The sequence below is a fragment of the Streptomyces sp. NPDC051322 genome (genome assembly GCF_040689485.1).
Lineage (GTDB): Bacteria > Actinomycetota > Actinomycetes > Streptomycetales > Streptomycetaceae > Streptomyces.
Genome location: NZ_JBFBAK010000001.1, coordinates 530,530 through 585,271, shown reverse-complemented (window position 1 = coordinate 585,271; position 54,742 = coordinate 530,530). Strand labels below are relative to the sequence as shown.

Below are 54,742 nucleotides of genomic sequence, written 5' to 3'. Positions count from 1 at the left end.
GACGTGGTGAACGTCCTGGGCCGCTCGGACGGCACCGGCTTCACCATCACCGGGCCGGTCTGGGAGTACTTCCGGGTCCAGGAGCGGATGTTCAAGCCGCAGCTGCGCCGCAGCCCCTTCATGGAGAGCCGCGCCGACCAGCTCCGCACCACCCTGATCGAGCACGACCTGGACGGGCTGCTCCGCGAGATCGAGCTGGACCGGGCCAACGGCCTGCTGGGCAAGACCTGCATCCACCCCTCGCACGTGGTGCCGGTGCACGCGCTGTCGGTGGTCAGCCACGAGGAGTACAGCGACGCCCAGGACATCCTGCGTCCCGAGCGGGGCGGCGGCGGGGTGCTGCGCTCGGTGTACACGAACAAGATGAATGAGGTGAAGCCGCACCGGGCATGGGCCGAACGCACCCTGCTGAGGGCCGATGTCTTCGGCGTGGCCAGGGAAGACATCGGGTTTGTCGAGCTGCTGACCGCCGGACTGCCCGGCTGATGCGGCCTGTGAGAGAAGAGACGGGCAACGTGGTCTGGTCGGGAACATGGGTCGCACGCAGACTCGGCGTGGAACTCGTCGGGGACGACGGGCTGCGGGAGCTGCTGGGCCTCGCGCTGCGGCGCAACCCCAAGCGGGCCCATCTGCTGGTGTCGAACGTGCTGGGCAAACACGTGCCGCAGCGCCCGTCCACGGTGTACGACCACGGCTACCGGCTCGGCCGGAAAGTGCGCGAGCTGCTCGGTGACGAGGCCGCGAGCCGGGCTGTCGTCCTCGGATACGCCGAGACCGCGACGGGACTCGGCCACTCGGTCGCGGACGGCGTGCATCTGGCCCCCTACCTGCACTCCACCCGCCGCCCGGTCGCCGGAGTCGACCAGGCGGGCGGCTTCGAGGAGGCGCACTCCCATGCCACCTCGCATCTGCTGCTCCCCGAGGACCCGGACCTGCTCGCCGGGGACGGACCGCTGATCCTGGTCGACGACGAGTTCTCCACCGGCAACACCGTGCTCAACACCATCCGCGCCCTGCACCGGCGCTACCCGCGCGAGCGGTACGTGATCGTCGCGCTGGTGGACATGCGGTCGGCCGCCGACCTGGGACGGCTGGACGCCTTCACCCAGGAGATCGGCGCCCGGGTGGACCTGGTGACCACCGCCCGCGGCACCGTACGGCTGCCGGAGGGCGTGCTGGAGAAGGGGCAGCGGATCGTCGAGGAGCACGCGGCGGGCGAGACGCAGCTGCCGGCCGGGAAGACCGGTGGCGAGCCCGTACGGGTCGACCTCGGCTGGCCGGCCGGAGTCCCGGACGGGGGCCGGCACGGCTTCACATCCGCGCACCGGGGCGCACTCGACGCCGCGCTGCCCGGGATGGCCGCCCGGCTGGCGGCGGAACTGCCGGGGGACGCCCGGCGGGTCCTGGTCCTCGGCTTCGAGGAGCTGATGTACGCACCGCTGCGGCTCGCCCTCGAACTGGAACGCGCCGGACACGACGTGCGCTTCTCCACCACCACCCGCTCCCCGGTGCTCGCCGTCGACGACCCCGGCTACGCGATACGCACCCGGCTGGTCTTCCCGGCCCACGACGACCCGCACGACAGCCCCGACGGCGGCCCCGGCGAGCGGTACGCGTACAACGTCGCCGACGGTTGCTTCGACGCGGTGGTCGCGGTCGTCGACTCCACCGCCGACACCCCCGCACTGCACGCCCCCGACGGACTCCTCGCCCAGCTCGCCGCGCACGTCCCGCAGGTGCTGCTGGCCGTGGTGCCGTCCTACGTACCCGCGGCGCGGCCCGTACAGCCCGCAACGCCGATGACGCCCACCCGTCCGGAAGAGAAAGCGCCCCCCATGCCCCAGCAGCTGCCCGAGCCGTTGCGCGGCCCCGCCTTCTCGTCGTACGCGGCCGAGGACGTCGGCTGGCTGCTCCAGGATCTGTCCGGGGTGCAGCTCGAAGCGCCCACCGAGGAGCGCGAAGAGGCGATCCAGGCGGGCGGCGCGCACTACGCCGAGTCGCTGCCCGTCGAATACCAGCCGAGCGAGCAGTACCAGCAGCTCTTCCGGGCGGCCCTGGAGACCTCGGCGGCCCGCATCGCCCAGGCGGTCGGCACCGTCACCGACACCGTGCTGGCCCAGGGATCTCCCCGGCCGGTACTGGTCTCGCTGGCCCGGGCCGGCACGCCCGTCGGGGTGCTGATGCGCCGCTGGGCGCAGCACCGCCACGGACTGGACCTGCCGCACTACGCGGTGTCCATCGTGCGCGGCCGCGGCATCGACGCCAACGCACTGCGCTGGCTGGCCGCCCACCACGACCCGGCCGACGTGGTCTTCGTGGACGGCTGGACGGGCAAGGGCGCGATCACCCGCGAACTGGCCGATGCGCTGCGGGAGTTCCCCGGTTTCAGCCCGGAGATCGCGGTCCTCGCCGATCCGGGCGGCTGCGTGCGGACCTACGGCACCCGCGAGGACTTCCTGATTCCCTCGGCCTGCCTCAACTCCACGGTGTCCGGGCTGATATCCCGCACCGTGCTGCGCGCCGACCTGGTCGGCCCGGATGATTTCCACGGCGGGAAGTTCTACCGCGAACTGGCCGCAAACGACGTCTCCAACGACTTCATCGACACCATCGCCGCCCGCTTCGACGAGGTGGCCGGTGCGGTGGACACCGAAGTGAAGGACATGCTCGCTGCCGACCGGGCGCCGACCTGGGAGGGCTGGGCCGCCGTCGAGCGGATCAGCGAGCAGTACGGCATCCATGACGTCAACCTGGTCAAACCGGGTGTCGGGGAGACCACCCGGGTGCTGCTGCGACGGGTGCCCTGGAAGATCCTCGCCGCCAGGGGGGCGGGGACCGACCTCGACCATGTGCGGCTGCTGGCCGAACAGCGCGGCGTGCCCGTCGAGGAGGTCGACGGCCTTCCGTACACCTGCGTGGGCCTCATCCACCCGCGCTTCACCCGGGGCGCCACCGGCGCGGACGGCACCGCGGTGGTGGCCGAGTGACCGCCGCCCCGACCGTCCTCGTCGCCAGCGACCTCGACCGCACCCTCGTCTACTCGGCGGCGGCCCTGGACCTGGCCATGCCGGACGCCGAAGCGCCCAGGCTGCTGTGCGTCGAGGTGTACCGCAGCAAGCCGCTCTCCTACCTGACCGAGACCGCAGCGGGGCTGCTGGCACAGCTCGCCGCCGAAGCCGTCTTCGTACCGACGACCACCCGCACCCGCGAGCAGTACCACCGGATCCGACTGCCCTGCCCGCCCCCGCGGTTCGCCATCTGTGCCAACGGCGGCCACCTGCTGGTCGACGGCGTCTCGGACCCTGACTGGCACGCCACGGTACGGCGCAGGCTGGCGGCCGAATGCGCGTCGCTCGCGGAGGTGCGCGCCCATCTGGTCGCCGCGGCCGACCCGGCCTGGCTGATCAACGAACGGGTCGCCGAGGACCTCTTCGCCTACCTGGTCGTGGAGCGGCCGCTGCTGCCGGAAGGCTGGGTCAAGGAACTCTCCGTATGGGCCAGGGAGCGCGGCTGGTCGGTGTCCCTGCAGGGCCGCAAGCTGTACGCCGTGCCCAACCCGCTCACCAAGAGCGCCGCCGTACGCGAGGTGGCCCGCCGCACCGGCGCGGACCTCACCCTCGCCGCAGGGGACTCGCTGCTGGACGCGGACCTGCTGCTCGCCGCCGACCGGGGCTGGCGACCCGCCCACGGCGAACTGGCCGACACGGGCTGGAGCGCGCCGACGGTTGCCGTAACCTCCGGTCGGGGTGTCGCGGCGGGCGAGGAGATCCTGCGGGAACTCCGACGCGCCGCCGGCGGGCACCCCGGGGGACGACCGGGTGGGCAACCGAGTGGAGAGCCTGCATGACCAAGGGAAACAGCACCAAGATCACCGATGGGCTGGTTCCGCGGATGCGCAGGGGCGGGCTGATCGTCGCGGACAATGTGCTCTTCCACGGCCAGGTCGTCGATCCCCCGGCGGGCGGCGGCGCCGAGGCGATCCGGCGGTTCAACGACCACGTCGCCGCCGACCGGCGGATGGAGAGCGTGCTGCTGGCGATCTCGGACGGACTGACGCTGTCCCGGAAGGTCTGAGCGCCCCTGGGCGGAGAGGCGGCGCGCTTACCCGCAGCACCCTCCACCGCAGCAACCGCCGCCGCCCCCGCCGGCCGGCGCCGGGGCCCCGGCCGCGCCGCCCACGGCCACCGCCGACAGCAGCTTCACGGTGTCCTCATGACCCTCAGGACAGGCGGCAGGCGCCGAGGACTCCGCCATCGGGCGGCTGAGCTCAAAGGTGGCTCCGCAGGTGCGGCAGCGATACTCGTAGCGAGGCATGCGCCCACATTAGCGGCCTGCCGCACGACCGGCGGCTCCACCGCCCGACGGGCTCGGTGCGCTCAGCGCACCACCGTGCCGGAGTCGGCCGCCAGCAGTCCCAGCTCGGCGCGGGTCGGAGCGCCCTCCCAGTCGCCCGGGGTGGCGACCGCGAACGCGCCCGTCGTCACCGCGCGGTCCAGTCGGCTCGCGGTGTCCGCGCCGTCGAGCAGCGCCGAGAGATACCCGGCGACAAAGGCGTCACCCGCGCCGACCGGGTCCAGACTCCGTACCGGCCGCGCCGGGCAGTGCAGCTTCCCGCCCGAGGTGTACGCCGTCGCCCCCGCGGCGCCGAGCTTCACCACCACCTCACCGGCCCCCGCGTCCAGCAGCGCCCGGGCCCGCAGAGCCGTGTCGTCGGGGGAGCCGTCGGGCAGACACAGCGGCAGCTCGTCGTCCGACGCGATCAGTACGTCGGCGCGCGGCGCCCAGGAGCACAGCACCGCCGAGGCCTGCTGCGTACTCCACAGCCGTGACCGGTAGTTGACGTCGATACTGACCAGCGCGCCGTGTTCGCCGGCCAGTTCCAGCGCCCGATCGGCCGCCGCTCGGGCGGCCGGTGAGAGGGCCGGAGTGATACCGGTGAGATGCAGCACCCGCGGCGGTTGCCCGGCCGCATCGAACGCCCGGTCGACGTCATCGGCCGACACGCGCGAACCCGCCGAGCCCGCCCGGTAGTAGTGCACCCGGGTCACCTCCGGCAGCCGCGGTTCGAAGAGGATCAGCCCGGTCGGTGCCTCCCCGGCACGCGCGGCACCGGACACGTCGACGCCCTCGGCGCGCAGCGTCCGCAGCACCAACTCGCCGGCCTCGTCCGCGCCGACCACGCCCGCCCAGTGCACCGGATGACCCAGCCGGGCCAGCCCGATGGCCACATTCGACTCGGCGCCGGCGACCGAGACGGCCATCGTCCCGCCGAGCTTCAGCGGCCCGCTGCCACGCAGCGCGACCATCGTCTCCCCGAAGGTGAACACGCTCAAGACCGCACCGATCCTGCTGCCGCATCGGCCGCGACCCGCACGAACTCCGCGGCCCGCTTGCGCAGTTCGCCGAGGTCACCGCCGTCCGCGGCATCGCCCACCAGCGGCGAGCCGACCCCCACGGCGACGGCGCCCAGCGCCAGATACTCCGCGGCCAATGCCGCGTCCACCCCGCCCACCGGCACGAAGGGCAGTTCGGGGAACGGGCCGCGCAACGCCTTCAGGTACGAAGGGCCGCCCACCGAAGCCGGGAAGAGCTTCAACGCGGTCGCGCCCGCCGCGACACCGGCGATCACCTCGGTCGGTGTGCCGACCCCGGCCAGCACAGGCAGCCCGAGCCGCCTGGCCTCCGTCACCCCGGCCCCGAGCCCGGGTGTGACGATCAGATTGGCCCCCGCCTCCGCGGCCCGGCGGGCATCGTCGGCGGTCAGTACGGTCCCGGCACCCAGCCAGGCCTCGGCGCCGAGTTCGCCCCGGGCCCGCCCGATGACGTCGAGCGCACCGGCGCCGCTGAGCGACACCTCGACCAGCGGCAGTCCGGCCTCGACCAGCGCCAGCACGGTCCTGAAGGCCGCCTCGGGCTCGCTGCCGCGGACGATGGCGACCAGCCGCTCGTCCCGCAGAGCGGTACGGAAATCCATCGTTGCTCCCTTTCTCCGACGCATCCTCACGAATCCCCTGACGCATCGCGGACGTCACCATTCGGCGAACGCCCCGTCCTCGTGACGCCACACCGGGTTGCGCCAGTCATGGCCCTTCTTGTCGGCGGCCCGTACCGCGGCCTCGTCGACCTCCACCCCGAGGCCCGGCCGGTCGGTCCGTACCAGCGAGCCGTTCCGGAACCGGAAGGGGCCCGGGTCGGCGACGTAGTCCAGTAGTTCGGCCGCCTCGTTGTAGTGAATGCCGATGGACTGTTCCTGGATGAGGAAGTTCGGTGTGGTGAAGGCGACCTGGAGGCTCGCGCCGAGCGCGATCGGCCCCAGCGGGCAGTGCGGGGCGATCTGCGCCCCGTACACCTCGGCCAGCGCGGCGATGCGCCGCAGTTCCGAGATGCCACCGGCGTGCGAGATGTCCGGCTGCACGACCGCCACACCGGCCTGCAGTGCGCGCAGGAACTCGTGGCGGGCGAAGAGCCGTTCACCGAGCGCGATCGGGATGTTCGAGGCGTTCACCAGGTCGGGCACGGCTGCCAACTGCTCGGAGAGCACCGGCTCCTCGACGAACAACGGCGCCGCCTCGGTGAGCAGCGGCAGCAGTCGCCGGGCGTTGGCGGGGGAGACCCGGCCGTGGAAGTCGAGCGCGAAGTCCCGGTCGTCGCCCAGGACTTCGCGGGCGGCTTCGGCGCGCAGCAACACCTCCCGTATCTCGCCACGGGTGGCGATCGCGGTCATCCGGCCGCTCGCGTTCATCTTGACCGCGGTGAATCCGGCCGCCACCTGCTCGGCGATCGCCTCGCGGACCTGGGCGGGTTCGTCGCCGCCGACCCAGGCGTACGCCCGGATGCTGTCGCGCACCGGGCCGCCCAGCAGTTGGTGCACGGGCTGCCCGTACACCTTGCCCTTGATGTCCCAGAGCGCCTGGTCCAGGCCCGCGACGGCGCTGGAGAGCACCGGACCGCCCCGGTAGAAGCCGCCCTTGGTCATCACCTGCCAGTGGTCCTCGATCCGCATCGGGTCCGCGCCGATCAGATACTCGGCGAGCACCTGCACGGCGGCCCGCACCGGTTCGGCCCGTCCCTCGACGACCGGCTCACCCCAGCCGACGGTGCCCTCGTCGGTCTCCACCCGGACGAACATCCAGCGCGGCGGGGTCAAGAACGTCTCGATACGGCTGATCTTCACGGTGTGCTTCCCTCGGTGTGGCGGTGGTGGTCGTGCGGGCCCGAGTGGTGCAGGCCGAAGTCGAGCAGCGCCAGCATCGCGAGCGACGCCCCGTCCCCGTCCCCGGCGCGCACCCGGTCCACGACCGAGGCGTGCACGGCCAGCGGATGCTCCGGCTGCCCCGCGTGCACCACGCGGTCCCGCTCGATCAGCGCCGGGATCACGACCCGCTGCATCTGGACGAAGAAGCGGTTGTGCGAGGCCGCCAGCAGCGCGGTGTGGAAGGCGGCATCGGCATCCACCAGCAGAGCGGGGTCGGTGACGCCGGGGCCCATCGCGGCCAGCGCGGCATCCAGCGCCGCCAGATCCTCGTCGGTACGGCGCAGGGCGGCCAGCGCGGCGGCGGCCGGCTCGACGGAGCGGCGCAGCTCGAAGAGCTCGCCGAAGAACCGCTCGTCGCCGGAGCCCGAGGCGAGCCGCCAGCGCAGTACGTCGCTGTCCAGCAGATTCCAGTTCTCCCGGGGCCGGACGAACGTGCCGCGCCGCTGCCGGGCGTCGAGCAGACCCTTGACGGTCAGCACCTTGATCGCCTCACGCAGCACGGTCTGACTCACGTCGAGCTCGGACATCAGCTGCGGCAGATCCAGGGTGTCGCCCTCTGCGTACGTCCCGTCGAAGACCCTCCGCGCAAGGGCCTCCACAGCGACCCGGTGGACGCCACGGCCGATGTAGGAGGCATCGGGGGCTGCTGGTGGTGCCGTCATGACGGGCTCCTGGGCCATGGGGACGCTTACGGAGTCAGCCTCGCACGAGTACTAGTTATTTATCAATTATATAATTTCGGATGGAGGGCCGCCCCTGCCCCGCCGCCCCCCTGTTGCTCGCCTTCCGCCCAGGCGGGGATCAATGTCCGGCGCCGCGCTCCTCGCGGATCTGCTCGACCACCCGGGTCGCGGTCTTCCGGACCTCCTCGGTCTCGGTCAGGAAGTGCCAGTAGTCGGGGTGCCGGCCCTCGAGCCCCGCGATCGCCTGCTCCAGCCGCTCCACGGCCAGGTCCAGCGGTCGCGCATGGCGCGGCTCGGGCGTGTTGCGACCCGCCATCGCCAGCCGCTGGGCGTCCCGGACGGCGAACCGGGTCCGCTGGATCTCCTGCTCCGGATCCTTGGCGACCGCATTGAGCCGGTCCAGTCGCCCGCGCGCCGCCGACACCGCCTCGTCGGTGCTGTTCAGCAACGCCCTGACCGTACTGAGCAGGGACGTCGCATCCGGCCAGCGCTGCTCGGCGCGCGCCTTGGACGCCTCCTTGAGCTTTTCCTCGGCCTGCCCCAGAGACACCGTGGCGTGCTCGGGCACATGCTGCAGATCCTGCCAGCACGGTGCGGTGAACCGCCGCCGCAGCTCGCTCAGTACGGGCTCGACCGTCCCGGTACGGGTGGTGAGCGCCTGCGCGCGGGTCCGCAACGAGACCAGTCGCCGGTCGATCTCGGCCGCCCGCTCCGGCAGCCGGGACGCCTCGGCGCGTACCGCTTCGGCGTCCCGCAGGACCCGGTCGGCGCGCTGCAGCGTCTCCGTCACGCCGTGCCGGCCGGCACCCTGATTGAGCATGGTCAGCTCGGGCCCCAGAGCCGCGAGCCGCGCCGCGAGATCATCCGCCTTCAAACCGGAGTCACGCACCGAATCGAGAGCATTGCTCGCGGAAAGGAGCGCCTGCCGCGCCCGCTCCACCGCCGGAGCCAGCCGGGCCAGCTGCGTCTCGGCCTTGCCGAGCAGCGGCCCCAGCCCCTGGCCGAAGCGGTCGAGCTCGTCCTTCACCCGTACGAGATCGTCCTTGGCCAGCGTCAGCTGCGTACGAGCATGCGCGACCGCCGAGACCTCCAGATCGTCCCGGTCCAGATCATGCGCGTCGACCGCGGTGATATACGCCGAACTGACCTCGTCGATACGCCGCCCCAGGGCGCCGAAATCGGCCAGGGCCTTGCGCGCCTGGGGCGAATCGTCCACCGCGGTGATGGTCTCGATCGAGATCTGCAGATCACGCTGCGCGGTGTCCAATTCGTAGAACGCCGCCGCCGCGGCGTCCTTCGCGGCCTGCGCCTCGGCCCGGTGATTCTCCCCGCGCCCGCCGAACCAGCGCCGCGTACCTCCCCCGGCGAAGGCCCCGGCCAGGCCCACCAGCAGCGGCACCGGAAGGACCATGAGCGTCAGGACGTCCCGGACGGCACTCGCTCGCGCATACGGCTGCCCGTGTCTTGCCGTCACATCCCTCTCCCGTGCTGGTCCGCCCTGCCCGGCCCATTCTCCCACCCGGTCAGGACGAACACACGGGCCGGTCAGTTCGCGCTTCGCACCGTGACTTCCCCGTTCTCGCTGCGAGCACGCACCAGATGGCTGCTCGCGTCGTTCTTGGGCACGCTGACCTTGTCGTTCCCGTGGCTGGTACGGGCATCGACCCGGTAATCGAGACCCGGCTTCGTCGGCAGCGCGATCTCGACCGCCCCGTTGTCACTGATCACCTCCACCCGGTCGGGCGCGACGGCGAGCGTCAGCCGCACCTCCCCGTTGCCGGAGTTCGCGGTCACCTTCCTGGACGACACGTTGTCGGCCACGATCGCCCCGTTGCCGCTGCCCATCTTCAGCGCACCACTGGAGTCCCGGACCACCACCTTGCCGTTGCCGGACCACAGGTCGAGCGGCGTGTCGAACCCGGTCGCGGCAATGCTGCCGTTCCCGTCCTTGACGACCACTTTCACCCCGCGCGGCACCTTGATCTGATGCCGCGCCTCGCAGTCGCTCGAGACCCCGCTGCACTTCAGCCGCAGCGTGAGCTCGTCGTTCTTCATCGACCACGAACTGTCCGGCCCGTTCCCCATGAAGACCCACCCGTCGACCCGCCGGGTGACCTCCACCGACTTCACATCGGCGGGCACCAGCTCCACGGACGAGTTGTCGGAGTCCACGGTCAGCGTCTTCCCGCTCAACGCGAACGATTTGTGCTCCGCCGGCGCATCGGACGGATCAGCCCCACACCCCGCCAGCCCAACAGAGACGACAACGATCCCGCCGACGGCGAGAAGCGTGCGGATACGGAGCGCCACGGTGATCATTTCCCCCAGGTAAGCCTGCCGAATTCCCCTACCGTACGAACCCGCCCCCACCCCCGACGATCCGGCCGCCCACCGGACCGGGGGTGGGGACAGCCCCCGGACCGGTGGGCGGCGGACCCGGTCGGCGCCGGGCCCGTTTCCCCAGCCCCGGCAGCAGATACAGGGGGCACAACTGGGTTCGAGCAGGGGTCCAGCGCCGTGTACCCTGTTCCTTCATCCACGGGTGCGTAGCTCAGGGGTAGAGCGCTGCTCTTACAAAGCAGATGTCGGCGGTTCGAAACCGTCCGCGCCCACCAGCAGGACACACGGAAGAGGCCCAGGTCACCGGCAGTACGCCGAGAGCCTGGGCCTTGTTCGTTCCTCCGCAATTCCGGCGGGAGAGTGACGTCGTGCCACTTATGTGCCAGACGCCTCCTCCGGACCTTCCTCAGCAGGATCGGCTCGGCCGGGCCTTCATGCTCCCATGGTGGGGAGACCCCGCTTTTTGGCCCAGCCGACAGAATTCGAGCCGCTGAGAACATGCCTGCGGCGGGGGCGCTCAGACTCCGGGATGGAGGGGGCGCCGTCGGCGAGTGCCGGCGGATTCGTGGTGAGCGTGGGTGGACTCCTATCCCGACCGCCTTCGACCCGCGCAGAGCCGAGCAGTCGCGGCCCAGGGCGTCAAGGTCGTTCGTACAGTGGCGCGCTCCGCCTTGACGCCCTGACCCACGCCCGCTCCACGGTGTGGGGCCTGGTCGCCGAGCCGTCCCAGCGCTGAACCCGCTATATGCCTGCGGGGCGTGGAACTCGAAGCTCAGGCACGTTCCTCGTCGTGAAGCGACGGGGCGTAGGAGATGCCGACGATCAAGCCATCGTCTGTGAGGAGCCGGGTCACCGTCTGTCCCCACGGCTCGGTACGGGCTGGGTGCAGCAGGTCGAAGCCCGCGCGCTCAAGCTCGCCGCCAGCCACTGCGACGGCGTCTGCGTCCTCGACCTCGAACTCGATCGACGCCTGGGGGACCACCCGGCCGGCGGGCCACGTCGGCGTGCCAAAGCACGCCTCGGCTGCCTGCGAGAGCGGCCACATGCCGAAGTGCTTGCTGCCCGGGATGCTCCCGCTGGAGTAGTAGCCGTCGTCTTCGCCCTCCAGCGGGAGGCCAAGGGTGTCAATCAAGAGTCTGCGGCTTTGCGGCGGGTCAGCGACGACGACTGCCGTACTCGTGATGAAGAGAACGTTCATGTGACGCAGCCTATGGGCCGCAGTTCCCAGGGGGCGGAAAGACCAGCAGCTCGGACGTGTCCTGGTCCTACAGCAGTTTCACTGCCTTTCTGGCCTACAACGGTCATCGTTTTTCCGGTCGGTCCAAGGAGCCGAAGTGGCCGTGGTAAACGAGACGATTTGCCCTCGGTCGGCCAGACGAAACCCCGCACCGGACGGCCACCGTCACGAAACGGCTCCTGCGTCCGCTTCCACGCTGCGACCAGCTCCGCTTAGCGCGGGTCAATGCTCTCGCGCTCGGGCATGCCAGCCTCTTTTCTGACCGACAGGCTACGAGACCGGCGGCTGCGGGTACGGCATAGGCCGAATCCCGCAGTCCGGGGCGTGCTGGCAGGTCTCCCACGGCCCGTACCACTCGGGCAGATTCCGCCACGGTATTCCCGTCCGCGTCCGGAATCGGATATGGAACTGTCCGGGTGCTTTGGCAGCAGCGGAAACCGGAGTGCGCTGAGGTGGCGATCCCGGCAGGATGCGAGCATGGTGGCACCCTTGGACGTCCCGCGCTTGGCTGCCGGCGACGGATTTGTGCTCCGCGCCTGGGAGCTCGGAGATCTGCCTCTCGTCCGAGAGGCTTCGAGCGACGACTACATCCCGTTGATCACGACCGTTCCCTCGACGTACTCGCAGGTGGCGGGCGAAGCCTTCGTCCGGCGGCAGTGGGAGCGGGCGTCTACTGGTAGCGGATATCCGTTCGTCATCGTGCGGATCGAAGACGGGCGCCCGCTGGGGATGGTCGGTCTCTGGCCGAGTGATCGCGGTGAGGGACGGGCGTCGCTGGGGTACTGGCTTGCCGGGTCAGCCCGTGGTCAGGGGGTCGCGGCGGAAGCCCTCCGGGCGGTTGCCCGCTGGGCCCTCGGTGACCTGCAGATTCCCCGTCTTCAGCTGTATGTCGAGCCGTGGAATGTGGCATCACAGCGGACGGCTGAGCGGGTGGGCTTCCATTGTGAAGGTCTGCTCCGCAGTTGGCAGCCGGTGAGGACCGTCGGGACATGATCATGTATTCGATGCTGGCTGTTGATCTGTCCTCACCGGCCGCTGACTGACTTCGGCGGCGCCTGTTCAGCCGAGCAGCGGCGCGACCCTATCTCGCAGCTGGCCGATGTGCTCGTAGTGCAGGCCGGTGAGGCCCGCTGCCCGGGCTGCTGCGACATGGCCGGCGGTGTCATCCACGAACAGGCAGCGCTTCGCGTCGGCTCCCACGCGTTGGGCGGCTATCTCGAAGACGCGCGGGTCTGGCTTGGCCACCCCGATCCGGGCAGCGTTGACCACCGCGTCGAATGCTTCGCCCAGCCCAACAGCGGCGAGATACGTTTCCAGCCGGGTGATGGCATGGGAGACCAGGACCACAGGGACCTTCCTGCGGAGCGCGGCGATCAACTCCACGACCTCGGCATCGACACGGCCGGTGAGCGCGCTCCATGCCTCGATCAGGTCTCGGGCCCTCCGGGATGATCCGCAGAATGGTGCCAGGTCCGCTGCGACTTGGCACCGCCACTCCTCGTCACTGAGCCCCCCCGTGACGGCTGCTTGCAGAAGATCGGCGTCGAACGCTGCCCTGGCCAGGGTCCCCTCGGCCAGTCCCCAGGCCCGGTCCAGCTTGGTCATCCCGTCGGACTCCCACAGGTGCACGACCCCGTCGAAGTCGCACAGCACCGCGTCGAACGGCAACGTATCCATGGGGAGCGATCATGCCCTGGGCGCAAGGTTGTTCGTGCAGCGGCATGCTCCAGTGGGCCCTGAACCACGCTTGCTCCACAGTGTGTGGGCCGAAGGCCGGAGGGGATGGGAGCTCGGCCGAGTGGTGGGTGAGGAGGCGGAGAAGGCGCGGGAAGCCAGACCGTGACTGCTCAGTCCTGCCGCTGCTCAATGGCCGTGCAGATATCCGAGCATCGTCAGTATTGTTCCCACCGCTCCGTTTACGGCGCAGGCCATGAAGAAGCCGCCCCACAGCTTCGGAAAATTGCGCGCAAACGACGAAGGCTTCCTGGGTGAAGGGAGCCGGATCTTCCGGTTGAAGGCCATCCAGCCGAGCGCAAAGAACCCAGCGAAGACAACCACGCCGATGACATTCGGCACCGTGCTCCCCTCGGCAAAAGTTGGTTGCGGTACAGCAGCGAAGCACCGCAACTACAGTGACCCTGCCCACGGAGGCCTCCCCGGCCTCGCTGCCACTCATCACGTCAGTCATCAATTGTCGCTTGCAGCTTGGGAGTTACACCACCCGTACAGACCCCGGTTTGGCGTAGACGGTGCCGCGCTCGATCGCCTGCACCGACGACAGGCTGACGTCGAGCCGCAACGCCACCGGCACCCTCACCCAGCCACCGCTGACGACTCGGACTGCGTCGCCGTCACCTGGGGGACGATCAGCCCGGCCTGACCGCGCGTGTCACCGATTCGTACCGATCTCTGCGAAAAGTAAGTACGCGTCCTGGGATGGTTGTACGTTCACATTCCCCCCACATAAGCATCACGAGAAGTCCGCGAGGGGAATCCCATGTCTCAGAACGACCCGAACCAGCCTCAGCAGCCCGACCAGCACCCGGCGTGGCGCGCCCAGCAGCCCGGCCAGCCACCTCAGTGGGCGCAGCAGCCGACTCAGCCGCAGTGGGGCCAGCCCGGCTACCAGGCCCCGCCGATGCCGCCGAAGAAGCACACCGCCCGGAACGTGGCCATCGGAATCGGTGGGGTCCTCGTCGCCCTGATCGTCATCGGCGTCGCCGTCGGTGGCGGTAGGGGTGACAATAAGTCCGACACCGCGAAGGACGCGGCGCCCGTCGCTTCGAAGTCTGCAGAGAAGGCCCCGGCGAAGAAGGTCGACGCGACTCCCGCGGCCAAGCCGAAGGCCAAGCCCGCCGAGAAGAAGAAGCCCACGAACGTTGCGACGTTCAAAGTCTGGGGCAACGCACCGGCCGGCGCCCTCGGGCCCATCGACATCACCTACGGCAGCGACTCCGAGAACATTCAGGGCCGTGGCGTGCCGATGACGAAGACGCTGAAGGTCAGCAAGGACGCCATGTACTACAACGTCACCGCGCAGTTGCAGGGGAGCGGAGACATTCATTGCTCCGTCACTATCGGCGGGAAGACGAAGACCGGGCACGCGCAGGGTGGCTACAACATCTGCTCCGCTCAGCTGTCCGGTGGGCTGTTCGGCGGCTGGTCCTAACTAACCACCGCGCCCTGAGACGGGCCCTGCTGCGACCCCCCGCGCGCGGCAAGGCCTGTCGTCGGCGACCTGATCCCAAGAAGGCCGCACAGGTTGCCGTTCGGTGCGAGGAGAGGTGCCAAGCCCGGGAGGAGGCCGCCCACCAGCGGTCGATCGAGAGAGGCATCACCAAGGACTGGCAGCGGGCCCACCCGGCCGAGAAGACCATGAACGCGGCGGTGGGGTTCAGATCCTGGCCGACATCCAAGCAGGGCATCACGCCCCTCGGCCCGGTCCTCGGCGGGCAAGCAGAGTTCAGCAACGCCGGCGCCCACAAAGCATGGACCGCCACCAGGATCGTCGCCGGCGCTGCCACCCTCGGCGCGTCAGCAGCGGTCACCGGCCGGAAGAACAAAGGCGCCGCAGTCCTCAACGTGACGTTCGGCAACGGGGCGGCGCAGGCCTATACCGTTAATCACTGCACGACCAAGCCCCGGGCCTCATGGTCCGGGGCTTTCGAGCTGCGGGTGGCCCGGGCGATCCAACGCCGGCCAGCCAACTGTGCGCGCTGCTGCACCACCTGGGCGCCAACAGCAGCGCACCGGCGTGTCCGGCAACCGGCGGAAGGTGCCCGCGGAGCCGGCTCCGCTGTACCGGACGGATCTGTCCCTGTTGCGAAGACGCGTCTTCAGTCGATATGCCATGGTGTGAGCCCATTTACATGCTTTGCCGGGCGGCGGTAGCCGGCGCGGCAGCGGGGTGGCGCTGGTGCTGCCCGGGCCGGGCGATGGGGTGACCGCGGATGCAAGTCGCCCGGTCTGCCGCGCCCCGCGAGGCGAATCACGCCTGTATCGACGTGGCTCGCGGCGACGATTCGCCGCGTACTCGGTGTCGGTAACGCAGTGGCGACTCTCCGACCTCCCGCTTGAACGCGGTGCTGAAAGCGCTCTCGGACGCGTAGCCCAACTCGGAGGCCAACGACCCGATGCGCACGTCCCCGTCGCGGAGCGCGCGCCGGGCCAGCAGCATGCGCCAGTGGTGGAGGTAGGCCAGCGGCGGCCGGCCCGCCACGCTCCGGAAACGTTCGGCGAAGGAGGTTCGCGACATCGCTGCGGCGCGTGCCAATTCCTTTAGGCCCCAGGGTTTTCCGGGTTCGGTATGCATGAGGCCGAGCGCCGGACGCAATCGTTCGTCGGTCACCAGCCGTAGCCATCCCGGGGGCAGTTCGGCCTGGTCGACGTAGGCGCGGACCACTTCGAGCAGCAGGAGTTGGCCGTATTGCCGGATCGCGAACGCCGAGCCGATGCGGTTCCCGGTCACCTCGTCGAACAGCCGGTCGAGACTGCTGCGCAGGTTGGTGGCAGTGGCAGCCGAGGCCCGGACGTGCCCCATGGCTGGCAGCGCCTGCTGCAGCAGGGCTTGACCGGTCGGGTTGAGGTCGACGGCGATCCCGATGACGACGTCGTCGGTGCCGCGTTCGGCGCCGACGAGCCGGGTGAAGTTCATCTCGGGGGTGATCTCCTGGCGCGGTCCGTCGCCGCTGCCGCCCTCCTGCTCGAGCCGTGACCGGTTGTTCAGGATGGCGACATCGCCCGGCTCAAGGCTGATCGGCCCGTCGACCCCGTCAGTGGTCAGCCGGGACCGGCCGTACACCATCGCGATGAACTTCAGCGGGTCCTCGATGGCGGTCCGCGCCACCCAGGGGCCCCGCGTCGCGAACCCGCCCGATACCAGACCGCGGATCTCGACCAGGTCGAACACTTCGGAGAGCTGATCAGCAACCACGCTTGTACTGTCGAGCAAGAAGTCCGAACTGTCAATTATTCAGAGTACGAACGCCTCCACGCAGTCTGGTGGCATGACAAACAAACAGCGCCCCCTCGGATCCTGCTTCACCGCGGCCTCGACGGCTCGCGAAGTCCTCGAGGGTGTCGACGTATCCAGTAAGAACGTCGTCGTGACCGGCGGCCACGTCGGGCTCGGTCTGGAGGCCACTCGTGCGCTGGCCGAGGCGGGCGCCTCGGTCACCGTCGGGTCGCGCCACCCGGACCGCGCAGCGTCGGCCCTGGCCGGAATCGACGGTGTCGAGATCGGTCAACTGGACCTGCTGGACCCGGGCTCGGTCAACGCCTTCGCCGGCCGCTACCGGGACTCGGGTCGACCGCTGCACCTCCTGCTCAACAACGCCGGCATCATGGCTCCCCCCGAGCTGATTCTGGACGCGCGCGGTTACGAGGCCCAGTTCGCGACCAACCACCTCGGCCACTTCCAGCTGACCCTGGGTCTGCTGCCCGCTCTGCGCGCGGCGCACGGCGCCCGCGTAGTCAACACGACGTCCGGTGCGACCCGCATCTCGGACATCCGCTGGGACGACCCGCACTTCGCCACCGGCTATGACGGCCACCTGGCCTACGCACAGTCCAAGACCGCCAATGTGCTGTTCGCCGTCGAACTGGACCGCCGATGGGCCGAGGACGGAATCCGTGGTTACGCCGCGCACCCGGGCATCATCGTCGGCACGCAGCTGGGCGCCTCGATGCCTGCGGACCGGGTGCATGCCATGCACGTGGCCGTGGGGCTGGTCGACGCGTCAGGTCGGCCGATCATCGACCCCGAAAGCGGAAAGAAGACAGCCCAGCAGGGTGCCGCCACCATCGTGTTCGGGGCCACCAGCCCCCTGCTCGCCGACATCGGCGGCGTCTACCTGAGGGACAACGACATCTCGCCGCTGGACGACGCCGCGGATCCCACCGCCCAGGGTGCCGATCTGATCCGGTCGCAGAACGTCGTGCCGCATTCCATCGACCCGCGGTCCGCGCGTCGCCTCTGGAACATGAGCAAGCAACTGATCAAGGCGTAACGGCTGCTGCCCGGCACGTCGCCGGGATCACTGCAGCGGTTCGAAACCGTCCGCGGCTGTCCGCAGAACGCCCTCGCAGCGACCACGCTGCGGGGGCGTCGACGGTGGCGTCGTCGCTCGTCGGACCCGGTGTCAGCTCTCGAGCACGGTCGTGCGGGCCAGCGGCCCCGACCGGTACCTCGTGGTCCTCGGCGTCCATCAGCGCGACCTCCCAACCGGGAAGCGGGCGGCCCATCGAACCTGGCTTGACGGGCACTCCGGGGAAGTTGCCGAGCAGCGGATACGACTCCGTGGACCCGTAGTAGTCCAGCAGGGTGACGCCGAACTGGGCACGGAACCACTCGATGAGATCAGGGGTGAGCGGCTCGTTCGAAGAGCACACCACCCGCAGCGACTGGGGGTGACGACTGCCCGCATCCGGGACATCCTGCATCATCTTACGAAGAAAGGTCGGGTTGACCAGGGCCGTGGTGACCTTCGGTGCTCGCCGGCCGGGGCATTCACCTCAACGAGGCCCCGGCGGCACCGCTCATCAGCGGGCTGGTGTGGCGTCCGTTGGAGGGGGAGACGCTTGCGTGGCTGACGTCGGTCGTCTGGGTGCCGAGCCGGCACAACGAGGCGATCGCCTCGTTCGCCGAAGCGGTATCGGAGAGCCTTGCCGAGGCCGGCCACCACATCGCGGACACGGCTTCGGGCGGATGACGCACAGGCGGGCCCGGAGACGGCGGCCGGCTGCGCCTTCTTCCGGCTCCTGGGTGGATGGGTTGCAGCTGCGGCCCAGCGGTCAGCCCTGCTGCAGGGCGGCAAAACCCTTCTGCAAGTCTTCGATGTTCATCACCGGCTGGAGCTCGATCTTGGCACCGAGCCCCTCGAAGAGCGGCTCCGCGATGCTGGGAAGCTGCGAGCTGTCCTGCATGTCGAAGACGAGGGTGCAGCACCGCTCGCCCTCGCTGGCGGTGAAGTAGGCGGCCTCCGGCTTGAGCCGTTCCGTCATCGATTGCACGATCTTCTGCAGAGTGCCGTTCTTGGCTGCCGCATTCGCGACCTGTGTGTCCATCCGCGCTCTCAACATGACCCGCATGGCATCGCTCCGTCCGCCCACCGCCCGCGACCGGCGGCGCGGACCCGTCCGCGCGCGTGAGACCGGTTACGTCCCGCTCAGCCTGTCCTCGAGTGATCGAGGCGGCAACATCTCGTCCTCCGTTTGTGCCGCCGTGCTACGGGGTCGCGGGCGCCGGGAGGGCTTCGAGCCGGAAGACCGGGTGGCGGACGGACTCGGCGATGACCGCGGAGTCCGGTGAGTCGGCGGTGATGTCGAAGTACGGACGGGTGACGGGTACCTCGCGCAGATACTGGCGCAGGACGGGCACGCACTGCTCGGGCGGGAGCTCGACCGCCCGCAGGCGCTCGGTGCGGCCGCCGCGGCTCAGGGTTACTTCTCCCGCCTCGCGTACGTTGTGCACCCAGCCGCCGACCTTGTAGGCGGCGACCACGAAGCGGCCGCCGTCAGCGCAGGACATGACGTCCACGGGCACCGAGCGGTCGATTCCGCTCCGGCGCCCGCGCACGGTGAGCACGTGGCGGTCGGCGCGGCCGAGACCGCGTCTGGTCATCGCCGAGAACACCGCGTTGACGAGACGGTTCATCGCGCCGACTCGGTACGTCTTCGCCATCGCCGCTTCCCCTCACTCGCAAGTGAGCACCGTACTACGGCAGTCGACGGATAACTTCGCGTCCACCGGGCGTAATGACCACGGGAAGCGCGGGAGCGGTGGTGGCCTCCGCCGGCGTCGCCATGTACCTCACCAAGGAGGCGAACGCGGCCAGGCTGCGCCGACTCGCGTCGCTTGCCCCGGGGCTCCACGCTGGCCATGACGTTCCAGCTGCCTCCGGAGCTGCTCGACGAGGAGAAGCGCGCCGGACTCCGGGCCGCGGAGAAGGGGGCCAGAGCAGCGGGCACCCCGTTCATCAGCTTCTTCGCCAAGGATGCCCGGCACGTGTCGGCAGCCATGCTCGACCAGCGGTACTTCACGGGCCGGACGGATGGCCTCGGGACGTCGAGCGGAGAGGAGTTGCTGGTAGCGACCACCTGACCCCCGGGAGCCGCCGCCCCGTTGTTCGCGACCTTCCGTAGGGGTCAGGCCGGGCTGTTGCGCAGATCCGCCAGGGTGGCCGTGGTGAGCGGACGGGGCGTGTGGTTCGGGTCTATCAGGATGACGGTGCAGGCGGCGCTGTGGGTGAGGGCGGTGGTGAAGCTGCCGTTGGCGAACTGGGTGAGGGGGCCGTGCGGGGAACGTCCGACGGTGATGGTCCGGGCGTGGATGTCGGCGGCGTGCTGGGCCAGGGCGCGGCCGGCGGCGGCGTGGTCGCCGACGCTGGTGAGGACCTGACCGGTGGCGGTGATGCCCTGTGCCGTGAGGCGGTCGAGGTGTGTGGTGACGGCCGCGCGGGCCTGCTCGGCGGTCTCGGTCTCGGCGGCCTGTTCCTCGACGACGGCGGTCTGCTGGACGTGCACAACCTCCAGGGGGCTGCCGGTGTCATGGGCGAGTCGGGCCGCGGTGTCGACGATGGCGGCGGCCCCGTCGTGGGCGCCGACGGCGACGATGACCGGAGGCGCATCGGTCGGGGCGGGGGCGCCCACGGGCGTGAGCGAGGGGGCCACGGGCTTGCCTTCGGCGGGGCGCTCCTCGGCCTGGCGGAGCAGCCGGTGACCGCTGGCCAGGACCGGGATGGCCAACAGGAAGGTGGCGGCGCCCAGGTAGAAGGGGACGCTCAGGTCGGTGGCGTCGGCCAGCTTGCCGGCGACGAAGGGGGCCAGGCCGCCACCGATGAAGCGGAGAAAGCCGTACGCGGAGGACGCCACCGGGCGTTCGACCGGGGAGACGAGCATGACGGCCTGAGTGGTCAGGGTGTTGTTGATGCCGATGAAGGCGCCGCTCACGATGACGGCCACGATGACCACGGTCGGGGTGCTGACACCCGCGGCGATGACGGCCATCACGATGCCGAGGCCGATCAGGTTGGCGTACAGCACGGGGGCGGTGCCGTACCGGGCCTGCAGGCGCGGGGCGAAGAAGACGCTGAAGGCGGCCACCAGGAGGCCCCAGCCGGTGAAGACCAGGCCGAGCTGATGGGCGCTCAGTTCCATGGGGTAGGGGGCGTAGCCGAGCATGGTGAAGAAGCCCCAGTTGTACAGCAGGGCCATCAGGCCCATGGTCAGCAGCCCACGGTGACGCAGCGCCTTGAGCGGGGCGATGGGCGAGGTGGCGCGCTTCGGCTTGGGCAGATCTGGGACGAAAGCGATGGTCGCGGTCAGGGCGATGGCCATGAGGACGGCGACACCGAAGAACGGGCCGCGCCAGCTGATGCCGCCCAACTCCCCGCCGAGCAGCGGGCCGACGGCGATACCGAGGCCGAGGGCGGTCTCGTACAGGATGATCGCTCCGCCGAAGCCGCCGCTGGCCGATGCGACGATGACGGCAAGGGAGGTGGCTATGAACAGCGCGTTTCCCAGCCCCCAGCCGGCGCGGAAGCCGACGATGCCGTTGATGGAGCCGGTGCTGCCTGCCAGGGCGGCGAAGACGACGATGACCGCCAGGCCGATGACGAGGGTGCGCTTGGCGCCGAGGCGGCTGGAGACCCAGCCGACGAAGAGCATGGCGACGGCGGTGACGATCAGGTAGCTGCTGAACAGCAGGGAGACCTGACTGGGCGAGGCATGCAGGCTCTTGCCGAGGGCGGGCAGGATGGGGTCGACCAGGCCGATGCCCATGAACGAGATGACGCAGGCGAACGCGACGGCCCAGACGGCCTTCGGCTGCTTGAACGGGCTGGCGGTCTTCCCGTGCGAAGCACTCATGAGCGGTTCTCTCTCATACGTTGGCGGGGAAGCGGGGAAGCGGGGAAGCGGGGAAGCGGGGAAGCGGGGCCACCACGGGTGTTTCAGGAACGCGCCTGCCGGTCCTGGATCGCACGGGCCAGCGCCGGCAGCGCGAGTGTCACCGCGTGCTGCTCGGATGCCGTCAGCTCCTCGATCAACTGCTGCAGCGCCTGTGTTCGCTCGGTGCGCCGCTGACCGAAGACCTCCAGGCCCAGATCGGTGGCCTCCACCAGAACGCCCCGGCCGTCACGGCTGTCGGCGGTGCGCCGCACCAGGGCCGCGCGTTCCATCCGGGTGACGAGCTGGGTCATGTTCGGTTGCGAGACCCCTTCCGCCCGGGCCAGTTCGGTCAGCCGGGAGGGGCCCTCGCGGCCCAGCCGGCCCAGCGCCGAGGAGGCTGCGGTGCTCAGGCCGCCGGCGGTCGCGCTGTGCCGCACGTAACGAACGATCCGCTCCACGGCGGTCATCAGCTCTTCCGGGGATACCTCGGACGCCTTGAGGGTCCGAGAGTCCATAACCCGCTTATGCATAGGCTCATTGTGCATATAGATGTAGGCAGAATCAATACCCCGGTGGCGAGCGCTACTCCTGCGCGCACCGCCCCAGCAGGTCGGCCACCGCGCCGTCGACGACGCGGTAACGGACCACCCGGCCGTCCTTGTCGCCCGCCACCACGCCCGCAGCCCGGAGGAGGCGCAGGGCCTGCGAGACGGCCGGGTCCTTCATGCCGGTGGCGACCGCGAGGTCGGAAACGGCGATGGGGCCCGCCCGGTGCACTGCGATCAGCAGGGCGAGCCGGCCGGGGTCGGCCAGCAGGGAGAAGCGGTCGGCCCAGGAGCGGACGTGTTCAGGCTCTCCGATGGCGGCGATGGCGTCACAGACCCGGTGGTCGTCGATGATGCGGTGGCCGGCGCGCTCGGCGGGAACGAGGTGCATGCGGTGATCCTTGCACGTCGAGCTCTGTGATCTTCGGCACCTGCGCAACTGTGCAGGCTTGCAAGCGTTGTTGCCGACAACCTAGGGTGGGCCGGGTCGTGGTGTTCGGGAAGACCGGTGACAGGCCCTCAAAAGCCTCAGACCGGAGCGGCCCTCGCCACTGTGATCGGGGAGTTCCCGGCCCATGACACCACTGGCCGCAGAGTGCGGCTGGGAAGGTGGGCCGGGGGCGAGCGTCAGCGAACCCGTAAGCCAGGAGACCGGCCACGGCATCTCACGAAGTGATCCACGAGGTGCTGGAGCGTGACCGTATGACCCTGCCCAACTCAAGCCTGCCTGACTCCGGTGTGTCCCGTGAAGGCGCGCCCCCCACCACCGCGTTCGCCTGGCGGCGCGCTGACACCCTCCGTACGGCCGGACTGCTCGGCGTGATCGCCGCCCTGCATGTGGTGGCCTTCGGCATTCTGTTGCTGCTGGTGGTGCCGCGGCACTACGAGGTCGGCTCCCAGGCGTTCGGCATCGGGCTGGGCATCACCGCCTACACGCTCGGCATGCGGCACGCGTTCGACGCGGACCACATCGCCGCGATCGACAACACCACGCGCAAGCTCATGGCCGACGGCAAGCGGCCGGTGTCCGTGGGCTTCTGGTTCGCGCTGGGGCACTCCAGCGTCGTCGTCGCGATGGCGGCCCTGGTCGCCGGGGGAGCACGCCTCGCGGGCGTGCTGGCCAATCAGGACTCGGGCACCCACCAGGCACTCGGCGCCGTCAGTACCACCATCTCCGGCTCCTTCCTGTATCTCATCGCTGCCCTGAACCTGGTGGCGTTGTTCGGCATCCTGCGGGTGTTCAGGTCGATGCGGGCGGGGCGGTTCGACGAGACGGAGCTCGAAGCGCAGCTGGATTCCCGGGGGTTCATGAACCGCGTCCTGGGCCGCTTCACCAAGTCCGTCAGCCGGCCGGGTCAGATGTATCCGCTCGGTTTCCTCTTCGGTCTCGGCTTCGACACCGCCACCGAGGTCACCCTGATGGTGATGGCCGGCAGCGGCGCCGCCGCCGGGCTGCCCTGGTACGCGATCCTGTGCCTGCCGCTGCTGTTCGCCGCGGGGATGAGCCTCTTCGACACCCTCGACGGCACGTTCATGAACTTCGCGTACCAATGGGCCTTCTCGAACCCGGTACGCAAGGTCTTCTACAACCTCGCCATCACCGGCCTGTCGATCGCCGTCGCCTTCTTCATCGGCACCATCGAGCTGGTTACCGTCCTGCACGACAAACTCGCCCTCAAGGACGCGGTGACCGACTGGATAGCCGGTCTCGACCTGGGCAACGTCGGTTACGTCATCGTGGGACTCTTCGTGGTGGTGTGGGCGGCGGCGCTGGGTTACTGGCGGATAGCCAGGGTCGAAGAACGCTGGACGGCCCGCACCGCGGACGGGGGCTGAGGGAGCGCGTCAGTCGCCACTGGGGAAACCCGCGGTCCGCCAGACGCTGCCGTCGGGCCGGACGGCCAGCGCCTCGTAACCCTCCAGCGACTCCAGCCAGCCGCGCGCGTCCTCGCCCCGGGCGAACGCGGCGGTGGCATAGGCGTCCGTCAGGGTCAGCCGGGGGCCGGTGACGGTGACGGAGGCGAGCCCGGCGGCGGGCCTGCCGCTGTGCGGGTCGAGGATATGAGCGCCGCGTTCCGCGGTGCCCGAGGTGGCGACGGCCAGATCCCGGCCGGTGACGACGGTGGCGAGTTCGCCGGGGGACAGCGGGTGGGCGACACCGATGCGCCAAGGGGTACCGGGGGACGCTTCACCGCGCAACTGGAGGTCGCCGCCGCCGTTGACGCAGGTGTTGTGCGCGCCGGCGTCATGCAGGAGCTGCGCGGCGGCTTCCGTCGCCCAGCCCTTGACGAGCCCCGAGGGGTCGAGGCCGCCGCCCGGGGTGGCGGTGAACCAGCCGTGGCTGGTCTCGGCGGCTGTCGAGCAGAGGGCGAGTACGTCACGGACCTCGGGCGGGCAGTCCCCCAGGGTGGTCTCGCCGCGCCCGAGGCGGCTGATGGCGCTGTCCGGGCGGTAGGTGGAGAACACCGCGTCGACGTGGTGCAGGCCCCGGACGGCTTCGGCCAGCGCGCGGTGGATGGCGGCGGTGGGAGTGTCGCGGATGTCGAAGGAGAAGACCGTCCCCATCACGTGCTCGACATGGCGCAGCCCGCGCCCGGCGTCAGGCACCGGCCTTGTCCAGTGCGCTCTGCAGTGACTGGATGTAGCCCTGGCTGGTGTAACTCGCACCGGATACGGAGTCGATGTGGGCGCTCTGCGCGCCCAGCGCCTCCTGCGTCAGCCGGGGCACGGAGTAGGAGGCGATCTGCTGGTCCCGGCCGCCCCGGTCCGGGACCTGGAGCACCTTGACGGCGGTGAGCTTGCCCTTGGCCATGGTGACCGCGACCTGCACCGGGCCGTACTGGGTGTCGATGGCGTCGCCGGTGAAGGTGCCCGTTCCGCTGCCGGCGCCCGCCTGCGCGCTCCCCGTGGCCTGCGGGGACGCGCTCGCCGTGGCATGCGGGGACGAGCCGGCCGGGGACCTCGGTGACGCGGCGGCGAGGGCGGGCAGCTGGTGCGGTTTGAGCGAGAGCAGCGCGACGACCAGGGCGCTGAACCCGGCGGATGCGATGACGGCACGGCGCATGGCGGTTCTCCTAGAGGGCGAAGGACTCGTGGTGGATACGGCGGCCGGGCACACCCGCATCACGCAGTGCGTCGATCGCGGCCCGGGTCATACCGGGCGGGCCGCAGAGATAGACGTCGTGGGCGGCCAGATCGGGGACCAGAGAGCTCAGACCCCGAGCAGTGAGCGGCGAGGAGAACCGGGCCGGTTCGTCGACCACGTAATGCACCGTCGCGCCACGGTGGGCGGCGATCGCGTCGAGCTCGCCGCGCAGCGCCAGGTCCTCCGGCCGCCGGGCCCGGTAGATGAGCGTCACCTGACCGGGCAGGGTCTCGAACAGGGCCCGCAGCGGAGTGATGCCGACGCCTCCGCCGAGCAACAGCACCTTGGGCACGGTGCGGCGGTCGGCGGTGAAACCGCCGTACGGCCCCTCGGCCCACACCCGGGTGCCCGGAGCCAGCCCGGCGAGCGCTGCACTGTGCCCGCCCGCCGTCTTCACGGTGATCCGCAGGGCGTGCGGGGTCGCGGGCGCGGAGAGCGAGTACGGGTTGGCGGTCCACCACAGCCCGCGGGTCAGGAAGCGCCAGCGGAGGAACTGGCCGGGCTCCGCACGGAACTCGTCCAGATTCCGCCCGGTGAGATGGACCGATACGACACCCGGCGCCTCGGGGTGCACGGCGGCCACCCGCAGACCGTGGCGCAGGCCGCGCCGCAGCGGGACGGCGAACCGGTACCAGGCCAGCAGAGCCGAGACGCCGAGGAAGAGGGTGTACCAGGCGAGCTGGGCGGGACGGTTTCCGACGAAGTCCGCACCGTTGGAGAGCTGGTGGCCGAACGTGAGGAAGACCGCCAGATAGGTGGCGAAGTGCAGGTAGTGCCAGGTCTCGTAGCTCATCCGGCGGCGGGCGGCGCGGGCGGAGAGCACGGCGGTGGCGAGGAACAGCAGGAAGCCGACGGTGCCCTTGAGCAGGTCCGGGTAGTGCAGGACCAGGGTGGCGGTCTGGCCGACCACCGTGGTGTGGGAAGTGACGGAGTAGCCCCAGATGATCAGCAGGGTGTGGGTGAGCGCCAGCGAAATCGTGTACCGGCCGCCCATGGCGTGCCAGCGGGCCAGCCGGTCCGTGCCGAGGCTGTGGTCCAGCAGCGGGACGCGGGCCATCAGCGCCAGCAGCACCGCGCAGCCGTAACCGGCGAGCAGCCCGGAGATGCGTCCCGCACCGGTGAGCCAGCCCGCAGGCCCGATCACCGAGGTGGTGTCGCTCCACCACAGGGCCAGCACCCCGGCGGCGCCCGCCCAGATCAGCAGCGGCGCGAGGAGCGGCGCCAGGCTGCGGCGCGCCCGGCGGTGACGCAGGCCGCGGCTCGCGGGGCTGGTGGGTGTGACGGTGGTGACCATGAGGCTCCTTCCCGAGGGTCCGGCGATCCCGAAGGTCCGGGAATGGGCGGTCAGCCTCACAGCCCAACCTCTGTGTACCTTCTGAAACGCCCCCGCCGGCCGCTGTTCAGCGCAACCTCATAGGGAACTCAGAGGGTGCCCGGGCCCGCGACCGGGCCGCGTCGGGGGATGCTGGACGGACCATGGAAGAGCACCGCGCGAAGAGCCTGCTGCGCCGCCCCGACGGAGCCCCCGTCCGGGTCCTCGTCGTCGACGACGAACCCGACGTCACCGAAGTACTGGAACGGGTCCTGACCGGCGAGGGCTGGGACGTCCGGACCGCCGCCGACGGCCTCTCCGCGCTCGCATCGGCCCGGGACTTCCGGCCCGACGCCGTCGTGCTCGACTGGATGCTGCCCGACCTCGACGGGCTTCAGGTGCTGCGCGAACTGCGACGTGAGGCCGACGACGTCTGCGTGCTCTTCCTGACCGCACGCGACGCGGTCGAGGACCGGATCACCGGCATCACCGCGGGCGGTGACGACTACGTCACCAAGCCGTACAGCCTGGAAGAGGTGCTGGCGCGACTGCGGGGACTGCTGCGCCGGGCCGGGATGGCGGCCGAGCCGGGGGAGAACAGACTCTCGGTCGGAGATCTCACCATGGACGAGGAGGCCAGGGAGGTCCGGCGTGGCGGGGTGAACGTCGATCTCTCCCGGACCGAATTCGAGCTCCTGCGGTTCCTGATGCGCAACCCCCGCCGGGTGCTGTCCAAGGAGCAGATCCTCGACCGGGTGTGGGCCTACGACTTCGGTGGCCGCGCCCACATCGTCGAGCTCTACATCAGCTACCTGCGCAAGAAGATCGACGCGGGACGCCCCCCGATGATCCACACCGTCCGGGGCGTCGGATACGTACTCAAAGGTCCGACGTGAGGCGCCCGCCTCCGCACACGCTGCGCGGTCAGCTCACCGCCGGTCTCGTCCTGCTGCTCGCGATCGCCTCCGCGGCGGTGGGCATCACCACCGTCCTCGCCCTGCAGGGGTTCCTCGTCGGCCGGCTCGACCAGCAGCTGGAGGCGTCCAGTGGCCGCTTCGCGGCCAGCCTGGAACACGAGGCCAGGCCCGACGCGGACAACCGTCCCGACACCCGCGGGCAGGCCGACTCCACCTTCGGAGCACGGCTGCTGAGGGGCACCGTCACCCAGGCCTCCGTGGTCGACGAGGCCGCCGACCGCAAGGTGGCGCTCACTCCGGACGACCGGAGCGCGCTGGCCGGGGTGCCCGCCGACGGCCGTGGCCATGACGTCCGGCTGTCCACCCTCGGCGCCTACCGGGTCACCGCCGTCCAGGGCGATGACCGGGACATCCTCATCACCGGGCTGCCGCTGCACCCGGTGGAGGAGACCCTGCACCGGCTGGAAGCGGTCGAGGCGGTGGTCTTCGGCGCGGCCCTGATCGCCACCGGCGTCGCGGGGGCCCTGTGGGTCCGCACCTCGCTGCGTCCGCTGCAACGCGTCACCGCCCAGGCGGCAGGCGTCGCCCGGCTGCCGCTGGCCAGCGGAGACGTGGACATGCCGGGGCCGCTGCCGGACGCGAATCCGCGCACCGAGGTCGGTCAGGTCGCCACCGCGCTGAACCGGATGCTCGGACATGTCGAGGACGCCCTCACCCGGCGCCAGGCCAGCGAGGAACGGCTGCGGCACTTCGCCGCCGACGCCAGCCACGAACTGCGCACCCCGGTCGCCAACGTCCGGGGCCACGCCGAACTCGCCCTGCGGCACGACGAACCGCTCCCCGCCGAGGTCCAGCACGCGCTGGAACGCATCCACTCGGAGTCGCAGCGCATGACCCGTCTCGTCGACGACCTGCTGCTGCTCGCCCGTCTGGACGCCGGCCGCCCCCTCGAACACGAGGCGGTCGACCTGACGCTGCTGGTGCTCAACGCCACCGCCGACGCCCGCGCCGCCGGGCCCGGCCACCGCTGGCTGCTCGACCTCCCCGAACAGCCGGTGATCGTCCGCGGCGACGCGCACCGCCTCCAGCAGGCCATCGGCAACCTTCTCGCCAACGCCCGCGTCCACACCCCGCCGGGCACCGAGGTGACCGTCGCGCTCGAAGCCGACGCCGCATCGGCCGGGCTGACCGTGTCGGACAGCGGCCCCGGCGTCCTCGCGGAGCTGCAGCCCGAGGTCTTCGGCCGCTTCGTCCGCGCCGACCACAACCGCTCCCGCAGCACCGGAAGCACCGGCCTGGGGCTCGCCATCGTGCACGCGGTGATCACCGCGCACGGCGGGACCGTCGGCCTCACCAGCACGCCCGGGCACACCGTCTTCCGGGTGTCCCTGCCGCGGTGAGGTGCTCCGGCCTTCGCTGAACGGGAGGCCCCGGTCCGCCCGCCGTGGGGGAAGCAGGCGGACCGGGGGACCCCGTTACGCGGACCGGAGCCGGTACGCGTACGTATAGGTGCGGCCCGAGTGCAACAGGTACTGCGCGAGGGGCGGCGCCCCCCACGAGTCGTTGCCGCCGACGCCCATCTGCCGGTGGTTGACGCCCAGGATCGTCTCGTCGCGCCGCTTCACCAACTGCCGTTCAGCGAACGGAAATAGGGCGACCGCTCCAGATGCCCGCGCAGGGCGTCGGAAAGGCTCGCGTACGGCACCAGTTGGGCCCGCGCCGCTTCTCTGTTGACCTGGAAGACGCGTGGCCGTGCGTCCCATACGGGACTCTCCACGGCGGCGGCGTCCGCGGCGAATGCTTGTTTCTGAGCCGAGAAAACGGCCCAGCCCGCGAGGGCTGCGCCGGTCGAAAGTACGGAACGACGGCTCGGACGGTACGCGCTCATGCAGCGTCTCCGAACGGAAGGCAACAAGAACGACCAGCATCGGACGGAATCACGCAACGCACAAGACATCGAACCGTACGGATGGCCGACACGGGGCACCGTCCCACCCCGGCGTGCGGAGCAGTCCCTCGTCCGTGCTGCTATCCCGCCATGCCGGCGGCGCCGACCTGTCCGCCCTCGTCGCGGTAGCGCAGCAGCAGCATGGCCGCGTCGTCCTGCAGCGGCCCGGCGGTGTGTTCCACCAGGTCCCTGCGCAGGGTCTCCAGTGCCATCTCCGGGTCGGGATCCTTCAGCAGCTGGTGCCGCTCGCCGAGCGGATAGAAGGCACCCGCCCGGTCCCGGGCCTCGGTGACCCCGTCGGTGTAGAGCAGCAGTTGGTCGCCGGGGCCGAAATCGACCTGGAAGGGCCGCGGGCTCTCCTTCTCGTGCACCCCCAGGCCGAGCGGCAACGCGTACTGCGGCGGCTCCGGGAAGTGCGCCGAGCCGTCGGTCCGTACCACCAGGGGTGGCGGATGACCGTAGTTGAGGAACACCGCGCCACCGTCGCTGGTGATCTCCGCGATCACCGCGGTCACGAACTTCTCACCCTGCAGCGCCCGGTCCGCGGCCCGCTCGACCCGCGCGCCGACGCCCAGCAGGTCGGCCTCGTCGTGCGCCGCCTCCCGGAAGGCGCCGAGCACCACCGCCGCGGTCTCCACCGCCTCCAGTCCCTTGCCCTGCACGTCGCCGACGATCACCCGTACCCCTTCCGGGGCCGCGACCACCTCGTACAGATCGCCGCCGATGTGTGCCTCGGCGACCGCCGATGTGTACGAGACGGCGGCCCGCAGATGGCCGGCGCTGTGCGGCACGGGCCGCAGCAGCACGCGCTGGGCGACCTCGGCGATGGACCGGACGCTGGCCAGCAGGGCCTCACGGCGCTGCCGCGTGCGGGCCGCCGCGATGCCCGCTGCGGTGACCCCGGCCACCGAAGCCATCGCGGTGATGCCGCGCCGCGCGTGGAACGCCCCGTCGTACCAGCCGAGTACGTAGCAGAGCACCAGGGCGAGGAGACCGATGACCGCGGTGCGGCGCCAGCCGCCGACCAGCCCGGCGAAGGCGGGCCCGAGCGAGATCAGCGGCAGGAATCCCAGGGTCGGACCGGCCGCTACGTCCACCACGGTGACCACGGCCATCACACCGAACGGCAGCACGGACAGCGTGGTGTACGAGGGGCCCTTCTCCTCTGACATGACGCTCTCCGGTGGCGTAGCGGTGGTGCAGCGATGGTGCGGTGGTCGTGCGGCGGTGTTGCGGGGCGGTGGGTGACCCCCGACCTCCATATCTTTCAGATGCGCCAACGAGTGCATCCGTTGCCCGACCGATAGTGCACATGGTTGTTTAGACTATGCAAAAGTTCCCTATGCGAAGCATTGTGGACCGCTGTGCGGTTACGCAATAGAGGCCGCAGGTACACGTGCCGATAGCCAAGCACCACCCAGAATCCAGTACCAGGAGAGGCCGAGCTGTGACATCGCTTCCCGCGGAACCGAACCGCCCCCGGCTGCCCACCGGCTGGAAGCGGCTGGTGGCCAGGCTGCCGGTGCATCTGTACCGGGCGGGCCTGGGGTCGCTCTTCGGCCGGCGGATGATGCTGCTCATCCACACCGGCCGCACCTCGGGCCGACCCCGGCGGGTCGTCATCGAGGTGGTGGCCCGCGGGACCGAGCCGCGGTCCTGGACCGTGGCCTCGGGCTTCGGCCCGAAGGCCCAGTGGTACCGGAACCTGCGCCACACCCCGCAGGCCACCATCCAGGTCGGCCGGCGCTATCACGCCGTCACGGCGCACTTCCTGACCGCCGAGGAGGGCGGCGAGGTGATGGCGCGCTACGCCCCGGTGCATCCGCGCGCCGCGAAGGTCCTCTGCGGCTACATGGGTTTCCGCACCGACGGAAGCCCGGAGAGCTTCCGCGAGGCCGGCCGCCAGATCCCCTTCGTGCGGCTGGACGAGACGGTGCGTACTCCGCGGCGGTGAGCGCCGGTGTGAAACCGAACGACCCCGTACGGCAGTCTGTGCTGCTGTGTATTCACTCCCGCAATCGAGCCCGCCGGGCCAACCGGACGTCGGCGCCGGGCACATGGTGGTCTGCGGCGACGACGGCCTGGCCCACCGGCTGACCGCCGAACTGCGCGACATGTACGGGCAGCAGGTGACGCTCGTCGTACCGCCGGCCGGAAGCACCGGAGCCCCCGCGCGCACCCGGGTCGTGCCGGCCGGCCGCGCCTCGGCGCTCTTCGGGCGGATGACCGCCGTCGTCGCCCGGCCGCAGTCCGGCGACCGGGGAGCGATCGCCCAGCGCCTGATCGAGGCCGCCGACCTCGACGAGGAGGCGCTGAGCGCCGCCGGGGTCGAGCAGGCGTCCGCGCTGGCGCTCGTCCATCAGGACGACGAGGTGAACATCCGGGCCGCACTCGCGGCGCGGCGCCTCAACCCCCGGCTCCGGCTGGTGATCCGGCTCTACAACCGCAAGCTCGGCCTGTATCTGGAACGGCTCCTCGACCAGGCCGCCGCCGTCGCCGCGCCGGACCTGGAACGGGAAACGGTCGACGCCTCCACGACCGTCCTCTCGGACGCGGACACCGCCGCCCCGTCGCTCGCGGCCACCGCAGCGGTCGGAACCAGCAAGGTGGTCCAGGCGGACGGGCTGCTGCTGCGGGCGGTGGAGCGGATGCCCGGGGAGCGGGGCGCGTCCGCCGGTCCGGGGTTGTGCACCCTCGCGCTGCTCTCGGCCAGCGGCGGTGACCCGGCAGGGGCCGACGGTCCGGACGGCCACGGCGGGCGTGGCCCGCAACTGCTCCCCGACGAACAGTCCGTCCGGGAGGCCAACGGGCCGGCCGCCAGTGGTCCGGCGGCCGGTGGGCCGACCACCACCGGGCGCCCGGCCGCCGGGCGGGGCACCATCGAGCTGCAGGCCGTCTCCTACACCGGCCCCGCCGTGTCACCCGGCCGACTGGCCGGCCGCGGCGCCCCACTGGGACAGCTCTTCTCCCGCAGACTGCGCTGGTCCCTCTTCGGCGTCTTCGCCTCGGTGCTCGCCCTGGCCGTCGCCTCCTGGCTGACCACGCGCGACAATCCCCTGCACGCCGCGTACCTGACCCTGCTCGACCTCTTCGCCATCGATGACCCCGCGATCGGCCAGCCGGTCAGCCGGCAGGTGATCCAGATACTGTCCGGGCTGACCGGTCTGCTGTTGCTGCCGGTCCTGGTCGCCGCGGTCCTCGAGGGGCTCGGTACGTTCCGCACCTCCGCCTCGCTGCGCCGGCCGCCCCGCGGCCTCTCCGGCCATGTCGTCCTGCTCGGTCTGGGCAAGATCGGCACCCGGGTCCTGGCCGGTCTGCGCGAACTGGGCATCCCGGTGGTGTGCGTGGAGGCCGATCCGGAGGCCCGCGGCATCGCTCTGGCCCGTCGGCTGCGGGTGCCGATCGTGATCGGTGACGTCGCCACCGAAGGGGTGCTGGAGGCCGCCGGGATCGAGCGTGCGCACGCACTGCTCGCCCTCACCAGTGCGGACATCACCAACCTGGAGGCGGCGCTCTGCGCCCGTACGGTCCAGCCGGAACTCCAGGTGTCGATGCGGCTGTTCGACGACGAATTCGCCTCCGTCGTCTACCGCACCCTGCGCGCCGCCCACCCGCAGGCCGTCACCCGGAGCCGCAGCGTCTCGACCCTCGCCGCGCCGGCCTTCGCCGGTGCGATGATGGGCCGTCAGATCCTCGGCGCCATGCCGGTGGAGCGCACCGTGCTGCTCTTCGCCGCGATCGATGTGGCGGGCCACCCGCTGCTGGAGGGCCTGACCGTCGAGGAGGCGTTCCGTCCCGGTTCCTGGCGGATCCTCGCCCTGGACCTGGCCGCACCGGGAGAGCGGCGCCCGGATCTTTCGGCGCCCCTTCCCGATGCCGGGAAGGATCGCCGAACCGAGCTGGTGTGGAACCTGCCGCAGGGCTACGTGCTGGGCGCCCAGGACCGCGTGGTGCTGGCGGCGACCCGGCAGGGCCTGGCCGAACTCCTGGCCGGAGCGCCCCGGGTGCGGGCCGGAGCGACGCGGTAACCCTGCGCGTGTCAGGCGCTATCCGAACGGGGTCAGCGTCAGCTGGACACCGGTCGGCGCGGTGTCCTGGATGTACGAGGCGAAGTCGGCCACGTCGTCGAAGGCGAAGCCGTAGGCCTTGCCGTCCACGGTCGCCGCGTGGATGGCCTCGGCGTAGTGGTTGGTGACGGCCGTGCCGTAGAAGCCGGCCGGGTCCGTGGTGGGTTGCGCGGCGCTGCCGACCAGGGTGGACCGGTTGAAGCCGGCCCCGAGGACGGCGGCGACCGGACCGGTCGTCCCGTCGTTGGGGGCGGCCAGCTTGCCGTCGCAGAAGAGCACGTCGCGGGTCGACGGCTTGTCGAAGGAGACCGAGGCCGGCCCCGTGAAGGCCAACCGGTCGCCGCTGACCCGGCCGGTGAAGGGGCCGGCGTTGGTGGTGATGGTGAGGTCCCGGCCGGCGTAGGTGCTCCACACCTGGTCGATGTACGGGGCGAAGTAGTCACTGGCGAAGATCCCCGCGTCCAGGCCGTGTCCGGGCGCGATGATGCGCAGATCGTCCACCACCAGCGGCGCGAACTCCGGGACCGCCTTGACGGCGGCGAAGGCCTGGGCGCGCCCGCCGTCCCGCAGCGTGCCGGTGGTCTGGTCCTTGGCGCCGGTCAGTTCGATGCTCAGCGGCACACTGAACATGTCGACCATGGTGGTGTTGCAGAACATCCCGGACGCGTTGTACGTGAACTCGGCGCAGTCGTGCAGCACGGAGTAGCTGGGATCGGACTTCACCCAGCCCGCCGGATACTGCAAGGCCGGATTGCCGTTGCCGTCCGCCACCGCCTTGAACTTGAGTTTGTCGCCCAACGCCACATAGATCCGCCCGGACATGTACGGCAGAGACAGCGTGGTCACGCCGCTGCCGGCGAGGGTGATGGCGTAGTCCGTGAAGCCGTCCGGGCCGTTGTCCGAGAGGGCTATCGGGGCGAGCGCGCCGTCCTGGGTGACCCTGACCTGCTTGCCGTCCTGGTTGCCGACGATGTAGAGGTGCACGGCCGAATTCGCGTACGAACCGGTGTTGTTGACGATCTTCAACGGAAGGGCGCCTGCCGCCTTCGGGGACGCACCGCCGCCCGGGGCCACCGAGGCGAGGGCGTGCGGAGCGACCACGGCGATCGCCGGACCGGCCACGGCGGCGCCGGCCAGCGCGGTCAGCAACTTGCGACGGGTGATCGGGCGGTGATGGCGGGGGGTCATGGGGGTGGTTCCTTCCGTGCGGTGTGTCGCGGTGGGGGGAGAGGATCCGGAGCCGGGGAATGGGCGACGCAGCCTGAGAGCGCTCTCTGGACGCCACTGGCTGCGATCGATGGACTCTGATCGTACGCAGAGTGACGGCCGGGGCCAATGGTTGAGCATGCCGGGAAAATGGCTTCTGACCTGCATATATGTTCTGCAGGGTGGTTGCATAAGGGTGTCTTAAGGCGCCATTAATGCGGCCCGCCCGCCACCCGCCTCGCCTGGCGGCGCCTCACCCGAATGGCCGCTCTCGGGTCGCCCGCCGCAGCCTCCCCGCGCAGAATCGGAACTCTCCGTCCGTCGCCGACAGGAGCCCCGGGATGAGTGACCGCACCGAACTCGCCGCCGAGGCGTATGTCTACGGCTACCCGCTGGTCTTCGATCTCTCCATGGTCCAGGACGCGCTGCGCAACGGCTTCGGCGCACTGCCGCCCGCCTCCTTCAACGAGTTCGCCCACTCCTCCCGACTGGCCACGCCCGCAGCACACTTCGTCTCGGTGAACAACGACACGCTGTACTCGATCGCGCAGCTGGACCTCAGCGGAGGGCCGCTGCGGCTGCACGTACCGGACACTGCCGGGGCGTACTACGTCCTGCAGTTCGTCGACGCCTGGACCAACAACTTCGCCTACCTCGGCCGCCGCGCCACCGGCACCGGCGAGGGCGACTGGCTGATCGCCCCACCCGGCTGGGCGGGGCGGACACCCGAGGACGTGCGGGGGGTGATCGACGCCCCCACCGCCATGGTCACCATCGCCGGGCGCAATGCCTGCGCGGGCCCCGACGACATTCCGCGCGTCCAGGCGCTGCAACGGCAGTTCACCCTCACCCCGCTCGACGAGCACCCGCACCGCGCCGGGCTGCCGGCCCCCGACCCGGACGTACCCGGCGTGCTGCGGTTCTTCGAGCAGCTCAGGGTCTGGATGGCCGGCTTCCCGCCCGCCGCGGCCGACCGTGCATACCAGGACCGCTTCCAGCCGCTGGGGTTGCTGGAGGAGGGCCCTTCGCCGTACGCCACCGCCGAACCGGGGATCGTCAGGGCGCTGGCCGAAGGACTGAAGCGCGGCACCGAACGCGTCGAGAAGGCCTCCCGGCCCGCCCTCGCCGCCGACGACCGGGATCCCGGGGCCTGGCAGCTGGACCCGCACCTCTTCGACTACAACCTGGACTGGTTCGGCATCGGCACCCACGACTCGCCGGAGTGGCGCATCGCGGACCGCGAGGCCTCGTACCTGACCCGGGCGGTGGCCGCGCGGACCGCCCTGTGGGGCAACCACGGTTACGAGGCGGTGTACGCGCACACCTTCCGGGACGCCGAGGGACAGTGGCTCACCGGCGAGCACGCCTACACCCTGCGCTTCGACCGGCCGCCCCCGGTGGAGTCGTTCTGGTCCCTGACCATGTACGAGACCCCGGACTACTACCTCGTCGACAACCCCGCCGACCGCTACTCCATCGGCGACCGGACCTCAGGACTGGTGCACGGCGCGGACGGTTCACTGACCGTGTACATCCAGCGGGAGCGCCCCGAGGACCCCGCCGAGGCCGCCAACTGGCTGCCCGCCCCCGCAGGTGCCTTCCGGCCCCTGCTCCGGCTCTACACACCCCGGCAGGAGGTGTTGGACGGGACCTACCGCATCCCGCCCATCGAGCCCCGCCGACCCAGGTAACTGAGCTGGCGTTCTCCCTCGTCCACAGCATGCTCGGCAGTGTCGCGGACGCGGAGGACGTGCTGCAGGAGACCTGGCTGGCCTGGGCGGCCAGGAGCGGGGCATCCCATGCCGCGGAGATCGAGAGTCCGCGCGCCTGTCCGGTGCGGATCGCCGTGAACAAGGCGCTGGCCAAGCGGCTCGAGATCAGCAAGCGACGGGAAACGTACTGCGGGCCGTGGCTGCCCGAGCCGCTGGTGACCGCCGCGTCATCGGACCCGGACGCCCGCACCGAATCGGTGGACTCGGCCCAGGTCGTCGAGCGGACCGAGGCGGTGTCCATGGCGCTGCTCGTCGTCCTGGAAACGCTCACGCCGCTGGAGTGTGCCGTATTCGTGCTGCACGAGGTGTTCGGTTACGCGCACACCGAGATGGCGGCCATCCTCGGCCGCACCCCCGCCGCCGTACGCCAGCTCGCCCACCGGTCCAGGGAACACGTGCAGGGCCGCCGCCCCCGTTACCGGACCGACCCGCCGGGGCGTCTTCTCCCTCACGAACCCCGACAAGTTCGCCGGGATCGAGTGAGACTGGAGGCATGTGCCGCAGTATCAAAACTCTCCGCCCGCCCGTCCTCCCCGAAGAAGCCACCGAGGAGGAGATCAGGGCCGCCGCGCTCCAGTACGTACGCAAGGTCTCCGGCTTCCGCGCCCCCGCCGCGCACAACCGCGAGGTGTTCGACCGGGCCGTGGACGAGATCGCCTCCGCGACCGGCCGGCTGCTCGATGAGCTGGAGGTGCGGGGCGGCGTCAGGACACCGGAGCCGTCGCGGCCGGGCGGCGCATGAGGAGGGCGGCCAGTGATCCGGCGCCGAAGAGGGCGAGCACGGACACCGCCGTGCCCAGCCAGCCGGCGCCCAGCCACTCGCCGCCGAAGTAGCCGAGCCCCACGCTGTATCCGGCCCAGGCGGCGCCCGCCAGGGCGGACCAGGGCAGGAACTCCTTGGCCTTGCGGTGGGCCGCGCCGGCGCCGAGGGAGACGATCGAGCGGCCGGCCGGGGCGAAGCGGGCTATGACGACGAGCAGGCCGCCGCCCCTGGCGAGAGCCGCGCCGAGGCGTTCCTGTGCGCGGGTCAGCCGTCGGGACCGGGCGATGGCCCGGTCAAGCCGCTCACCGCCGCGCCAGGCCAGCCGGTACGCCACCAGGTCGCCCAGGATCGAGGCGACGGTGGCGCAGGCCATCAGCGCGAGCAGATCGGGGACATCGTGCGGGACTTCGCCGGCCACCGTGGTGGAGCCCGCGGCGGCGGCGGTGGCCGCGGTAATCACCAGGACACCGCTGGGCAGCACCGGGACGAAGACGTCGAGGACGACGGAGAGCGCGACCACGGCATAGATCCATGGACTGTCGGTCAGCGACCGCACACTCTCCAGCACTTGTTCTCCACGGCTCGTCGGCAAGCAAGCCGCGTCTCGCAGGGAAGGTGACGTCCCCTGCTCACGGAGAGACGGGGGAAAGCAGAAGCGGCAGTACAGCCGTACAGCGTACGCCCGGTGCTTGCGCCGTATCGGGCCGGGTCCGGATGCGCCTCACCGATTGCCGGTGAGGTCGGTGTCCAGCACCGTCTCCAGCCGGGCGTCGGCGCTGTCCCCGCGCGCTTGGACGAGGCGCAGCCGGGCCTTACGGCCGCGCAGGTCCAGCGTCATCAGCTGGTTGCCGAACCACGGGCCGCCCTCCTTGCGCCAGCGCACCGGCGGCTCGGCGAGCCGCCCGTGCCGGAGCAGTCCCCGGCCCAGTGCCCGGCCCACCCTGCTCCAGCCGAAGCGGAAGCCGAACTTCATGTACGCCGGGACCTTGTTGTGCACGGGGGAGCAGGTCAGCTGCAGCACCCGGGAGTCCGGTCCGGTGCTCCCCGGGCGAGCCGGCCAGCGCGGTTCGGTGACGTACGCGTGGTGCACATCCCCCGACAGGACACAGATGGTGGCCGGCGCGTCCTCGCCGGTGCCCACCCGGGCGATCAGCCGGGTCAACCGTGCGAAGGACTCCGGGAAGGCGGCCCAGTGCTCCAGGTCCGCCGTCCTGCGCAGCTTCTCGCCCCAGCGCGCCCAGCGATCGCCGCGCACCCCGCCGCACAGCGCCGCGTCCCAGCTCTCCGCGTCATGGATCAGCGGCGGCAGCAGCCAGGGCAGTGAGGTGCCGATCAGCAGATGGTCGAAGGTGCCCGGTCCTTCCAGCGTCTGCTCGCGCAGCCAGTCCGCTTCCACGTCGTCGATCATCGACCGGTCCCGCTCCTCCAGCACCCGGCCCGCGCGCGAGTCGACCATCAGCAGGCGGGTCCGGCCGAAGTCGCGGCGGTAGCTCCAGCGGTGCAGGGACGGTTCCGTATCGGCGGATGCGGCGAACTCGCGCAACAGGCCGGTGCCGTCCGGGGCTTCACGGACCGCTGCGTAGAGCTTGTCGGCCGCCAGTTCTTCGGGGGAGAGATTGCCGAGGTGCTGATGCACCCAGTACGACATCAGCCCGCTGAGGATCCGCCCCTGCCACCACGGCTTCCTGCGCATGTCCGCCACCCAGGCGGCGCTGGTGTTCCAGTCGTCGGTGACATCGTGATCGTCGAAGATCATGCAGCTGGGGACGGTGGACAGCAGCCACCGCACCTCGGGGTCGAGCCAGGACTCGTAGTAGAGGCGGGTGTACTCCTCGTAGTCCGTCACCTGGGCGCCGGGCGCCACTGTCAGGTCGCGGCGGGTGGCCAGCCACTTCCGGGTGTCGGCGGACACCTCGTCCGCGTACACCTGGTCGCCGAGCAGCAGCAGGACGTCCGGGCGCTCGGCTGTGGGCTCGGCGATGAGGCGGACCGCGAGGGTGTCCAGGGCGTCCGGCCCGACCGGGTCGGCCGCCCCGGCGGCCGGGGCCGCCCAGCGGCAGGACCCGAAGGAGATCCGCGCCTCTTCGGTCGCCGCCCCCGGGGTGCGGATGGTGCTGGCCGGGAAGGCCGAGTCGGCGGGCGGCCACACCTGCTCCCTGTCGAGCAGCACTTCGTACGCCGTGGTGGTGTCGGGCGTCAGACCGGTCACCGGCACCAGCGCATAGTGGTGCCCCGCGATCAGGAAGGTGGCGGACTCGCCGCCGGCGCCGTCCGCGCAGCGCACTTCAGCGGTGCACGCACGGTCGGCCTCGACCCAGATGGTCGCGGAGCCACCCCCGGTCCAGTCGACATACCTCAGCAGTGGTCCCAGTCGCAGTTCAGCCACGAATGTCCTCCTCTGTCGTTCCGTACGGTACGGAACGACAGAGGCATCCGGCACGAGCGGTGGCTCAGCAGTTGTTCAGCACGCCCTGCAGCGCGGTCTTCTCGGCCGAGTCGACGGTGAGGCCGTAGTAGTGCTTCACCTGGACCCAGGCCCGCACGTAGGTGCACCGGTACGCGGTACGCGGAGGCAGCCACTCGGCCGGATCCCGGTCGCCCTTGGACTGGTTGACGTTGTCGGTGACGGCGATGAGCTGCGGCCGGGTCAGGTCGTTGGCGTACGACTGCCGCCGCGCGGTGGTCCAGCTGCTGGCGCCGGAGCGCCAGGCCTCGGCGAGCGGGACCATGTGGTCGATGTCCACGTCGCTGGACGCGGTCCAGGTCGCGCCGTCGTACTCGGAGTACCAACTGCCGCTGGTGGCCGCACAGGTGGAGCTCTGTACGACATTGGTGCCGTCGCGCTTGAGCACCACCTCGCGGGTGTCGCAGGAACCGGACTGGATGATCCAGTGCGGGAACTTGTCGCGGCTGTAGCCGTCGGACGAGCCCTCGGCCTGGACCGTGAGGGAGCTGAGATAGCTCCGCGCCGTCGAGGCGCTCACCGGGGTGGGCAGCGCGGCCTGGGCGGCGGGTGCGGTGACGAGGCCGGCGACGGTGAGGCCCGCGGTTGCCGCGAGGACGGCTATTCGACGCGCGTAGACACCTGACATGCGAACTCCCATGGGGTGGGGGGCTGTTACCGATCTGGCTGGATCAGCGTGGCGGCGCGGGGTTTCCCCGGGGCGAGCGCCAGGTAACAGCGTGGCGACATGTGCACGTCATATCAAGACCTGGGACGGTGCCGATGCGGTGCGCAACCGACCCGGGGCAACGCCACCTCACGCGCTCCGCCGTACGGTTGACGGCGTGTTGCTTCCGGTCAACGTCACCCTCGGAGTCGTCCTCGCCGTACTGCTGCTGGTTGCGGCCTCGGTGGCGGCGCTGGCGCGTCTGGACCACGCCCGGCAGATCCTCACCGCCGGGACCAGGGCGGCGATCCAGCTCGCGGCCGTCGCGCTGCTGATCGGCTGGGTGGTGCGGTCCGGATTCTCGTACGGCTTCGTGGTCCTGATGTACGCGGTCGCCGTACGCACCGCCGGGCGCCGCGTCACGCGGAACGGGACCTGGTGGTGGGTCGCGGTGCCCATCGCGGCCGGCGTGTTCCCGGTGGTCGGGGTGCTGTTGCTGACGGGTCTGGTACCGCTGCACGGCATCGCCGTCATCCCGGTCACCGGCATCCTGATCGGCGGAGCGCTCACCGCGACCGTGCTCGGCGGGCGGCGCGCGCTGGACGAGCTGGCGATGCGACGGGGCGAGGTCGAGGCCGGCATGGCGCTCGGGCTGCTGGACCGGGAAGCACGTCTGGAGATCTCCAGGCCCGCCGCTTCCGACGCGCTGCTGCCGGGGCTCGACCAGACCAGGACCGTGGGTCTGGTCACACTTCCCGGCGCCTTCGTCGGCATGCTGCTGGGCGGTGCGTCCCCGGTGCTGGCAGGAGCGGTGCAGCTGTTCGTGCTGGTCGCGCTGTGTGCGGTGCAGGCGGTGGCGGTCGCCGTGGTGCTCGAGCTGGTGGCCAGGGGACGGCTGAACCGGTGATCGGATGCCGTATCCTGGACGGAGCAGAAGGGGAGTAGCTCTTCGCCGGAACGTCGACATACTGCCGAACCTCGGTTCGGCCGGCGCCCGGAGGCGGAACTTCTTGGAGATCCGCCAGCGAGACCTTCGGCCGCAGTGTCCTGTTGACGCTGCCGTGCCGAAGCGACCCCTTTTCTCCGGGTGAATTTCCCGGGTCGGGTCATCTCGGTACGGGCAGCCCCGACCGATTGAGGAAATACAACCCGTGATCAGCTTCACGATCCTGGCGATCACCTTCGGTGTGGTCTTTCTCGCCGAGCTCCCGGACAAGACGGCCCTCGCCGGTCTGATGCTGGGCACCCGCTACCGCGCCTCCTACGTCTTCGTCGGAGTGGCCGCCGCCTTCGCGGTGCACGTCGCGCTCGCCATCGCGGCGGGCAGCGTACTGACCCTGATCCCGCACCGGCTGCTGCAGGCGATCGTCGGCGTACTGTTCCTCGCGGGCGCGGCGATGCTGCTCTTCAAGAAGGACGACGAGGACGAAGAGATCAAGCCCCCCGCGGACCAGTCCTTCTGGAAGGTCGCCGGGGCCGGTTTCACACTGATTCTGGTCGCCGAGTTCGGTGATCTGACGCAGATCATGACGGCCAATCTGGCAGCCCGCTACGACAGTCCGGTCTCCGTCGGTATCGGCGCGGTGCTGGCGCTGTGGGCGGTGGCCGGACTGGGCATCCTCGGTGGCCGGAAGCTGATGAAGCACGTGCCGCTCAAGTTGATCACCAAGGTCGCGGCCGGCCTGATGCTGCTGCTCGCCGGGTTCAGCCTCTATGAGGCGATCGCGGGCTGAGCGGGTGCGGCCCACGCTGTCTGCCGGTGCGGCCCACCCCTGTCTCGGGGGTGGGCCGCCCGCGGTCAGTCCGAGACGCGTACGTCCAGGGTGCCGTCGGCCGCGCGCTCGACGCGTACCTGTGTCAGGTCACGCACCTGCACGGTGGGGGCGTGCGCTGCGGCCCGCGGGCCGACGCCCACCACCCGCATGCCGGCCGCCAGACCGGCCCTGATGCCGGCCTCCGAGTCCTCGAAGACGATGCAGTCCGCCGGGGCGAAGCCCAGCTCCGCCGCTCCCTTGAGGAAGCCCTCCGGGTCCGGCTTGCTGGCTCCGACGTCTTCCGCGGTGACCCGGACGCGCGGCATCGGCAGACCCGATGCGGTCATCCGGGCCTGCGCCAGCGCCTCGTCCGCCGAGGTGACCAGGGCGTGCGGCAGACCGACCAGCGACGCCATGAACTCGGGAGCGCCGGCCACCGGCACCACGCCCTCGGTGTCCGCCGTCTCCAGGGCCAGCAGCTCGCGGTTGTCCGCATAGTTCTGCTCCATCGGGCGCTCCGGGAGCAGCACGGCCATGGTGGCGTACCCCTGCCGACCGTGCACCACCTTGAGGACCTCCTGCGGATGCAGACCGTGCGCCACGGCCCAGCGGTGCCAGATGCGCTCGACGGCGGCGTCGGAGTTCACCAGGGTGCCGTCCATGTCGAGCAGCACGGCCTTGCAGGAACCGACGGCCTGCACGGCTTGGACTTGGTCTGAGGTGGTCAACGGGTTTCCTTACTGCGGCGGCCGTGGTTTGTTTCCCCATGGTACAAAGGCGCCGGCCATCGGCAGGAACAAGGCGGCCCCGCCCGCCGGTCAGGGAGTGCGGGCGGAACCACTTTGTTTCCGTAGGGTACAAAACAAGGAAGGTCCGCGCCAGCGTGCCTGGTCAGTCACCGGTGCTGCCGGGTCGCCGCCTCCAGAGCGCGCCGGGTCGCCGGCCCGTACACCCCCGGCGGATCGTCCCGGATACCCATCCAGGACTGGTACCGGCGCACCGCTTCCTCCACGTCCTGGTCGAACAGGCCGTCGGGGGGGCCGCGGTAGACGTACACCTGATTCATCCGCTGCTGCAGGTCCACGACGCCCGGGCCGCTGTCCCCGCGCCGCAGTACGCCGTCTGTCGGCGCCTGGCTGCCGGGCTCCGACACCTCGGCGGTGGCCCGGGCGGTCGTCGAGTGGGAGGGCGAGGCGACCGCGGAGGCCGTCGCCGTCGCGCTCGGGCGGGGCGCGCTCGGGTGGGCGGACGGCGAGGCGGACCGTGAAGGCCGCGCGGTGGACGGTGCGGCGGAGGGGGTCGCCGAAGCCGAGGGCACGACCGGTGACGGCAACGGCTCGTCCGGTGCGGTGCTGGCCGTGTCCGGCAGCGCCCGGTCCTGCGCCGAGCCGTGGGCGGAGAACAGACCGGCGGCGAACGCCACCGCACCCAGGACCGTCACCACCCCCACGCCACCCGCGAGCACGGCGAACGGTCTTCGCCGCCGTTGCGACGACGGCGCCCGTGCGCCGGGCTCGCCGACCGGCTCAGCGGCCGGTTCCCCGGCCCGTACCGCCGGGAGCGGCATGGTCGTGTACGACGCCCCCACCACGTCGTCCGCCGGGTCCGGCACCGGATCGGGCAGCTGGACGTACGGCCGGACCCGCAGCGGATCACATTCCTCATGGCTCACCTTGGCCACCCCCTTGAACTCGCGGCGATTATGCCGCAGCCCCAGGATGGAGGGCATGGCTCAGCAATCCGCCGCACCACCGACGGCGCCCGCCGAGGCCGACGGCCGGCCGCAGCGGGCCGTCCTCGTCGCCATCGGCGCCCTGCTGCTCGGCATGCTCATCGCCGCACTCGACCAGACGATCGTCTCCACCGCACTTCCCACGATCGTCAGCGACCTCGGCGGGATGAAGCACCTCTCCTGGGTGGTCACGGCCTACATGCTGGCCTCGACGGCGGCCACCCCGCTGTGGGGAAAGCTCGGCGACCAGTACGGCCGCAAGAAACTCTTCCAGACCGCCATCGTCATCTTTCTGATCGGTTCCGCGCTCTGCGGGATCGCACAGAACATGCCGCAGCTCATCGGCTTCCGGGCCCTCCAGGGCCTCGGCGGTGGCGGCCTGATGGTCCTCTCGATGGCGATCGTCGGCGACATCGTGCCCCCACGCGAACGCGGCAAGTACCAGGGGCTGTTCGGCGCGGTCTTCGGCGCGACCAGCGTGCTGGGACCCCTGCTCGGCGGCTTCTTCACCGAGCACCTCAGCTGGCGCTGGGTCTTCTACATCAACATCCCGATCGGCATCATCGCGCTCGCCGTCATCGCCGCGGTGCTGCACATCCCGGTCCGCTCGGCCAAGCACACCATCGACTACCTCGGCACTCTCCTGATCGCCTCGGTGGCCACCTGCCTGGTGCTCGTCGCCTCGCTCGGCGGTACGAGCTGGCCGTGGGCCTCCGCGCAGATCATCGGCCTCGCGGTCCTCGGCGTGCTCCTGCTGGTCGCCTTCCTGTACATCGAACGGCGGGCCGCCGAGCCGGTGCTGCCGCTGAAGCTCTTCCGGATCCGGACCTTTCTGCTCGGTTCGATCATCAGCTTCATCGTCGGCTTCTCGATGTTCGGGGCGATGACCTATCTGCCGACGTTCCTGCAGGTCGTCCAGGGCATCAGCCCCACCATGTCCGGGGTCCACATGCTGCCGATGGTGTTCGGGCTGCTGCTCTCCTCCACCGTGTCGGGCCAGATCGTCAGCCGTACCGGCCGCTGGAAGGTCTTCCCCATCGCCGGCACCGGCATCACCGCACTGGGACTGCTGCTGCTGCACCGGCTGACCGAGACCAGCTCCACCTGGGCCACGAGCGGTTACTTCTTCGTCTTCGGGCTGGGCCTCGGCCTGGTGATGCAGGTGCTGGTGCTCGCGGTGCAGAACGCGGTGAGCTACCAGGACCTGGGCGTCGCCACCTCCGGGGCGACCTTCTTCCGTTCCATCGGGGCCTCGTTCGGAGTGGCGATCTTCGGCACCATCTTCACCAGCCGGCTGGGCGACAAACTCGCCGACGCGCTCGCCGGACAGACCCTGCCGCCCGGGGTGAGCGCACAGCGGCTGGAAGCCGACCCGCGTGCCATCGGGACGCTCCCGCCGCGGCTGCGCCCTTCCGTGCTGCACGCCTACGCGACCTCCATCACCGACGTGTTCCTCTACGCGGTCCCGGTGGTGCTGCTGGCCTTCGTCGTCGCCTGGTTCCTCAAGGAGGATCCGCTGCGCGGCTCGGTCACCACCCCTGAGGTGAGCGAGACCCTGGCGTCCAACCCGGTCCAGCGGTCGTCCCACGACGAGGTGATGCGGGCCCTGTCGGTGCTCGGCAGCCGGGAGGGACGGCGCGAGGTCTACGAGAAAATCACCGCGAAGGCGGGCTACGATCTGCTCCCCGCGGCGAGCTGGCTGCTGCTCCGGATCAAACGCCACGGCCTGGTCGAACCGGGCAGACTCGCCGAGATCTCACCCGTCTCGCTGCGGGCCATCACCGAAGCGTCCCGCCAGCTCGAGGGCCGGGGGCTGGCCGCCCGCGAAGGGGTCAACCTCACCCTGACCGACTCGGGCGTGACCGCATCGGCGCGGCTGGCCAAAGCGCGCGAGGAATCCCTCGCCGAGTTGCTCGGCGACTGGTGGGGGTCCGAACGGCCGACCGACCTGGTCGCCCTGGTCGCGGAGCTGAGCGAGGAGCTGTGCGGCTCCGACGCGGAACGGCCGCGCGGCGCCCCCAACGCCCGGTCCCCGGTCGTCTGACCGGAGACACCGGCCGGATCGGGGCCTTGCGTCAGAGGTCTTTTCCGTACCAGACCTCCATGTACGGACCTGACTTGTACGCCGGTATCTCGCGGTACCCGTGCCGGGTGTACAGCGCCCGTGCCTCCACCAGATCGAGCCGGGTGTCCAGCACCATGCGCCGGGCTCCCAGGCCGCGTGCGGCCTCCTCCAGCGTGCGCAGCAGCACCGCGCCGCCCCCGGTGCCGCGTTGGGCGGGGCGCACGAAAATCCGGGTGAGCTCGGCGGTCTCCGCATCCCTGAGCAGCACCCCGCCGCAGCATGCGGCCTTCCCACCGTGCCGCCCGACCAGGAACTCCCCGGTGGGCGGCACCAGCTGCTCCACCCCGTCGCCGGCGAGCCCCTCGTCGATCTCCTGCTCGGTCGCGGGGCGCCGCCAGTAACGGCTGGCCACCTCGTCGTAGTAGGCGCGGCGCAGCGCGCAGGCATCAGCGGTGTCGAAGGACTCCGGGCTCACGATCCAGTTCACGCCGGACAGTGTGGAGGAGGGCCGCGCCGTTTCGCACGCGGGTTACGGGCAATGCGGTCAGTGCGCGAACCGTACGGCCGAGCCCCTTTCGAGAACATCCGAGAGCGTCCGAGTACAGGGAAGGCACTCATGTCCACAGTCGTGATCCTCATCGTGATCGCGGTGTTCCTCATCGCCGTCGCCGCTGTTCTGGCCCGCCGGCCCGGCAAGCGGGCCGGGCGTGGCAGTCTGAAGCGCCGTTTCGGTCCCGAGTACGACAGGGTGGTCGCCCGGCACGACGGGGACACCAAGGCGGCCGAGGCCGAGCTGGGCGAGCGGGTGAAGCGCCATGGCTCGCTGCAGACGCGTCCGCTCACCGCGGAGCAGCGCGAGCAGTATGTGGCCCGCTGGGCCGGGCTCCAGGAACAGTTCGTCGATTCCCCGCGGGCGGCGGTCGCCGATGCGGAACAGCTGCTGGCCGCGCTCGCAGCGGACCGGGGCTTCCCGGTCGCCGACGACCGCGAGGAGCAGCTCTCCGCGCTTTCCGTGCACCACCCCGACCAGGTCGACGGATACCGCACGCTGCACCGCTCGGTGCAGGGCGACGGCGGTACGGAAGACCTGCGGACAGCGATGCTCGAAGCGCGCGCACTCTTCGGCCGGTTGGTGGCCACCCAGGCACACGATCCGGAGCGTGCGCAGAGCCGTGAGGCGACCGGGCCGAAGACGCTGCTGATGCGGCGGCACGTGAAGGGGAGCGGTGCCTGATGGCGTACGAACCGGAGCAGCCGGACACCGTGAAACACCTGGCGGCGAAGAGCCGGCCGAAGCGGGCCGAACCGGCCGGACACATCGAGCGGACCGCAGCGGTGGAGCCGGCCGGACACCTCGAGCGGACCGCAGCGGCCGAGCCGCTCGGTCATCCGCAACCGGCGGACGCCCCAACCGACGCCGCCACGGCCCTGATGCCGGCCGGTGACCGCGACAGGCTGACCCTGCGCCTTCAGCAGGCGGTCAACGGCTTCGTCGACAGCCCCCAGCAGGCGGTCGAGCAGGCCGATCGGATCTTCGAGGAAACGGTGTCCCGGCTGACCGGCACCCTCACCGAGCGGAGCAGCACCCTCCGTACGGCCTGGGAGGGCGGGGAACGGGAGCCGGTGACGGAGGAGCTGCGGCTCGCGCTCCGTGACTACCGTGCGGTGACCGAGCGGCTGCTGAGGCTGTGATCAGGCGTTACTTCGGGGCCGCCTGCTGGACGACCTCGAACGACCACAGGGTGGAACCGGCGGCGGCGGGCTTGGGCCGGTCGCTGCCTTCGGCGCTGCCGCCGCCGTGCGCACCGCGCATCGACGTGGCCATCCACTTCTCGAAGTCCGCCTCCGTGGCCCACCGGGTGTAGACGAGGTACTGGTCGGTGCCCTCGACGGGACGCAGCAGCTCGAACCACTCGAAACCGTCGGAGTTCTCCACCGACCCGGCGCGGGCGGCGAACCGCTGCTCCAGGACTTCCCGCTGCTCGGCGGGCACGGACAGCACGTTGATCTTCACGACGCTCATGCCCTCCATCCTGCCGCACGGGCCGGTCAGCCCACCACGCGGGCAGACGAGGGGAACGTCAGAAGATCGGCGGCGGCGCGTGCACCGGCCGGGGCAGAACCCCGGGGCGCCGGCCCCCGTGCCTCTTCATCGTGCCTCTTCATCGCGCCCTGCCATGAGCGCGGACGGCAGTAATCCGCCGATGTCAGCGGCGAGTGCTTGAATGGCCGGAAACGTACCGCACAGGTCAGGCGAACGGGGGGTTGCCTGCGTCCCGTTCACCGGGCAGTGCGAGGCTCTAGGCGACAAGGTCGGCGTTTGGGAAGGTCGGCCTTTGAAACGGCCGGTGCTGAAGACGGGTGGAGGTCCGGCGGGGCGTGGCGAATGACGGGCACAGCGGAGCGCGGGATGCGGTCGGTGCGGGAGCGGGAATCGAGCGGACGCGTGCCGTGCTGTGGCTGGTCGTTGCCGCACTGGCCGTGCGACAGGTGGCAGCGCTGTTGCGGCTGCCGCCCAGCGAGCGCCTGACCGACCTGGAGACCTGGACCGGAGCGAACGGAGTCCTGCATCTCGGGGACCCGCTCTACGACACCGGCAAGTTCACCGGAACGCCGTTCGCCGGACTCGTGCTCAAACCGCTGACCCGTTCCGCCGAGGCGAGTTTCGGTGTCGCCTGGACCTTCGGCACGCTGCTGCTCGTGGTCGCGCTGGGCGTGGTGGCCTCCCGCGCGCTGCCCGGTCCGCGGTCCCGGCGTACGTCCCAGCTCGCCGCCCCCGTGGCGATCAGCCTGCTGATGCTGTCGCTGCCGGTCCGTAACGCGCTTCATCTCGGCCAGACCAGCATCATCCCGGTACTGCTCGTCCTACTCGGCTTCTTCGTCGCACGCGACGAACGCGGCGCCGGTCTGCTCGTCGGGATCGGGGCGGCGCTGCAACCGATGGTGCTGCTGTTCGTTCCCCTGCTCTGGCTCACCGGACGCAGACGCGCCGCGCTCTCCACCGTGGCGGCCTTCGCCGTGTGTACGGCGCTCGCCTGGGCGCTGATGGCGCGCGATTCCTGGACCTACTGGGTCCACCACCTGGCGGGCACCGGTCTCGGCTCGCACCCCGACGGACTGGCCAACCAGTCGCTGCACGGTGCGCTGCTGCGCCTCGGCCTGCACGGGCCGCCGGAGATCGCGGTCTTCCTGGCGCTCGCCGTCGCCGTCACGGTGCTCGGGCTTCGCCGCGCGGTGCGGTATGCCGAGGACGGGCAGCCGCTGCTCGCCGTCGCGTTGACCGGCTGCGTCGCGGTGGCCGTCTCGCCGACGGCCTGGCAGCACCAGCTGCTCTGGGTACTGCTCGCGGTCGTCGGCCGGGTGGGCAGGCGCGCGGCGGACCGGATGGTGTGGCCCGCGGTGGTCATCCTGGTGATGACGCTGCCCGGCGCGATGCTGCTGCCGAACATCGCGGCGGTGTACTCGCTGCGGGACAACGTGGTGCTGCTGACCGCGCTGGCCGCGGCCTGCGCGGTGCCGTTCCTCGAGCGCACGTCGCCGCACTGGGAGGCGGCGATCCCGACGGTGTACGCCGAGCCGGTTCCGGCGCGCTGGAGCGCCGTGCCGCTGGCGCCGTTCTGGCGCCGGATGACGACGCGCCCCAATCTGCTGCTGGAACTGCTGGCGATCCGGGTCGGCTACTCGGCGTACTCGCATATCCGCGCCCAGGCCAAGGCCGGCCGGAGCACCGCAGAAGCTCACGGCCACACGGTCGTCTCCATCGAGCGCGCCCTGCACATCGACATCGAGCACTGGGCCAACCACGCCGTGGTGAAGGTCCACTGGCTCGAGTCCTTCTTCGACTTCTACTACGAGACGTTCCACTTCATCGTGCCGCTGGCGATCCTCGCCGTGCTGTACGTGCGCAGGCCCACCGACTACCGCTGGGCCCGTACCTCGCTGTCCTTCGCCACTCTGCTCGGCCTGGTCGGTTTCTTCTTCTTCCCGCTGGCCCCGCCCCGGCTGATGCCGGGTCTCGGCTTCATCGACACCGTCCACGGTGTGCAGGACTTCGCCCATCCCGACTACGGCACGCTGACCGCGATGACCAATCAGTACGCGGCCATGCCCTCGCTGCACTTCGGCTGGGCGCTGTGGTGCGGCATCGTCGTCGCCGTACTGGTGCCGAAGTGGTGGATGAAGGCGATCGCGATGCTGCATCCGCTCTTCACGGTCAGCGCGATCATCACCACCGCCAACCACTGGGTGCTGGACGCGATGGGCGGGGCGACGGTCGTACTGCTCGGCTTCGGCCTCACCTATGCGCTGGCGGGGCAGCGCACGCTGCTCCCGCCGCAACAACGGTCCGACGATGCGGAACCGGACCGGGCCCCGGCCGTCCGGGAGCATGCGCCGAGCGACGCCTAGGTCACCCGCTGACGCTCGGCGGGGGCGAAGGTGACGGCCGTGTCGAAGGCCGCGCGGCGGGTCGCACGGCGGAGGGCTTTGAGGAGCGGGCCGCCGACGACGAGGGTCAGGACGACCGTGACGGTGGCCCGGCCCAGGTCCCAGCCGAATGAGGTCGCCGCGCAGTAGGCGAAGAACCGCGAGAGGTTGGCGCCCACCGGGTCCCCGGGGTGGAAGGAGATGCCGGTGGACAGGCCGCCGATGTAGGTCCAGCCCTGCAGGTTCATGACCGTGCCGTACGCGAAGGCCGCCACGCACCCGTATCCGGCGAGCATCAGCAGTTCCGCCCGCCCGCGCAGTGCGGCCGCCCCCGGCAGCAGGCCCGCGCACATGGTGAACCAGCCCATCGCCAGCATCTGGAACGGCATCCACGGCCCGACCCCGCCGGTCAGCAGCGCGGAGGCGAACATCGTGACCGAGCCGAGTACGAAACCGAACCCCGGCCCGAGCACCCGCCCGCTCAGCACCATCAGGAAGAACATCGGCTCGAGCCCCGCCGTCCCCGCACCGAGCGGGCGCAACGCGGCGCCCACCGCGGCCAGTACGCCGAGCATCGCCACCGCCTTGGCGTCCAGACCGGTGTCGGCGATCGTCGCCACCACCACCGCGACCAGCAGCGGGAGCAGCGCGGCGAACAGCCAGGGAGCGTCCTGGGAATGGGCGAGGCCGGAAGCGGAGTCGGCGAGCAGCGGCCAGCCGAAGGCGAAGACACCCATCACGGTGATCAGCACCAGCGCGACGACCGAGCGCGGGCCGAGTCGGACGGCCCTCACAGCGCTTCCCGTATCTGCGTCACCGTCAGCCACTTCTGCGGCGCAAGGATTTTGGACACCTGCGGGGCGAAGGCCGGTGACGAGACGACGACCTCGGGTGTCGGTCCGTCCGCGACGATCTCGCCGTCGGCCAGTACGACGACCCGGTGGGCCAGTTCGGCGGCCAGTTCGACGTCGTGCGTGGCGAGCACAATGGCGTGCCCGTCCCGGGCGAGCCCGCGCAGCACGCCGACCAGTCGGCTCTTCGCCGCGTAGTCCAGGCCGCGGGTCGGCTCGTCGAGGAGCAGCAGCGGGGGTCGTCCGGTCAGGACGATCGCCAGCGCCAGCGCGAGTCGCTGCCCCTCGGAGAGGTCCCGTGGATGCGTGGTGTCCAGGACACCGGGAAGCAGTTCACCGACCAGCGCCCGGCAGGACCCGGGCTCGGCCCCCGCGTCCGTGTCGGCCGTGGCGCACTCGGCGGCCACCGTGTCCGCGTACAGCAGATCGCGCGGCTCCTGCGGGACGAGGCCGACCCGGCGGATCATGTCGCGGGGCCCGGTCCGGTGGGGGACCTTCCCGCCGACCCGCACAGTGCCCGACGTCGGCTCGTGCATCCCGACCAGGGCGCCGAGCAGGCTGGACTTCCCCGCGCCGTTGCGGCCCATCAGGGCGACCGTCTCCCCGGGGCGGACCGACAGCGATATCTGCCGCAGCGCATCGATCCGCCCGCGCCGCAGCCCGAGCTTGGTGGCGACGGCGACCGGTGCGGCGTTGGGGACGGCATGCGCGTCGGCGTTCGGGGGAGGGGGCTCGGCGTCGGCCAACCGCTCGCGCAGCCCGGCGGCCCGGCGGCGCGCGTCCCGTACGGACAACGGCAGCGGGTCCCAGCCGGCCAGCCGTCCCAGCGCGACGACCGGCGGAAACACCGGGGAGAGCGCCATCACCTCGGCGGGCGCGCCCAGTACCGGGGCCTCGCCGGGGCCGGGCAGCAGGATGACCTGGTCCGCGTACTGCACGACCCGTTCCAGGCGGTGCTCGGCCATCAGCACGGTCGTGCCCAGGTCATGGACGAGCCGCTGCAGCACCGCGAGCACCTCCTCGGCGGCGGCGGGATCCAGCGCGGACGTCGGTTCGTCCAGGACCAGCACCCGGGGGTGCGGGGTCAGCACCGAACCGATGGCGACCCGCTGTTGCTGCCCCCCGGAGAGCGTGGCGATCGGCCGGTCGCGCAGCTCGGTGAGGCCCAGCAGGTCGAGGGTCTCCTCGACCCGGCGGCGCATCACCTCGGGCGCGATGCCGAGGGACTCCATGCCGTAGGCGAGTTCGTCCTCGACGGTGTCCGTGACGAAATGGGCGAGCGGGTCCTGGCCCACCGTTCCGACCAGATCGGCGAGTTCACGCGGTTTGTGGGTGCGGGTGTCGCGGCCGCCGACGGTGACCCGGCCGCTCAGCACACCGCCGGTGAAATGCGGCACAAGGCCGCTGACCGCACCGAGGAGGGTCGACTTCCCCGCCCCCGAAGGGCCGACGAGCAGCACCAACTCGCCCTCCGGGACGGTCAGGTCGACGCCCTGGACGGCGGGGTGCGGCGCATCGGTGTAGCGGACCGACAGCTGATCGAAGCGGATCATTTACGTCGTCTCCTTCGGTACGGGGGCCACGAAGGCGGGCAGCAGTCCGATCAGCACCGAAGCCGCGGGCCACAGCGGCAGGGCCGGCGCCACCAGCGGAACGACCCCAGGGTGCAGCGCACCGGAATCGTCAGCGCCCGCCCCGATCATCAGCGCGGCGACGGCGATCCCCGAGCCGGCGACCAGCCAGGCCCGTACCCCCCAGTGATCCGGTCGGTAGCGGGTGCGCACCGAGCGGCGGCCGCCGAGACGCAGCCCGGCGAGGGCGGCGAGCAGCCCCAGGACGAGCACCGGAAAACCGTACGAGGCACCCTCGGCGGCGAGCAGACCGTACGTCCCGGCACAGACGCCGAGCAGCCCGCCGAGGGTGAGCACGGTGGTGGTGTGCCGTACGGCGGTCGGCACCTGCGCCGTGCGGCCGTAACCCCGGGCGTCCATCGAGGCGGCCACGGCGACCGAACGTTCCAGCGCACCCTCCAGGACCGGCAGCCCGATCTGCAGAACCGCCCTGATCCCGCCGGTCGGCCGGCCGCGCAGCCGGCGGGCGGTGCGCAGCCGCACCACATCGGCCACCATGTTCGGGGCGAAGGTCATCGCGACGACCACCGCCACCCCGACCTCGTAGAGCGCGCCGGGCAGCGACTTGAGCAGCCGGGCCGGATTGGCCAGCGCGTTGGCGGCGCCCACGCAGATCAGCAGGGTGGCCAGTTTCGCCCCGTCGTAGAGTGCGAACACCAGTTGCTCGGCGGTGACCCGGCCGCCGATCCGAACGCCGCGCGCCCAGTGCGGCAGCGGCACATCGGGCAGCGTGAACAGCACATGCGAACCGGGAATCGGTGAGCCGAGCACGACGGAGAAGGCCAGCCGGATGCCGATCACCAGCAGCCCGAGGGTGACGAACGTGCGGTACGAACGGGCCCACGGGGCGTCGGTGCGCCGGGCCGCCACCACGTAACCGGCGACCCCGACCAGCAGACCGAGCAGCAACGGGTTGGTGGTGCGGGAGGCGGCGGTGGCGAGGCCGAGCGCCCACAGCCACCAGGCCCCAGCGTGCAGGGCGTTGCTACGGCCGGCCACCGGGGCGCGGAGCGACACCTTCATCCGCGGAGGCGCCGGCGGCGCGCCTGCCACACCCCGGCGCCGGCCAGCGCGATCACCGCGGCCAGCCCGCCGATGAGGCCGGCCGAAGGGCCGCCGTCCGCGTCGGACGTGCCGTCCGGGCGGGAGGTTCCGGAGGCTTCCGTCCCGTTGTTGCTGTTGCCGCTGTCGGTCCGGTCGGCGCCGGTCGCCGACACCTGCTCGCCGCAGCCGGTCCGCGGATATCCGGCGATCGAGCAGAGCAGTGCCGCGCTGTTGTAGCGCAGTGGTTTCGCCACGGCGGCGAGCGCCTCCGCGCTGGTGGCGTCGGGGGAGACCTGCGCGCACGCGGTGCGTTCCGCCGGGGGCTTCGCCCCGCCGGAGGCGTCCGCGAGCGTACCGAAGTCGATCACCAGGGCGACCCGTTTGGCGCCGTCGACGGCGGGTGTCCCCGCGCAGATGGTGTCGAAGTCCGCGGCGCCGCGCGGCTTGCTCGCGTCCTGCGAGTCGGCGCTGACCGCGAACCGGAAACCCTGCACGTCGCCGTCGGCCGGCCGCGCCGATGAGGGGCCCTGGGTGGCGAACTGCCACGTTCCGTCCGTACGGTCCCAGAACGACCAGTAGCGGTATCCGGCCGCCTGGGCGGGCCCGGCGACGAGCACCGCGAGCACCGCGAGCGCCGCGGCCGGCGCGACGGCCGATACGACGGCCGGTATGAGACGCCGGGCGACAGCCGGTGCGGTCCTGCGCGTACGCATCAGCGCTGCCGCTTCCTGCCGCGCAACATGCTCATCAGGAATCCCACGCCGATCCCGGCCACCAGACCGATGGCGACGATCCACCAGATGTTGATGCTGCTGCCCGACTTGTCCTGCTTCTGCACGCTGCTGCCGTGCAGTGAGGCCGGGGCAGGACCGGTCGCGTTGAGCCCCTTGACCAGGTCGGTGGTGCCGAAGGCGCGCGGGTCGGCCTTGTTGGCGTGCGCCGCGAAGATCAGCTGGGCGTACGCGGCCGGCCCGCCGTCCTTCGCCCAGGATGCGGCATTCTGCTCCAGCCAGGCGAGCGGCTGCCTGGCCTGCGCGGCCAGGCCGTCGGCG

The 54,742-nt window shown here is 71.0% G+C and carries 55 protein-coding genes, 1 tRNA gene, 4 pseudogenes and 1 riboswitch (2 of these 61 running past the window's edge); of the genes and pseudogenes, 24 read left to right on the top strand and 36 right to left on the bottom strand.

Annotated elements, in window-relative coordinates; all coding sequences use genetic code 11:
- The 4 genes and pseudogenes from AB0436_RS02705 to AB0436_RS02690 all read left to right on the top strand — a co-directional run.
- On the top strand, positions 1-486 hold the 3' portion of the coding sequence (locus AB0436_RS02705) for an HpcH/HpaI aldolase/citrate lyase family protein (protein ID WP_366465818.1). Its footprint begins 678 nt before the window's first position; only the last 486 of its 1,164 coding nucleotides appear in the window; the start codon falls outside the window, past its left edge; it ends in the stop codon at positions 484-486.
- A gap of 29 nt (positions 487-515) precedes the next feature.
- Positions 516-2,987: a phosphoribosyltransferase domain-containing protein gene (locus AB0436_RS02700; protein WP_366466136.1), complete on the top strand. Its 2,472-nt coding sequence runs from the start codon at positions 516-518 to the stop codon at positions 2,985-2,987.
- Positions 2,988-3,064: 77 nt separating this feature from the next.
- The gene (locus AB0436_RS02695; protein ID WP_366466135.1) at positions 3,065-3,847 is read left to right on the top strand and encodes an HAD family hydrolase; all 783 of its coding nucleotides are present in this window, start codon (positions 3,065-3,067) and stop codon (positions 3,845-3,847) included.
- Positions 3,848-3,873: 26 nt separating this feature from the next.
- A pseudogene (locus AB0436_RS02690) lies at positions 3,874-4,074 on the top strand (O-methyltransferase); the annotation flags it as partial.
- A 27-nt stretch (positions 4,075-4,101) separates the two neighbouring features.
- Here AB0436_RS02690 and AB0436_RS02685 read toward each other — a convergent pair.
- The 7 genes from AB0436_RS02685 to AB0436_RS02655 all read right to left on the bottom strand — a co-directional run bounded on the left by AB0436_RS02685 (position 4,102) and on the right by AB0436_RS02655 (position 10,131).
- Entirely contained in the window at positions 4,102-4,314 is a 213-nt protein-coding gene (locus AB0436_RS02685) for a zinc ribbon domain-containing protein (protein ID WP_366465817.1), read from the bottom strand.
- A 62-nt stretch (positions 4,315-4,376) separates the two neighbouring features.
- Positions 4,377-5,333 carry a sugar kinase gene (locus AB0436_RS02680; protein ID WP_366465816.1) on the bottom strand — a complete coding sequence of 319 codons (957 nt, stop codon included), beginning with the start codon at positions 5,331-5,333 and terminating at the stop codon, positions 4,377-4,379.
- A complete protein-coding gene (locus AB0436_RS02675; protein WP_366465815.1) occupies positions 5,330-5,974 on the bottom strand; it encodes a bifunctional 4-hydroxy-2-oxoglutarate aldolase/2-dehydro-3-deoxy-phosphogluconate aldolase in 645 nt (214 codons plus the stop codon). Before AB0436_RS02675 ends, AB0436_RS02680 begins: the two co-directional genes overlap by 4 nt.
- A 54-nt stretch (positions 5,975-6,028) precedes the next feature.
- Complete coding sequence (gene dgoD / locus AB0436_RS02670) at positions 6,029-7,174, bottom strand: galactonate dehydratase (RefSeq protein WP_366465813.1); 1,146 nt, start codon at positions 7,172-7,174, stop codon at positions 6,029-6,031.
- Positions 7,171-7,917 carry an FCD domain-containing protein gene (locus AB0436_RS02665; RefSeq protein WP_366465812.1) on the bottom strand — a complete coding sequence of 249 codons (747 nt, stop codon included), beginning with the start codon at positions 7,915-7,917 and terminating at the stop codon, positions 7,171-7,173. Before AB0436_RS02665 ends, dgoD begins: the two co-directional genes overlap by 4 nt.
- Positions 7,918-8,056: 139 nt before the next feature.
- On the bottom strand, positions 8,057-9,412 hold the full coding sequence (locus AB0436_RS02660; RefSeq protein WP_366465811.1) for a hypothetical protein: 1,356 nt from the start codon (positions 9,410-9,412) through the stop codon (positions 8,057-8,059).
- 71 nt (positions 9,413-9,483) lie between these two features.
- Positions 9,484-10,131 (bottom strand): DUF4097 family beta strand repeat-containing protein, encoded by a 648-nt coding sequence (locus AB0436_RS02655; protein WP_366465810.1) that lies wholly within the window; start codon positions 10,129-10,131, stop codon positions 9,484-9,486.
- Between the two features lie 347 nt (positions 10,132-10,478).
- Between AB0436_RS02655 and AB0436_RS02650 the strand changes: the two genes are divergently transcribed.
- Positions 10,479-10,553, top strand: a tRNA-Val gene (locus tag AB0436_RS02650).
- A 497-nt stretch (positions 10,554-11,050) separates the two neighbouring features.
- Here the strand turns inward: AB0436_RS02650 and AB0436_RS02645 are convergent.
- Positions 11,051-11,476 (bottom strand): glyoxalase, encoded by a 426-nt coding sequence (locus AB0436_RS02645; RefSeq protein WP_366465809.1) that lies wholly within the window; start codon positions 11,474-11,476, stop codon positions 11,051-11,053.
- A 264-nt stretch (positions 11,477-11,740) separates the two neighbouring features.
- Here AB0436_RS02645 and AB0436_RS02640 point away from each other — a divergent pair, with 264 nt between their 5' ends.
- The gene (locus AB0436_RS02640) at positions 11,741-12,508 is read left to right on the top strand and encodes a GNAT family N-acetyltransferase (RefSeq protein WP_366465808.1); all 768 of its coding nucleotides are present in this window, start codon (positions 11,741-11,743) and stop codon (positions 12,506-12,508) included.
- Positions 12,509-12,574: 66 nt separating this feature from the next.
- On the opposite strand, the gene AB0436_RS02635 is transcribed toward AB0436_RS02640, so the two are convergent.
- Positions 12,575-13,192: an HAD-IA family hydrolase gene (locus tag AB0436_RS02635; RefSeq protein WP_366465807.1), complete on the bottom strand. Its 618-nt coding sequence runs from the start codon at positions 13,190-13,192 to the stop codon at positions 12,575-12,577.
- Between the two features lie 186 nt (positions 13,193-13,378).
- On the bottom strand, positions 13,379-13,591 hold the full coding sequence (locus AB0436_RS02630; protein ID WP_366465805.1) for a hypothetical protein: 213 nt from the start codon (positions 13,589-13,591) through the stop codon (positions 13,379-13,381).
- 421 nt (positions 13,592-14,012) lie between these two features.
- On the opposite strand from AB0436_RS02630, the gene AB0436_RS02625 reads away from it, so the two are divergent.
- Positions 14,013-14,684 carry a hypothetical protein gene (locus tag AB0436_RS02625; RefSeq protein ID WP_366465804.1) on the top strand — a complete coding sequence of 224 codons (672 nt, stop codon included), beginning with the start codon at positions 14,013-14,015 and terminating at the stop codon, positions 14,682-14,684.
- An 819-nt stretch (positions 14,685-15,503) separates the two neighbouring features.
- Here AB0436_RS02625 and AB0436_RS02620 read toward each other — a convergent pair.
- Positions 15,504-16,448, bottom strand: a complete 945-nt coding sequence (locus AB0436_RS02620) for an AraC family transcriptional regulator (RefSeq protein ID WP_366465803.1) — start codon at positions 16,446-16,448, stop codon at positions 15,504-15,506.
- 73 nt (positions 16,449-16,521) lie between these two features.
- On the opposite strand from AB0436_RS02620, the gene AB0436_RS02615 reads away from it, so the two are divergent.
- Complete coding sequence (locus tag AB0436_RS02615) at positions 16,522-17,523, top strand: SDR family NAD(P)-dependent oxidoreductase (RefSeq protein ID WP_366465802.1); 1,002 nt, start codon at positions 16,522-16,524, stop codon at positions 17,521-17,523.
- Here AB0436_RS02615 and AB0436_RS02610 read toward each other — a convergent pair.
- Positions 17,513-17,989 (bottom strand): annotated as a pseudogene (locus AB0436_RS02610) (AMP-binding protein); the annotation flags it as partial. The gene AB0436_RS02615 and the pseudogene AB0436_RS02610 overlap by 11 nt on opposite strands.
- A gap of 14 nt (positions 17,990-18,003) precedes the next feature.
- Between AB0436_RS02610 and AB0436_RS02605 the strand changes: the two are divergent.
- Positions 18,004-18,225: a hypothetical protein gene (locus tag AB0436_RS02605; RefSeq protein ID WP_366465801.1), complete on the top strand. Its 222-nt coding sequence runs from the start codon at positions 18,004-18,006 to the stop codon at positions 18,223-18,225.
- Positions 18,226-18,307: 82 nt separating this feature from the next.
- Here AB0436_RS02605 and AB0436_RS02600 read toward each other — a convergent pair whose 3' ends face one another.
- Together AB0436_RS02600 and AB0436_RS02595 are read right to left on the bottom strand one after the other, a co-directional pair.
- Positions 18,308-18,604: a DUF3303 family protein gene (locus tag AB0436_RS02600; protein WP_366465800.1), complete on the bottom strand. Its 297-nt coding sequence runs from the start codon at positions 18,602-18,604 to the stop codon at positions 18,308-18,310.
- Between the two features lie 136 nt (positions 18,605-18,740).
- Complete coding sequence (locus AB0436_RS02595) at positions 18,741-19,196, bottom strand: nitroreductase/quinone reductase family protein (RefSeq protein WP_366465799.1); 456 nt, start codon at positions 19,194-19,196, stop codon at positions 18,741-18,743.
- 95 nt (positions 19,197-19,291) lie between these two features.
- On the opposite strand from AB0436_RS02595, the pseudogene AB0436_RS02590 reads away from it, so the two are divergent.
- Positions 19,292-19,616, top strand: a pseudogene (locus AB0436_RS02590) (SAM-dependent methyltransferase); the annotation flags it as partial.
- Between the two features lie 44 nt (positions 19,617-19,660).
- Here AB0436_RS02590 and AB0436_RS02585 read toward each other — a convergent pair.
- The 3 genes from AB0436_RS02585 to AB0436_RS02575 form a co-directional block, all read right to left on the bottom strand.
- Positions 19,661-21,382, bottom strand: a complete 1,722-nt coding sequence (locus AB0436_RS02585) for an MFS transporter (protein WP_366465797.1) — start codon at positions 21,380-21,382, stop codon at positions 19,661-19,663.
- A gap of 83 nt (positions 21,383-21,465) precedes the next feature.
- Entirely contained in the window at positions 21,466-21,918 is a 453-nt protein-coding gene (locus tag AB0436_RS02580) for a MarR family transcriptional regulator (protein ID WP_366465796.1), read from the bottom strand.
- A gap of 67 nt (positions 21,919-21,985) precedes the next feature.
- Complete coding sequence (locus tag AB0436_RS02575; protein WP_366465795.1) at positions 21,986-22,339, bottom strand: metalloregulator ArsR/SmtB family transcription factor; 354 nt, start codon at positions 22,337-22,339, stop codon at positions 21,986-21,988.
- Between the two features lie 67 nt (positions 22,340-22,406).
- Positions 22,407-22,623, top strand: a riboswitch (cobalamin riboswitch).
- A gap of 27 nt (positions 22,624-22,650) precedes the next feature.
- Between AB0436_RS02575 and AB0436_RS02570 the strand changes: the two genes are divergently transcribed.
- Complete coding sequence (locus AB0436_RS02570; RefSeq protein ID WP_366465794.1) at positions 22,651-23,784, top strand: HoxN/HupN/NixA family nickel/cobalt transporter; 1,134 nt, start codon at positions 22,651-22,653, stop codon at positions 23,782-23,784.
- Positions 23,785-23,793: 9 nt separating this feature from the next.
- On the opposite strand, the gene AB0436_RS02565 is transcribed toward AB0436_RS02570, so the two are convergent.
- From AB0436_RS02565 to AB0436_RS02555, 3 genes are read right to left on the bottom strand one after another with little or no spacing between them, the layout of a single operon-like run.
- Complete coding sequence (locus AB0436_RS02565) at positions 23,794-24,513, bottom strand: FAD:protein FMN transferase (RefSeq protein ID WP_366466134.1); 720 nt, start codon at positions 24,511-24,513, stop codon at positions 23,794-23,796.
- Positions 24,514-24,547: 34 nt separating this feature from the next.
- Positions 24,548-25,012 carry an FMN-binding protein gene (locus AB0436_RS02560; RefSeq protein WP_366465793.1) on the bottom strand — a complete coding sequence of 155 codons (465 nt, stop codon included), beginning with the start codon at positions 25,010-25,012 and terminating at the stop codon, positions 24,548-24,550.
- Positions 25,013-25,022: 10 nt separating this feature from the next.
- Positions 25,023-26,387, bottom strand: coding sequence for a ferredoxin reductase family protein (locus tag AB0436_RS02555; RefSeq protein WP_366465792.1), 1,365 nt, complete (start codon positions 26,385-26,387; stop codon positions 25,023-25,025).
- A 182-nt stretch (positions 26,388-26,569) separates the two neighbouring features.
- Between AB0436_RS02555 and AB0436_RS02550 the strand changes: the two genes are divergently transcribed.
- Both AB0436_RS02550 and AB0436_RS02545 read left to right on the top strand, forming a co-directional pair.
- Complete coding sequence (locus AB0436_RS02550) at positions 26,570-27,301, top strand: response regulator transcription factor (RefSeq protein ID WP_366465790.1); 732 nt, start codon at positions 26,570-26,572, stop codon at positions 27,299-27,301.
- Positions 27,298-28,722 (top strand): ATP-binding protein, encoded by a 1,425-nt coding sequence (locus tag AB0436_RS02545; protein ID WP_366465789.1) that lies wholly within the window; start codon positions 27,298-27,300, stop codon positions 28,720-28,722. Before AB0436_RS02550 ends, AB0436_RS02545 begins: the two co-directional genes overlap by 4 nt.
- Before the next feature lie 75 nt (positions 28,723-28,797).
- On the opposite strand, the gene AB0436_RS02540 is transcribed toward AB0436_RS02545, so the two are convergent.
- From AB0436_RS02540 to AB0436_RS02530, 3 genes are all read right to left on the bottom strand, one after another.
- Positions 28,798-28,947 (bottom strand): hypothetical protein, encoded by a 150-nt coding sequence (locus AB0436_RS02540; RefSeq protein ID WP_366465788.1) that lies wholly within the window; start codon positions 28,945-28,947, stop codon positions 28,798-28,800.
- Positions 28,944-29,210: a hypothetical protein gene (locus AB0436_RS02535; protein ID WP_366465787.1), complete on the bottom strand. Its 267-nt coding sequence runs from the start codon at positions 29,208-29,210 to the stop codon at positions 28,944-28,946. Before AB0436_RS02535 ends, AB0436_RS02540 begins: the two co-directional genes overlap by 4 nt.
- Positions 29,211-29,350: 140 nt before the next feature.
- A complete protein-coding gene (locus tag AB0436_RS02530) occupies positions 29,351-30,442 on the bottom strand; it encodes a SpoIIE family protein phosphatase (protein WP_366465786.1) in 1,092 nt (363 codons plus the stop codon).
- A gap of 275 nt (positions 30,443-30,717) precedes the next feature.
- Between AB0436_RS02530 and AB0436_RS02525 the strand changes: the two genes are divergently transcribed.
- Positions 30,718-31,224 carry a nitroreductase family deazaflavin-dependent oxidoreductase gene (locus AB0436_RS02525; RefSeq protein ID WP_366465785.1) on the top strand — a complete coding sequence of 169 codons (507 nt, stop codon included), beginning with the start codon at positions 30,718-30,720 and terminating at the stop codon, positions 31,222-31,224.
- Between the two features lie 103 nt (positions 31,225-31,327).
- Entirely contained in the window at positions 31,328-33,298 is a 1,971-nt protein-coding gene (locus AB0436_RS02520) for an NAD-binding protein (protein ID WP_366466133.1), read from the top strand.
- 18 nt (positions 33,299-33,316) lie between these two features.
- Here the strand turns inward: AB0436_RS02520 and AB0436_RS02515 are convergent, their stop codons facing one another.
- Entirely contained in the window at positions 33,317-34,525 is a 1,209-nt protein-coding gene (locus tag AB0436_RS02515) for a beta-1,3-glucanase family protein (RefSeq protein WP_366465784.1), read from the bottom strand.
- 359 nt (positions 34,526-34,884) lie between these two features.
- On the opposite strand from AB0436_RS02515, the gene AB0436_RS02510 reads away from it, so the two are divergent.
- The 3 genes and pseudogenes from AB0436_RS02510 (at position 34,885) to AB0436_RS02500 (ending at position 37,057) form a co-directional block, all read left to right on the top strand.
- A complete protein-coding gene (locus tag AB0436_RS02510) occupies positions 34,885-36,234 on the top strand; it encodes a DUF1254 domain-containing protein (protein WP_366465783.1) in 1,350 nt (449 codons plus the stop codon).
- A gap of 29 nt (positions 36,235-36,263) precedes the next feature.
- A pseudogene (locus AB0436_RS02505) lies at positions 36,264-36,650 on the top strand (RNA polymerase subunit sigma-24); the annotation flags it as partial.
- A 158-nt stretch (positions 36,651-36,808) separates the two neighbouring features.
- Positions 36,809-37,057: a DUF2277 domain-containing protein gene (locus AB0436_RS02500; protein WP_366465782.1), complete on the top strand. Its 249-nt coding sequence runs from the start codon at positions 36,809-36,811 to the stop codon at positions 37,055-37,057.
- Here AB0436_RS02500 and AB0436_RS02495 read toward each other — a convergent pair.
- The 3 genes from AB0436_RS02495 to AB0436_RS02485 all read right to left on the bottom strand — a co-directional run bounded on the left by AB0436_RS02495 (position 37,020) and on the right by AB0436_RS02485 (position 40,170).
- Positions 37,020-37,646: a VTT domain-containing protein gene (locus AB0436_RS02495; protein WP_366465781.1), complete on the bottom strand. Its 627-nt coding sequence runs from the start codon at positions 37,644-37,646 to the stop codon at positions 37,020-37,022. The two genes, AB0436_RS02500 and AB0436_RS02495, sit on opposite strands and share 38 nt — an antisense overlap.
- A gap of 153 nt (positions 37,647-37,799) precedes the next feature.
- Positions 37,800-39,464, bottom strand: a complete 1,665-nt coding sequence (locus AB0436_RS02490; protein ID WP_366465780.1) for an alkaline phosphatase D family protein — start codon at positions 39,462-39,464, stop codon at positions 37,800-37,802.
- A gap of 64 nt (positions 39,465-39,528) precedes the next feature.
- Positions 39,529-40,170 carry an HNH endonuclease family protein gene (locus AB0436_RS02485; RefSeq protein WP_366465779.1) on the bottom strand — a complete coding sequence of 214 codons (642 nt, stop codon included), beginning with the start codon at positions 40,168-40,170 and terminating at the stop codon, positions 39,529-39,531.
- A 196-nt stretch (positions 40,171-40,366) separates the two neighbouring features.
- Here AB0436_RS02485 and AB0436_RS02480 point away from each other — a divergent pair, with 196 nt between their 5' ends.
- Complete coding sequence (locus tag AB0436_RS02480; protein ID WP_366465778.1) at positions 40,367-41,095, top strand: ABC transporter permease; 729 nt, start codon at positions 40,367-40,369, stop codon at positions 41,093-41,095.
- 244 nt (positions 41,096-41,339) lie between these two features.
- A complete protein-coding gene (locus AB0436_RS02475; protein ID WP_366465777.1) occupies positions 41,340-41,921 on the top strand; it encodes a TMEM165/GDT1 family protein in 582 nt (193 codons plus the stop codon).
- Positions 41,922-41,986: 65 nt separating this feature from the next.
- On the opposite strand, the gene AB0436_RS02470 is transcribed toward AB0436_RS02475, so the two are convergent.
- Together AB0436_RS02470 and AB0436_RS02465 are read right to left on the bottom strand one after the other, a co-directional pair.
- On the bottom strand, positions 41,987-42,670 hold the full coding sequence (locus AB0436_RS02470; protein ID WP_366465776.1) for an HAD-IA family hydrolase: 684 nt from the start codon (positions 42,668-42,670) through the stop codon (positions 41,987-41,989).
- Positions 42,671-42,837: 167 nt separating this feature from the next.
- A complete protein-coding gene (locus AB0436_RS02465) occupies positions 42,838-43,671 on the bottom strand; it encodes a peptidoglycan-binding protein (RefSeq protein ID WP_366465775.1) in 834 nt (277 codons plus the stop codon).
- Between AB0436_RS02465 and AB0436_RS02460 the strand changes: the two genes are divergently transcribed.
- Positions 43,670-45,718 carry an MDR family MFS transporter gene (locus tag AB0436_RS02460; protein WP_366465774.1) on the top strand — a complete coding sequence of 683 codons (2,049 nt, stop codon included), beginning with the start codon at positions 43,670-43,672 and terminating at the stop codon, positions 45,716-45,718. The genes AB0436_RS02465 and AB0436_RS02460 overlap by 2 nt on opposite strands.
- Before the next feature lie 31 nt (positions 45,719-45,749).
- On the opposite strand, the gene AB0436_RS02455 is transcribed toward AB0436_RS02460, so the two are convergent.
- Positions 45,750-46,226: a GNAT family N-acetyltransferase gene (locus AB0436_RS02455; protein ID WP_366465773.1), complete on the bottom strand. Its 477-nt coding sequence runs from the start codon at positions 46,224-46,226 to the stop codon at positions 45,750-45,752.
- A 129-nt stretch (positions 46,227-46,355) separates the two neighbouring features.
- Between AB0436_RS02455 and AB0436_RS02450 the strand changes: the two genes are divergently transcribed.
- Positions 46,356-46,973 (top strand): hypothetical protein, encoded by a 618-nt coding sequence (locus AB0436_RS02450; protein WP_366465772.1) that lies wholly within the window; start codon positions 46,356-46,358, stop codon positions 46,971-46,973.
- Positions 46,973-47,431 (top strand): hypothetical protein, encoded by a 459-nt coding sequence (locus tag AB0436_RS02445; protein WP_366465771.1) that lies wholly within the window; start codon positions 46,973-46,975, stop codon positions 47,429-47,431. The genes AB0436_RS02450 and AB0436_RS02445 overlap by 1 nt, the downstream gene beginning before the upstream one ends.
- A 7-nt stretch (positions 47,432-47,438) precedes the next feature.
- Here AB0436_RS02445 and AB0436_RS02440 read toward each other — a convergent pair whose 3' ends face one another.
- Positions 47,439-47,762, bottom strand: coding sequence for an antibiotic biosynthesis monooxygenase (locus AB0436_RS02440; protein WP_366465770.1), 324 nt, complete (start codon positions 47,760-47,762; stop codon positions 47,439-47,441).
- Positions 47,763-48,190: 428 nt separating this feature from the next.
- On the opposite strand from AB0436_RS02440, the gene AB0436_RS02435 reads away from it, so the two are divergent.
- Complete coding sequence (locus tag AB0436_RS02435) at positions 48,191-50,146, top strand: bifunctional glycosyltransferase 87/phosphatase PAP2 family protein (protein WP_366466132.1); 1,956 nt, start codon at positions 48,191-48,193, stop codon at positions 50,144-50,146.
- Here the strand turns inward: AB0436_RS02435 and AB0436_RS02430 are convergent.
- The 5 genes in view from AB0436_RS02430 to AB0436_RS02410 are tightly spaced (each overlapping or abutting the next) and all read right to left on the bottom strand, a layout consistent with a single transcriptional unit that may run on beyond the window.
- Complete coding sequence (locus tag AB0436_RS02430) at positions 50,143-50,991, bottom strand: ECF transporter S component (RefSeq protein ID WP_366465769.1); 849 nt, start codon at positions 50,989-50,991, stop codon at positions 50,143-50,145. The genes AB0436_RS02435 and AB0436_RS02430 overlap by 4 nt on opposite strands.
- A complete protein-coding gene (locus AB0436_RS02425) occupies positions 50,955-52,568 on the bottom strand; it encodes an ATP-binding cassette domain-containing protein (protein WP_366465768.1) in 1,614 nt (537 codons plus the stop codon). The genes AB0436_RS02430 and AB0436_RS02425 overlap by 37 nt, the downstream gene beginning before the upstream one ends.
- Positions 52,569-53,669 carry an energy-coupling factor transporter transmembrane protein EcfT gene (locus tag AB0436_RS02420; protein WP_366465767.1) on the bottom strand — a complete coding sequence of 367 codons (1,101 nt, stop codon included), beginning with the start codon at positions 53,667-53,669 and terminating at the stop codon, positions 52,569-52,571. It lies immediately after the preceding gene.
- Positions 53,666-54,406: an SCO2322 family protein gene (locus AB0436_RS02415; RefSeq protein WP_366466131.1), complete on the bottom strand. Its 741-nt coding sequence runs from the start codon at positions 54,404-54,406 to the stop codon at positions 53,666-53,668. The genes AB0436_RS02420 and AB0436_RS02415 overlap by 4 nt, the downstream gene beginning before the upstream one ends.
- On the bottom strand, positions 54,403-54,742 hold the final stretch of the coding sequence (locus tag AB0436_RS02410; protein ID WP_366465766.1) for a prenyltransferase/squalene oxidase repeat-containing protein. The gene runs 890 nt beyond the window's last position; only the last 340 of its 1,230 coding nucleotides appear in the window; the start codon falls outside the window, past its right edge; the stop codon is at positions 54,403-54,405. Before AB0436_RS02410 ends, AB0436_RS02415 begins: the two co-directional genes overlap by 4 nt.

Excerpts from the sequence above, each read along its gene's own strand:
- AB0436_RS02560 (WP_366465793.1), bottom strand. The coding sequence starts at position 25,012 with ATGCGCCGTGCCGTCATCGCATCCGCCGGGTTCAGCGCCCTGGTCGTC.
- AB0436_RS02420 (WP_366465767.1), bottom strand. The coding sequence starts at position 53,669 with ATGAAGGTGTCGCTCCGCGCCCCGGTGGCCGGCCGTAGCAACGCCCTG.
- AB0436_RS02580 (WP_366465796.1), bottom strand. The coding sequence starts at position 21,918 with ATGGACTCTCGGACCCTCAAGGCGTCCGAGGTATCCCCGGAAGAGCTG.
- AB0436_RS02695 (WP_366466135.1), top strand. The coding sequence starts at position 3,065 with ATGCCGGACGCCGAAGCGCCCAGGCTGCTGTGCGTCGAGGTGTACCGC.
- AB0436_RS02535 (WP_366465787.1), bottom strand. The coding sequence starts at position 29,210 with ATGAGCGCGTACCGTCCGAGCCGTCGTTCCGTACTTTCGACCGGCGCA.
- AB0436_RS02465 (WP_366465775.1), bottom strand. The coding sequence starts at position 43,671 with ATGCCCTCCATCCTGGGGCTGCGGCATAATCGCCGCGAGTTCAAGGGG.
- AB0436_RS02615 (WP_366465802.1), top strand. The coding sequence starts at position 16,522 with ATGACAAACAAACAGCGCCCCCTCGGATCCTGCTTCACCGCGGCCTCG.
- AB0436_RS02485 (WP_366465779.1), bottom strand. The coding sequence starts at position 40,170 with ATGTCAGGTGTCTACGCGCGTCGAATAGCCGTCCTCGCGGCAACCGCG.
- AB0436_RS02575 (WP_366465795.1), bottom strand. The coding sequence starts at position 22,339 with ATGCACCTCGTTCCCGCCGAGCGCGCCGGCCACCGCATCATCGACGAC.
- AB0436_RS02445 (WP_366465771.1), top strand. The coding sequence starts at position 46,973 with ATGGCGTACGAACCGGAGCAGCCGGACACCGTGAAACACCTGGCGGCG.
- AB0436_RS02550 (WP_366465790.1), top strand. The coding sequence starts at position 26,570 with ATGGAAGAGCACCGCGCGAAGAGCCTGCTGCGCCGCCCCGACGGAGCC.
- AB0436_RS02665 (WP_366465812.1), bottom strand. The coding sequence starts at position 7,917 with ATGACGGCACCACCAGCAGCCCCCGATGCCTCCTACATCGGCCGTGGC.
- AB0436_RS02595 (WP_366465799.1), bottom strand. The coding sequence starts at position 19,196 with ATGGCGAAGACGTACCGAGTCGGCGCGATGAACCGTCTCGTCAACGCG.
- AB0436_RS02520 (WP_366466133.1), top strand. The coding sequence starts at position 31,328 with ATGGTGGTCTGCGGCGACGACGGCCTGGCCCACCGGCTGACCGCCGAA.
- AB0436_RS02440 (WP_366465770.1), bottom strand. The coding sequence starts at position 47,762 with ATGAGCGTCGTGAAGATCAACGTGCTGTCCGTGCCCGCCGAGCAGCGG.
- AB0436_RS02585 (WP_366465797.1), bottom strand. The coding sequence starts at position 21,382 with ATGAGTGCTTCGCACGGGAAGACCGCCAGCCCGTTCAAGCAGCCGAAG.
- AB0436_RS02570 (WP_366465794.1), top strand. The coding sequence starts at position 22,651 with ATGACCCTGCCCAACTCAAGCCTGCCTGACTCCGGTGTGTCCCGTGAA.
- AB0436_RS02600 (WP_366465800.1), bottom strand. The coding sequence starts at position 18,604 with ATGCGGGTCATGTTGAGAGCGCGGATGGACACACAGGTCGCGAATGCG.
- AB0436_RS02640 (WP_366465808.1), top strand. The coding sequence starts at position 11,741 with ATGCTCTCGCGCTCGGGCATGCCAGCCTCTTTTCTGACCGACAGGCTA.
- AB0436_RS02555 (WP_366465792.1), bottom strand. The coding sequence starts at position 26,387 with ATGGTCACCACCGTCACACCCACCAGCCCCGCGAGCCGCGGCCTGCGT.
- AB0436_RS02450 (WP_366465772.1), top strand. The coding sequence starts at position 46,356 with ATGTCCACAGTCGTGATCCTCATCGTGATCGCGGTGTTCCTCATCGCC.
- AB0436_RS02685 (WP_366465817.1), bottom strand. The coding sequence starts at position 4,314 with ATGCCTCGCTACGAGTATCGCTGCCGCACCTGCGGAGCCACCTTTGAG.
- AB0436_RS02500 (WP_366465782.1), top strand. The coding sequence starts at position 36,809 with ATGTGCCGCAGTATCAAAACTCTCCGCCCGCCCGTCCTCCCCGAAGAA.
- AB0436_RS02515 (WP_366465784.1), bottom strand. The coding sequence starts at position 34,525 with ATGACCCCCCGCCATCACCGCCCGATCACCCGTCGCAAGTTGCTGACC.
- AB0436_RS02425 (WP_366465768.1), bottom strand. The coding sequence starts at position 52,568 with ATGATCCGCTTCGATCAGCTGTCGGTCCGCTACACCGATGCGCCGCAC.
- AB0436_RS02565 (WP_366466134.1), bottom strand. The coding sequence starts at position 24,513 with ATGGGGACGGTCTTCTCCTTCGACATCCGCGACACTCCCACCGCCGCC.
- AB0436_RS02625 (WP_366465804.1), top strand. The coding sequence starts at position 14,013 with ATGTCTCAGAACGACCCGAACCAGCCTCAGCAGCCCGACCAGCACCCG.
- AB0436_RS02530 (WP_366465786.1), bottom strand. The coding sequence starts at position 30,442 with ATGTCAGAGGAGAAGGGCCCCTCGTACACCACGCTGTCCGTGCTGCCG.
- AB0436_RS02635 (WP_366465807.1), bottom strand. The coding sequence starts at position 13,192 with ATGGATACGTTGCCGTTCGACGCGGTGCTGTGCGACTTCGACGGGGTC.
- AB0436_RS02675 (WP_366465815.1), bottom strand. The coding sequence starts at position 5,974 with ATGGATTTCCGTACCGCTCTGCGGGACGAGCGGCTGGTCGCCATCGTC.
- AB0436_RS02645 (WP_366465809.1), bottom strand. The coding sequence starts at position 11,476 with ATGAACGTTCTCTTCATCACGAGTACGGCAGTCGTCGTCGCTGACCCG.
- AB0436_RS02460 (WP_366465774.1), top strand. The coding sequence starts at position 43,670 with ATGGCTCAGCAATCCGCCGCACCACCGACGGCGCCCGCCGAGGCCGAC.
- AB0436_RS02510 (WP_366465783.1), top strand. The coding sequence starts at position 34,885 with ATGAGTGACCGCACCGAACTCGCCGCCGAGGCGTATGTCTACGGCTAC.